Raw genomic sequence first — 57,671 nt, 5'->3', positions numbered from 1 at the left:
GGTCGAGGTCGAACCGCGCAACATCATACGGCCGGCAGTAGTGACCAGACGCCACAGGTCCGACACTCCGGAGGGCGGCAGCTGACGAACGGTCCAGCCTTCCTGGGCACGACGGACATCCTCGTGATGGACGAAGTTCTCCGCAGCGTTGACGTAGCGGTCTGCCCAGTTCATTGGATTCCATCGCGGAGCACCACTACCCCACTTCCCCACCACTTCGACGTAGGGCATTCGATTGACCTCAGCGGTAACAGCATCGAGGCGGTCCGAAAGCGCCTTGACGAACATCCCGCCCGCGGCATCCAGACGGTTTTCACGAATGTACAGGTGGTTGGCAAGATCCCGGGTCGTCCACCCCTCGCACAAGGTCGGGGCGTCGGGGCCGACGCTGAGCAGTAGATTAGCTAGGTCTTCACGTTCCCGTTCAGCAAAAGTCATAGCTCCAGCCTAGACCAGGCACGGAGAAGCCCGCATCCACACGGTTGTAGGTGGATGCGGGCTCTTACGCTAAAAGACGCTCTAGAAATTTAGATACTTTCGCGCGACTCCTGGATTTCCTCATCGGTAACCTCTTCGGCTGCCTCAGAGGACATCGGCACGATTGTCGGAACAACCATCGGACTGCGACGCCATTTCTGGTTAATGACGCGCTCGGTGCGGCGACGAACTTCCTGAGCCATACGGTATGGATTGTTCTCGCCACTGCCAGCCAGGTCAAAGAGAGTATCGTCAACGACCTGCTCGACGGTTGCGAGCACTTCCTTGGCGTCGTCCGAGTAACCGCGAGCCTGAGCCCGCGGCTTCTCCAACGGACGACCAGTGCGGTTATCGATGACGGCTGTGACGGTGATAAGACCACCTTCACGCATTTCAGCACGGTCTGCCAGCACGTCAGCGTCGACGTCACCCATGGTGACGCCATCAACGTAGAGGTTACCGACCGGAACCTGGCCAACTACACGAGCGCGGCCGTCAACGAGGTCGACAACCACACCGTTCTGAGCGAGGACAACGTTCTCTGGCTTCACGCCAGTGGACACAGCCAGTTCCTTGTTGGCACGAATGTGGCGCCACTCACCGTGAATTGGCATGACATTCGACGGACGGGCTGCGTTGTAGAGGAACAGCAGCTCGCCAGCAAACCCGTGACCGGAGGTGTGAACCTTGGCATCCTTGCCAGTGATAACCGTGGCACCAATCTGGGCCAACATGTTAATAACGCCGAAGACCGCCTCTTCGTTACCCGGTACCAGCGAAGAACTGAGGATAATCAGGTCGCCATCACGGACGGTAATCTGACGGTGCTCACGACGGGCCATGCGAGACAGCGCAGCCATTGGCTCACCCTGCGTACCGGTAGTCACCAGCACGACCTTGTGGGGCGCCATGCGAGCGGCCTCGTTCATCTCCACGATGGTGTTCTCTGGCGCGGTCAGCAGACCCAACTCCTGCGCGATACGCATGTTGCGAATCATGGAGCGGCCGTTGAACGCGACCTTTCGTCCAGCCTTGACAGCTGCATCGATAACAGCCTGAACGCGGTAGACATTCGACGCGAAAGCCGCAACGATAACGCGCTGCTTTGCGTCCATAATCAGACGACGCAGGGTCGGAGCCAACTCCGCCTCGGAACCGGAGAAGCCCGGGATTGTGGCGTTGGTGGACTCACACAAGAAGAGGTCGATTCCCTCATCGCCGTAGCGGCTCAGCGCCGGCAGGTCAGTCGGCTTTCCGTCCGGCGGGGTCTGGTCCATCTTCACGTCACCGGTGTGGACAACCATGCCAGCTCCGGTCTTAATGACGATGCCAAGGCACTCCGGAATCGAGTGGTTGACATTGAAGAAACGCAGATCGAACGGACCACGCTGAATGTGGCTGGTGTCGTTGACCTCGATGACCTTCGGGCGCTGACGGTGCTCCTGCGTCTTGGCCTGAATCAGTGCCAAGGTAAAGCGGGAAGCAATAATCGGGATGTCCGCGCGCTGCTTGAGCAACCAAGGGATAGCACCGATGTGATCCTCGTGACCGTGGGTGACCACGAGAGCTTCCACGCGATCCCACTTGTCTTCCATGTAGGAGAAGTCAGGCAGAATCAGGTCAACACCCGGCTCATCCGAGCTCGGGAACAGCACGCCACAGTCGACGATAATCAGTCGGTTTTTGTACTCCAACACGGTCATATTGCGACCGATTTCGGAAATACCACCCAGCGCGACCACACGCAGACCGTCCTTGGGGGCCTTCGGCGGTGCGGGCAGACGTTGCGTCAAGTCTGCGCCCTGCATCGACTGCACTACGTTACGACGGTTGCCGCCACGCCCGCCACGGCCACCCCGCGAATTATTTCCGCGGTTACCGCCACGGCCACCGCGACCACCACGAGAACCGCGGTTGGAAGAATTCGACGAACCTTGGGACTTCTTAGCGTTGCCGGCGTTCTTACGATCACCGGAACGCTGCGAGGACTTCGAGCCGTTGGAGTTAGCTCGACCTTTGTCGGAGCCCTTGGATGCAGAGTTCTTGGACTGCTCTGCTGCAGCCACGTCAGACTCGGAAGGCGGACCGGCCTTACGAGTTACCTTGCGGGCGCGATTGCGTCCTTCAGCCACTACAGAACACCTGCCTTCCGCATAGCTTCTTCAAGCACCTCAAGCTGCTGGTCATTTGCTGCAATTTGCGGCAAGCGTGGATCTCCTATCTCAATGCCCTGCAGACGCAGAGCGGACTTAGCAAAACTTACACCGCCAAGTGCAGCCTGAGCGGCAAACAGCGGAGTCATCTTCGCGTGGGCTGCCTGCGCACCAGCAAGGTCACCCTTGTCAAAACAAGAGCGCACCTCGGCCAGCAGCTGCGGGGCTGCATGTCCAATAACGGAAATGAACCCGGTGGCGCCAATCGACAGCCACGGAAGGTTCAGCACATCGTCACCGGAGTACCACGCCAAATCAGTATTAGCGATAATGCCGGCGGCAGCTCCCAAGTCTCCCTTGGCGTCCTTAACAGCCTGGATTCTCGGGTGCTCCGCCAACCGGTAAATGGTATCAACTTCAATCGGAATAACCGAACGCGGCGGAATGTCATACAGGCACACCGGAGCCTCGGTTGCGTCGGCCACCGCCGTAAAGTGGCGGTACAAGCCCTCCTGGGACGGCTTGGAATAATACGGCGTGACGACGAGCAGCGCATCCACGCCCGCTTCCACAGAAGCCTTTGCCAGCTCAATAGACTCGGCCGTGTCATTGGTACCGGCACCGGCCACAAGCTTGACCTTATCGCCCATCTCTGCGCGGACAGCTCGGAGAAGCTCAAGCTTTTCCTCAACGGTCGTAGTAGGCGACTCGCCAGTAGTACCGGCCAGAATGAGTGCATCGCAGCCGCCGTCTACAAGGTGCCCAGCGAGCTGCACACCTGCCTTGACATCGAGGCTTCCGTCCTTATCAAAAGGGGTCACCATAGCTACGGCGACAGTGCCGAAAATGTCAGCACCGCGCGTTGACGCAATTCCTGTGCTCATTGTTGACTACCTTTTCTTAAAAATCTCAATCGACTATATCTTCACACTGTACGTGCGATTACCCCTCGAAGGCGTAAGGACTCGACGCGACGACCGACCCATCCTTCAGAGTGTTGATCTCAAAATCCCCAAAAGCAACAGGAGCGCAGCGCTGCAGCTCCCGCAGACAAGCCACTGCCAACTCCCGAATTTCGGCATCGGCATGCTCGGTCGCACGCATCGAAATGAAGTGGCGCCAAGACCGGAAATTACCAGTAACCACGATTCGAGTTTCGGTGGCATTGGGCAAAACCGCCCGGGCTGCCTGGCGTGCCTGCTTTCGCCGCAAGATAGCGTTGGGCTCGTCGGCCCACTTCTCTTCCAGTGCGTCTAATAACTCACCATAGGCGAAACGGGACTGATCAACCGCGCTTTCGAAAACTCGCAACAGATCCGGGTCCTCCGCAATTGCGGGAGGAACTACAACATTGTTGGAACTGGTCGACACAAACCGCTGCGACAACTGCGAAAAGGAAAAGTGACGGTGCCGTGTGAGTTCATGTGCACACGAGCGCGACAGCCCACGGACATAGATGCTTGCACTTGCGTGTTCAAAAAGTGAGGTGTGGCCTACCTCGAGCACATGCCGCAGATATCCCCTATTCGTCGCAGTTCGCGGATTAGGCTTGTCCCACGTTTCATAACAAGCCCGGCCAGAGAACTCAATTAATGCTTCCCCACCGTCGGCATCGGTATCAAAGTCGATGTCCTCAGGTGGGAAGAAATTGGTCGAGGCAATCAGTTGCGCCTTGAGAGTGACGTTTTCAGACATTTTCAGTGAACTCCTGGCAATTACAGTCCCAGGAACGGCTCCAGTCCCACAGTCAGGCCCGGAAAATCCTCAATTTTACGCACGCCCAGCAGCACACCCGGCACAAAGCTGGTGCGCGAGTAGGAGTCCTGCTTGATGGTGAGCGACTGTCCTTCAGCGCCGAAGATAACGGTCTCGTGAGCCACCGAACCGGTCATGCGTACTGCGTGCACCGGAATGCCCTCGACATCGGCGCCGCGAGCACCATCCAGAGTCTGCTCAGTGGCATCGGGCTGCTCCCCCATGCCTGCTTCCTTGCGAGCACGGGCAATAGCCTCAGCAGTGTGGATAGCGGTGCCCGAGGGGGCATCCTTTTTAAAAGGATGGTGCATTTCGATAACTTCAGCGGACTCGAAGTACGGAGCGGCTAGCTCTGCCATCTTCATGGTCAATACTGCGGAGATTGCGAAGTTCGGTGCAACAAGGACATTGGCGGCACCGTCGGCGTCGTCAAGCCAGCGCTGCACCTGATCGAGGCGCTCCTTGGTAAAGCCCGTGGTACCCACGACGGCGTTGATGCCATTCTTAATACAGAACTCAAGATTGCCCATCACAGCGTCGGGCTGAGTAAAGTCAACAATGGTCTGCACACCAGCCGTGACAAGTTCATTCAGGTCATCGCCCGAGTCGAGATCCGCTGCCAGCTCCAAATCGTCGGCGGTTTCAACTGCCTCGCAGATGGTGGACCCTACCTTGCCCTTGGCGCCAAGTACGCCGACCTTGATATTGCTCACAGCTCTCTTGTCCTTTCCCAACGGGTTCATCTCTATCCCTTACCTTAGAATGTATTGGGCAACTTGTGTGCCAATGCCCCCGTCGGCTTTGCCGTTTTGTCGGCTTACGATGGGGATTTTCTTGCGCTAAGCCGCAACATCTTAGAAAATTGCTTATTTCAGTACCTATATCTAGAAAGTGACTTCTCTTGGTTTCTGAATCTGAAGATTCCGAATTGAGCCCAAGTTCGGAAGCAGCACAGGCCAAAGCGCCGAAAAACGCTTACATGGCCATTTATGTGCTACTAGCTGCGGCATTTATGGCTATCTTGAACGAGACGGTCATGAGTGTCGCAATTCCCGTCATCAAGGCGGACCTTAACATCAGCGCAGCGACTGCCGGATGGCTGACAACGGCATTCCTGCTGACCATGGCTGTTGTCATTCCGGTCACTGGATTTCTCATTTCGGCAGTGCCGTTCCGCATTCTTTTCGCGGTCAGTCAAGGACTATTCGTCGTGGGCACTCTCATCGGTGCTTTCGCGCCAAACTTCGCGATCGTTCTGCTCGCACGCATTGTCCAAGCGTCCGGTACCGCAGTGCTGCTGCCGCTGCTGATGACCACGGTGCTCAACGTAGTACCGGAGCATGAGCGCGGGCGCATGATGGGACGAATGAGCGTGGTCATCGCTGTCGCGCCTGCTATCGGACCGACCATCTCCGGTCTCATTCTGGAGATTGCCAATAACAATTGGCATGCGCTTTTCGACACGATGTTGCCGCTCGGCCTAATTGTGCTGGTAGTGGGCGTCATCCTCGTTCCCAATATTGAGGAAAACTCCGCGAAGCCCATCGATATCCTCTCGGTGTTCCTCAGTGCCGGCGCATTCGGCCCGCTGGTGTACGCGCTGAGCCGCGTAGGCGCAGAGTTTTCGCTTATCGACGGAATCCTGTGCGCAGTCGGCATCGTGCTGTTGGTGTTCTTCATCATGCGCCAGCGCCGTTTGGCACCGCACAACCGAGCTCTGCTGGATCTTCGAACCTTCCGCACAAAGAGCTTTAGGCTGTCCACAATCATTCTGACCATTGGTTTCATGCTGATGTTCGGTGTGATCATCATTTTGCCGCTCTACCTCAATCTGCGAGGTGTCGACGTCAAGACTATTGGTTTGATTGTGATGCCTGGTCCACTGGTTATGGGTCTGATGGGACCGGCTGTCGGCCGGCTCTTTGACAGCTATGGTCCGCGCCCACTGGCAATTCCCGGCTCCATTGTCCTTGCCCTCGGTCTTTTCGGGCTCGGCTTCATCTCAGCATCGACTCCGCTATGGTGGATTGTCGCCTGCCACATCGTCCTTGAGATTGGCCTGGGGCTGCTGTTTACTCCGCTGTTCACATTCGGTCTTGGTGATCTTCCGAAGCGCCTCTACCCGGATGGCTCAGCAATCATGAACACGCTACAGCAGGTTGCCGGCGCTGTCGGTACCGCACTGTTTGTGGCGCTGTCAGCTGTTATTGCCACTGGCCTGTCCGGCACTGGTGCAGCAGCTCCTGCCGCCGACGACTTGATTCGTGGCTATAGCATTGCGATGTTTACCGCCGCGGGATTTGCCGTGGTGCTAATCTTCCTCACCACGCTGCTCAAGCCGCAGCGGAAGAAGATTGCATTACAGTAGCCCCCCCAAGACCGGGGGGGGAATACCGCCTAAACTAGGCGGCTTGCTCCCGGCCCGGGATTTCCAACGAAAAACTCCGGTTCCGGCATTCCTCTGTCACGGAAGGCCGACGCAACTGCATTCGCTGCAGCACTGACACGGTCGTGTGGCAGCAGCGCAATGGCACTGCCGCCAAAGCCACCGCCAGTCATTCGGGCACCAAGCGCCCCCTGCTCAAGCGCTACGTCCACAGCAAGATCCAGCTCTGGACAGGAAACTTCGTAGTCATTCCTCAGCGAAAGATGGCTTGCCACCATCAACGTGCCAAAGGCCTCGAAGTCCCCCTCGGAAAGCTTTTCAATCGCCTGTGCCGTCCGGTCAATTTCGGTAACAACGTGACGTACTCGGCGCGCCACGGTATCAACCCATTGATCCCTATCTGCCTCAGCTGGGACGTTCTCCTTCGCCCAATTGATAGCAGCACCAACTGCATCATCCAGACCGCGGAAATCAGATACCCCAAGACCATTTGTCACGGCATCGATGATTCCGCGACGCGTCGCATACTGACCATCCGAGAGACTATGCCGAACGTTGGTGTTGATTACCAAAACCTCTAGGTCCTCGTCTGCGAAAGCAGCCTTTACAAGCTGGTCAGAACTCTTCGCAAAATCAATGACCAGTGCGTGGTTTTCCTTGCCCTTGATGGAAATACGCTGATCCAGACCGCCGGTAGAGGCACCAATGACCTCATTTTCTGCGCGGATAGCCGCCTCAACAATTCCCTGCTGCTCTTCATCGTTTGGTGCGCGCCCGTGGACGAGCTCAAAGGCTGCAACGCCGACAGAACACTCCAGAGCGGCGGAGCTGGAGAGCCCGGAACCGATCGGAACATCGGAGGAAATCGCAATGTCAAGGCTTGGACAATCCGCGGGCAACAGCCCTGCCTCACGCATAGCCCAGATAGTGCCAACTGCGTATCCCGTCCAATTTGCAGGAGAGTTCGGACCGACATCGGACATTGCGATAGCAACCGGCTTGTCACCGTCTGCGACGTCGTCCTTGTCCATCAAGTCCGAAACAACTCGCACTGTCCACGAGTCACCAGCAGCCTGGGCACCCACCGCTGCGAAAGTACTCTGTGCCAACGCGAATGGCAGACAGATACCACCGGCATAATCGACATGCTCGCCAATCAGGTTGACTCTGCCTGGGGCGCGGAAGACGCCCTGTGGTTCCGAACCGAAACTGCGGCGGAATTGCTCAGTTACGTCAGATACCGCCTGTTTATGGGAGCGAGTGGGAAGCCAGCGAGTCTGGCCAACTTCCCGGAAGCGGTCAGCGATTGCCTCCGGGGTCGTGTCCGAAATCCAGGCTCCTTGCCCGGACTCTGAACCCGCGAGGAACTTCATGCGTCCTGCAGAGCGCATCATGGAATAGAGCTGCAGGTGGAGGCGGCCAAACTGGTGATCCTCGCCTACCGGAGCTTGGTTCCATGCTGCGATGTACGGCGTTTTGTCGATGCCGGGGAAGAATCGGTCAATACGTCGCAGCAGGTCAAGGTACATTGCTGTCAGTTCGTCCTTCTCCGCATCGGTCAGCTCCTGAAAACTACCGACAGCGCGGTTAGCCATAATCATGACTTCGACTGGCCACTTAGCTGCAGCTGGGACGAATGCGGTGAAGTACTCCCCTTCTGCGATGATCCGTCGACCTGAAGCCTTTTCGGCCTCCAGGACATCCTCAAAGAGGTCACGACCGGTGGTTTCGAAGTGGGCTTTCGCGCGTGAAACAATGGCTGCCGCACGTGGGGGCAGATACGGGTACGAGTAAATCTGCCCATGAGGATGCTGCAGCGTTACCCCAATTTCCTTGCCCCTGTTTTCAAAGGGGAACACCAACCTCACACCTTCGAGCTTGCTGAGTTCCGCAGTGCGGTGCGCCCACGCTTCAATAACGGTGCGAGCACGAGTAAAGGTCAGATCCCGGAAGGAGTCCGAAACACTCGGGGTAAAGCAGACAACCTCGCACCGAGCCAAGGCCGGCTTCCGCGGGAAAATCTCGGCGCCGTCGACAGTTTGGGCAAAGTCATCCGGAACTTCCATGTGCATGGAAAGCGAAGGGAAGCGGTTTTCAAAAACCACCACGTCGTAGTCACTGGCAGGCACCTCTGTGGGAAGTTGTTCCGGCAGCGTCGGAGCTAGTGGGTTCTCACCAGCAGGAGGCATAAAGGTGCGGTTCATGCGGTGCGCCGCGTAGCAGTACCAATCACCTGTCAGCGGATCTTGGCGCAGCTCCGACTCCGTAATCGCCTGTGGCAAATCACGTTCGTCGGTTAACTTTCGAGTCTTTTTGCCCGAGACATAGTCCGGGTCATCGTCGAAGTAGATTAGCTCGCGACCGTCGGCAAGCGTAGTGCGCGTTACCGAAAAAGCGTGAGAAGGCTGGTCATCGGTTGTCATTTTTACTCCTTATGATTCTTCGACAACCGTTGGGCGCAGTTTTGCCCAGGCATAGAAAACGATTGCAAAGAGAAGCAGGGCTATGCCGCTGTACAGGTTATACATCGGCTCTTTGGCAACACTGGTCTCCGGGTTAACTCCAGGATCGAGGAACAGCCACGACAGCAGCAAAATGATGCCGTAAAGACCAAGCAGCGCCCCAATGACATTGCGAATGTCAAAGGCACCTGCTTTCTTATTACCGGTGCTGATAGTCGCTTCTACAGTTGAATTGTTGTGTGTCCGTGACATGATTTCTCACTAGCTCCTATGCGAAAACGATGTTAAGAACTACGGCCATCACCAGGCACAAAATACCCAGCGGAACAGTTCGCTGTAACAATGGCAGCTCTGCCTCAGCAGCGTCTGTGAAGTGAGCCTTCGGCGTGACGGACTTGACGAAGCCCACCAGCTCCTCATCGGGTTTCGGCGTTGTCATGAGCGAAACGACCACAGCCACCACAATATCGACGACGAATGCCACGGAGGCGGCAGCGAACGCAGTGCCTTGCCCCGGCAGCTCAAAGATGGTTGCGCTTGCCGACGTGAACTCGGAGATGTACCAGTACAAAATCGCAGCACCCGTTCCTGCGAGCAGAGACGTCCAACCTGCTGTCGGCGTCATGCGCTTCCAGAACATACCGATAAGGAAGGTAGCGAACAACGGTGCGTTGAAGAAGCCGAATAGCGTCTGCAGGTAGTCCATGACGTTGCCGAAATTATCGGCAATCAATGCGGTGAACACTGCGATGCCGGTCGCGCCAATGGTAGCGATACGACCAACCTTGAGGTAGTAATCATCTGCTCGATTTTTGACGACGTAGGTCTGCCAAATGTCGTAGCTAAAGACTGTGTTGAACGCGGAGATATTCGCCGCCATACCTGCCATAAAGGCTGCTAGTAGCCCTGCAATAGCGATGCCCAGCAGGCCGTTGGGAAGCAAATCTCTCATTAGGTACAGAATTGCGTCGTTAGGCTTGGCAGTCTGATCCATGATGGGTGCGACAGTCGCGCCGGCGATCATGCCCGGCAGCACCACGATGAACGGAATGAACATCTTTGGAAACGCGCCGATAATTGGAGTCTTGCGTGCGGCCGACAGCGAATCGGCTGCCATGGATCGCTGAACCTCCACGAAGTTCGTTGTCCAATAGCCAAAGGACAGCACGAATCCCAAACCGAATACCAATCCGATGACTGAAACTACCGGGTTGTCAAAACCAGAAATATCCGTGCCCGGCCAGGTGTGGAAGTGCGATTCAGTGGCAACTTTTTCCTTAAGCCCCGACCAGCCGCCGACGCTGTGCAGACCGATTAGAGTCAGTGGCATTAGAGCTGCGACAATCACGAAGAACTGAAGTACCTCGTTGTAAATCGCTGCGGACAGTCCGCCCAACGTGATGTAGGACAGCACAATGACTGCAGCGACGACCAATGTCAGCCACAGTGGCCAGCCGAGTAGCGCATTGACCACTTTGGCCAGCAGCAAAAGGTTGATACCCGCGATGAGCAGCTGCGCGACGGCGAATGAAATCGCGTTGACAAGGTGCGCTCCGGGACCAAAACGACGCAGCATGAATTCTGGTACTGAGCGAACCTTGGAGCCATAGTAAAAGGGCATCATGACAATGCCCAGGAACACCATGGCGGGAACCGCACCAATCCAGAAGTAGTGCATGGTCTGGAAACCGTATTCCACACCATTTGCGGACATACCGACGATTTCCACTGCGCCTAGGTTGGCTGAGACGAACGCCAACCCTGTCACCCAAGCCGGCAGTGAGCGCCCAGAGAGGAAGAAGTCAATGGAGCTGGACACTTTGGCTCGTGCAGCCCAGCCAATGCCTAGGACGAATAGGAAGTATAGGGCAACAATGGAGTAATCCACCCATGATGCCTCGAGCCGTAGGGCTGATTGCGCCACTATCACGACGGCCTCCTCACAATTAGGGAGTCAAAACGTATTCAGGAAATGCACGAATTGGGATTTCTTTTTCTCGGCACCTGGCTGGTGCACGCCCATCAAGGCCGTGAAAGTGGCTCGACCTACCCCGAAGTGTGGGGCCAGATAGCCACTATCCGGAACAAAAGGAAGACCTATTCTTTTACATTCGTCCCCAAGTGTATTTTCCATTCTTAATTCCAGGTGAATTAATTAAGAAGGTTTTAACCCGATTGAGGGGGCTGCACTCTTCTGCGCTGGGAAAACTATTTTCCGCCCGTTTCCGCGCGCAGTCCCATGGCAAGAGTTGTTGTCTCTCCAGCCTGAACTCGCAGCAAACCGGTACCGGAGCGTAGCGCATCCGGCGGACATGTCATTGGCTCCACCGCAATCGCATTCCCGTGCCCAGGAAATCCTTCTCGTCGTCCAGCGTCGGCAACATAGACCTGGAAGAAGCGGAATTCATCATCGGCCCAGAGCACAGCACCCTTGCCATTTGGTCCAACCAAATGTGCTTCACGACGGCACGGTGAGTGACTCCCCGCTGCCTCCGCGGCAGCAAAGAAGCAGTGATCCAGCCACAGTCCATCCAGGGATACCCCCTCTCGAAGGCTGGGAACCACTGTCTCCGCTGGCACCGCTGGGCCGGCGGGCAAGTTTCGAATTGGCTCCAGTGGCAGGTTGTTATCAACGGGCAACCGTAGTGTGCAACTGCCGAAGTCAGCGCCCAACGCGCTTAAATAGGGATGCCAGCCCAGACCAAACGGGCACTCCCTATCGCTGCGATTATGCACTGTGAACTCCGCCGATAGGCCATCTGCAGACGTGACTTGCCAGCGCACGGTCATACCGAGTTCCCAAGGCCAGCCCGGTTGCGGCTCAACTTCCACGCCCAAGGTGACGCTGCTGTCATCAGAATCGACCACAGACCAAACGCGATCTGCAACAAATCCGTGAATAGCATTCGCCCGGGACGGCTCCGAAATATCTAGTCGATGGACTTCCCCATCAAAGATGAATACTCCGTCAGCGACCCTGTTCGGCCACGGAGCCAGGAGCGTACCTGCGGACAACGGTGGATTGAACCCTTTGGGATAGTCAGTCAGCAGTGGCAGGCCACAGTACTCCAGTGATCTCGGTCCACCACCGAACTGGGAAATACTTGCGACATAGCCACCGGCCGCAATGTCGATGAATTCATGATCGTGCGCGACAAGTTGCATGCGCAAATTACCTTCCACGTGGGTTCGAAAATTAATCCCTTCGAAACCCGAGATTAACCCAAAACAAAAGCGCGGTTAGGTCAATTTGTGACCTAACCGCGCCATCGCTACACGCGTTGTTGGAGGCTACCTAAAGCACATCCTCCGTCGCCAAGCATTAATCGTCTTCGACCGGAACCAGCGAGATCTTGCCGCGGTTGTCGATATCAGCGATTTCGACCTGAATCTTGTCGCCGACATTGATGACATCCTCGACCTTCTCGATGCGCTTGTCGCCACCGAGCTTGGAGATGTGGATCAGACCGTCACGGCCCGGAGTCAGGGAGACAAAAGCACCGAAAGCGACAGTCTTCACGACAGTGCCCAGGTAGCGTTCGCCGACCTTCGGCAGCTGCGGGTTAGCAATGGCATTAATCTGCTCGATTGCAGCGTCCGCGGCCTTACCGGAAGTTGCCGAGACAAATACGGTGCCGTCGTCCTCGATAGAGATATCAGCACCGGTTTCCTCGGTGATGCCGTTGATGGTCTTGCCCTTCGGACCGATGAGCTCACCGATCTTCGAAGCCGGAACCTTAACGGTGGTGATCTTCGGAGCGAGACCACTCATCTCGTCCGGAGACTCGATGACCTCAGCCATGGTGGACAGGATGGCCAGACGTGCATCACGAGCCTGGGACAGAGCATCGGCCAGAACCTTCGACGGAATACCGTCGAGCTTGGTGTCCAGCTGCAGTGCGGTAATGAAGTCCGCAGTACCAGCGACCTTGAAGTCCATGTCACCGAATGCGTCTTCGGCACCGAGAATATCGGTCAGTGCGACGAAGCGGTTCTCACCGTCAACCTCGCCGGAAACCAGGCCCATGGCGATACCGGCAACCGGAGCCTTCAGCGGCACACCGGCGTTGTACAGCGACAGAGTCGAAGCACAGACCGAGCCCATGGAGGTCGAACCATTGGATCCAAGAGCCTCGGAGACCTGGCGAATGGTGTACGGGAATTCCTCGCGGGACGGCACGACCGGCAGCAGAGCGCGCTCAGCCAGTGCCCCGTGACCAATCTCGCGGCGCTTCGGAGAGCCAACACGACCGGTCTCGCCGGTGGAGTACGGCGGGAAGTTGTAGTGGTGGATGTAGCGCTTGGAGGTAACAGGAGTCAGCGAGTCAATCTGCTGCTCCATCTTCAGCATATCCAAAGTGGTGACACCCAGAATCTGGGTCTCGCCGCGCTCAAACAGCGAAGAGCCGTGGGCACGCGGAATCAGACCGACCTCAACGCCCAGGTCACGAATGTCGGTGACACCGCGACCATCGATGCGGAAGCCCTCAGCCAGAATCTTCTCACGGACAATCTGCTTCATCACTGCGTTGTATGCAGCGCGAATCTGCTTAGATGCAGCTTGCTCGTCGACATCATCGGATACGAAGCGCTCCAGCAGCTGCCCCTCGACGTCCTCCATGTACTCATTGGTGGCGTCATCTCGTTCCTGCTTACCCGGAATGGTGAGCAGCTTGGCCAGCTTCTTAGCGGACTTCTTCTCGACTGCGTTAAAAATCTCATCGCTGTATGCCGGGAACAGCGGGAACTCCTGCGTTTCCTTCGCTGCGCGCTCAGCCAGACCCTTCTGTGCCTCACACAGAACCTTGATGTGCGGCTTTGCTGCCTCGAGGCCAGCGGCGACGATGTCCTCGGTCGGCGCCGGTGCACCGTCAGCAATACGCTTGACGACGGTCTCCCCTGCTCCGGCCTCCACCATCATGATGGCGACATCTTCGACGTTCTTGCCGCGACGCTTGCGGGTGACGATACGGCCAGCGACGACCATCTCGAACAGAGCCTGCTCGTGCTGCTCCTCGGTCGGGAAAGCGACCCATGCACCCTCTGGGTGCTTGTCATCAGCAACAAGCGCGATGCGGACGCCACCGACAGCGCCGGAGACCGGCAGCCCGGAAAGCTGAGTTGCAGCTGACGCGCCGTTGATTGCGACAACGTCGTAACGGTCCTTCGGATCCCAGGACATGACGGTGACAACAACCTGTACCTCGTTGCGCAGGCCCTTGACGAAGGTCGGACGCAGCGGACGGTCAATCAGACGACATGCCAGGATGGCATCGGTAGACGGGCGGCCCTCACGGCGGAAGAACGAACCCGGAATCTTGCCCGCAGCGTACATACGCTCTTCAACGTCGACGGTCAGCGGGAAGAAATCAAAGCCCTCGCGGGGCTGGTTGGAAGCGGTGACGGTGGACAGGAGCATGGTCTCCTCGTCCAAGTAGGTGGTCACCGAACCATCGGCCTGACGAGCCAGCTGGCCCGTTTCAAAGCGAATGGTGCGGGTGCCGAAATCACCATTGTCGATGGTGGCAACGGCCTCGGTAATACCGAAATCCTCATCAAAGAAAAATTCAACAGCCTTGCTGTTGGCCATAGGTTTCTTACTCCTAGAAATAGCGGCGATCATCGATGTCGCCTGTAAAAGATCGAATGAACTTCGTTTGCGTCACGCATTCTACCAGCTAACGCGGAAAGTTCTCGTATTGGACGGATCGGAGATCTCTCACTGCATCTGGGTTCTTGCACCTACGCGGGGTTCTAGGAGTTTGCGGGGCGGGGGGCACTTATCGATGACTTTTCTTGACTCATCGATGGTTTACCGTGTCTTATCGACGAATTACCGTGTCTTATCGATGGTGCCCCGGCACTTATGCGCACGCTTTCGATCAGCCCCTCCACCTGTCGATGAGGTATTCACTTGTGGCCACGCTACAGCGCATCGATGAGTGAATACCACAACGACAAGTGATCAAAAAAAGACCCGCCGTGAGCTTCCATCCAATGGAAACCCAAACGGCGAGTCTAAAAAGCTTAAAAGCCTTGAATTAACAGAGCAACTTACACCAATGAAGCTCTGACAAACAGGACCTTAAGGAGAACCTTAGCGACGCAGACCCAGGCGCTCGATCAGCTTACGGTAGCGCTCAACGTCGTTGTCCTGCAGGTACTGCAGCAGGCCCTTGCGGCGACCGACCAGCAGCAGCAGACCACGACGGGAGTGGTGATCGTGCTTGTGGAACTTCAGGTGCTCGGTCAGCTGACGAATACGTGCGGTCAGCAGTGCAACCTGAGCCTCCGGGGAACCGGTGTCGGTCTCGTGCAGGCCGAACTCCTTGAGAATCTCAGCCTTTTCTGTAGTGTTCAAAGCCATGTAAATCTAACTCCTTGAATCAAATTATGGTCGTTTTTTCAGTCCACATTCTCGGCTTTCCCGGAACCAAACAGCGTCTGGCAACTGGTTCCTCGCAACTGCTTGTGGACCGCAGTCACAGCCGACGTTTTACTTTAACAGCTAATCGGTCTTAGCCAAAATGGCTTCGGTGTCTGCCACGTCCTGGTTCATCCGGTCAATGAGCTCCTCGACCGAGTCGAACTTCTCCATGCCGCGAATCCGGTCGACAAACTCAACCTGCCCAGCGGTGCCGTAGAGGTCCGCATGACGGTCAATCACGTAGGCCTCGACCGTTCGATCAGTGTCTCCAAAGGTCACATTAGTGCCCACCGACACGGCCGCTGGGTAGCGCACCCCAAACTCGATATCGCCCTTCGGGTCCGGCTCCGGGCGGGCTGCCGTCGGCTGAACCGTGAACCATGCCGCGTAGACACCATCAGCCGGGATTGCCAGGCCCTCAGCGAAGTCAATATTGGCGGTCGGAAAGCCCAGCTGCGCTCCTCCACGCCCCTGACCTGGAAGAACATCACCATCGACACGGTAGAAGTACCCGAGACACGAGGCGGCTGCGGACACCGCACCGTCGGCAAGCAAACCGCGAATACGTGTCGACGAAACACGTTCGGTCGAGTCCGCGGCAGTGACGTCGAGAAGGTCGACGATGGTGACGTCGACCCCACACTTACAGCCGTGCTCCGGCATAGTCTCGGCGGTACCTGCGGCCTTCTGCCCATAGGTGAAGTTCTGGCCAACGAAGACGGCCTGTGCATTCAGCTTGTCGCGGACAACGGTGCGTACAAAGTCTTCTGCGGGGATGCTGGAGAAGTTCTTGTCGAAAGGCACGACAAGCATGGCATCGATTCCCTCCGCTTCTGCCAGCTCGGCGCGACGGGACACGGTGGACAGTGCCGGCGGCACCTTATCCGGGGCAAACAGCGCTACGGGATTGGGATCGAAAGTCATCAACAGCGACTTCACGCCACGAGCGCGAGCGTCACTGACCGCAGCAGCTATCAGGCGCTTATGCCCAAGATGAATACCATCGAACACTCCGATGGTTACGACCGTGTCCCCCAGGTCTTCGGGTGCATTGTCCAAGCCATACCAAATCTCCACAAAGAGCCAGTGTAACTGGTCACCGTTTAACACACCGCATATAGCGCAACATAGGATTGCGTCTATGACCGACTTCGATCCGATTGCAGACTCCGGCATTGTTATCGTCGACAAGCCCCAAGGCTGGACAAGCCACGATGTAGTGGGCAAACTCCGTCGCATCTTCCGCACCAAGAAGGTCGGCCACTCCGGTACCCTCGACCCAATGGCCACCGGTGTGCTCGTCCTCGGCATCGGCCGCGGCACCCGTTTCCTGCCACATGTCCACGCCGACACGAAGTCCTACCAAGCCACCATTCGACTCGGCGCTGCCACGCTTACCGACGACGCCGAAGGCGAGTTGCTCTCCGAATCCTCGGCGGCATCGGTGACTGATGAAATGGTTCGAGCGGAAATTGCGAAGTTCACCGGCACAATCATGCAAAAACCCGCGGCGGTATCAGCGGTGAAGATTGACGGTGTCCGCGCCTACGAGCGCATCCGCCGTGGTGAGAAGGTCGATATCCCTGCGCGCCCAGTGACGATCACCCGCTATGAGGTTCTGGACATCCGCCACGACTCCGATCCTTCGCGCCCCGGGGAGTGCATCGATATCGACGTGGAGGTCGACTGCTCTGCCGGCACTTTCATCCGCGCCCTAGCTCGTGACTTGGGGGATGCACTGAGAGTCGGTGGTCATCTCACTGCTCTGCGGCGTACTGCCGCCGGCGTTTTCACTATTGATGAGGCGTTGACTATCGACGAGCTCACGGCGAAGGCCGAGCAGTTCGACACCGCCCATCCAGAAATTGCGGAGATGCGACGCCCAGTCCCGGAGCGCGCCGCTTCCTTGCTGCCGATGAGTCTGGACGAGGCCTGCCTGCGTTGCTTTGATACCCGCGAAATTACTGAACAGCAGGCGGCTGATTTGGCTCAGGGCAAGTGGCTGGAGCCGATCGGAAAACCTGGAGTCTATGCGGCGGTGTCACCAACGGGAAAGGTTCCGGCGCTGCTCACAGAATCTGGCAAACGGGCTAAGACGGTCTTCGTGGTGCGCCCGGCCACGCTGTGACTACCTCTCAAGGATTTTAAGACTGCTCGAGCCACACCGCGGTTGCAACGATGCCTGCACCGCGAGCCCAGAAGCCTTTTACTCCGCAGAAGGCGTCGGGAATCTCACGGTGAAACGTTAGCTGTAAAGGTCCGCCTGTGAGTCCTCGGGAAAAACCTCGCGCTGCTATCCGTTTCTTTCGCAGTTGGACGGAGACTTCGTCGAAGTCTAGCCACTGCCCGACTATCGGCTCCCAGAGTTTGTACATTGATTCCTTGGCGCTAAATTGCACCAGCGGGTCAAGGCGTGCTTCGTCAGTGCGCAAGACTGCCTCGATGATTCCTAACTCTAGAGTCTGCTCGACCTCGACATCGATGCCAATCCCCTGCAGCTGTTCAGCGCTCGCGGACACGGCTGCCACGGCCCCGTCGCAATGGCTAATTGACCCCACGACTCCTCGCGGCCACAGCGGCGCTCCGGTGGTCGACATGCCAATCCCATGTGGGGCAGGCTCTCCTAGCCGTTGCACCGCCTCATGCGCAGCGAGGCGCCCTCGGGTGAAATCACGGATTCGAACAGGTGCTGCACTATCAGACAGCCTCAACTCAGCGCTACGGAGCTGCTGCAATTCCGCATCACTAAACGGACGCTCGGCATTGGAGTCAATAACTAGCCGGCTACCGGCGGGCAAATGCCTGGCCAGATACTCCTGGACGTCGGCAAGCACACTCATGCGCTGATGCCGTACCATTTCTCTCCACGGAAACGGGTAGCGACAAAGATTAGTCGCAGAATCATGAAGGCCAAGAGACCGCACCACACGCCGGTCAGCCCCCAGCCAAATGCCTGCGCCAGCCAGACCGGTGGGAGGAATCCGCACAGGACCGCGCTAACGGTGGCGTTACGGAGGAAGGCTGCGTCGCCGGCGCCGAGCAACACGCCATCGAGCGCGAAGACGACACCGCCGATAGGAATCATTGCGACAAGAATCCACCATGGTCCGGCGGTGACTGCGTCAATCACGCCTGTTGCGTCGGTAAAAATGCGGACGATGCTGGCATTACCTACTGCGAAAACAGCCGCTAGGCCGAGGGCAATGACGCTTGACCAGACCGTCACGCGCTTGCCAGTCCAGCGGGCAACGGCCGTGGAGCTACCGCCCAACGCTGCACCGACGAGCGTCTGTGCAGCAATCGCTAGCGAGTCGAGCACCAACGAAATCAGGTTCCACAGTTGCAGCATGACCTGGTGCCCACCGAGCGTGGTCGGCCCAACGCGGCCAGCAACCGCTGCGGCGGAGAGGAACGCTACCTGGAAGGACAAGGAGCGAACGATGAGATCGCGGCCGAGGACCAGCTGGCTTTTGATAATGGCGCCATTCGGGCGCATGGAAAGCTTGCGGCTAGAGCACTCTTTGAAAAGACTGCGGAGGAACAGTCCGCCGGTAATCAATTCGCCGAAGAGAACGGCCAGCGCAGAGCCCTCGAGGCCGAAGGCGCGGACCAGCGGCACAATCACAATGGCGGCCGGAACAAGGCCTGAGAGCACAAATAGCAGCGGCGCGCGGGTGTTTTGGATACCGCGCAACCAACCATTTCCAGCCTGCGCAATCAACGTCAGCGGAATGGCGAAGGCAGCAACTCGCAACCACTGCCCGGCATCATGAGCGACCTCCGGATGAGGAGCTAACCAACCGGTAAATACTGGTGCCAACCCCACGATGATGGCAAAGAGGCTAAGGCCCACAAAGATGGCGACCCACGTCGCTTGCAATCCCTCTTCAACCGCCTCGTCCACGTTGCCCCTGCCAAAGGCTCGCGCTGATCGGGCGGTCGTGCCGTAAGCCAAGAAAGTGAGCTGCGTAGTTACCACGGAAAATACCGTCGAACCAGCGGCAAGCGCCGCAAGCTGGACAGCTCCAAGCCGACCAATGACAGCCGTATCCAGCAGCACATAGAGTGCGGGCGCGGCAAGAACACCCAACGCTGGCAGCGCCAGCGAAACGATTGCGCGAAGGCTGACATCTGACTTCGCACTGTGCCCGGTTCGCTCTATGCCAGTTTGCTCAATCTCAGTGCGCTCCTGAGTTTCTCGCGAGTCCGACAATCCCCTAGGCCTCGCTCGTGCCTCGGCGTGCCTGGGCTGCGACATCGCTGGTGTCCAGGATGGCCTGCAGCAGCTCATCCTTGCTGCACTCCCGAGTCAGACCGGCGGCACGCTCGTGGCCACCGCCGCCAATTTCCAGGGCGACCTGGGAGACATCGACAAGCTCGCGAGAACGCAGCGAGACGGCCCACTGGTTTGGCTCATACTCCTTAAGCACGGCACAGACGTCGGCCGCATTAGTCGTACGCACAATGTCCACGACCGATTCAATCTCATCGTGGCCAACTTCGGCGGTCTGGTCGTGCTCAATGACGACGTGGATTAGGCCAGCGCCGTCGCCCCACTCGGGCACCAATGTCGCGGTGGAAAGCACCTTGCCCAGGAATGGAAGGTAGGCAAACGGATGTTCTTCCAGCAGCTGTGCACCAATCGTGCGCGGATTGAGCCCCTTATCCAGCAGGCGCGCCGCTGCAGTGTGCATGCGGGAATGGCCGAACTGGAACGATGCGGTGTCCGTCAACAGCCCTGCATAGAGAGCATGAGCCATCGGCGTGGTCAGCTTGATACCCCAGACACCAAAGAAGTCCAGGAGCACCATGGTCGAGGACTCTGCGCGTTCGTCAACCATGTTGACGGACCCAAAGCGAGTGTTGGTCGCGTGATGGTCAACATTGATAACGCGGTCGGAGGCCATCACGCGATCTTCCAGCGCACCGAGGCGCCCCGGGCTTGCGCAGTCGACAGTCACCCACGTGTCAATGTCTTCATCCAAGTCCGTGTACTCGACAAATCGCTCCCATCCGGGGATGGTCAACAGCGACTTGGCTGGCAAATCGCTCTCACCGTAGCTGGCTACAGCCGAAATGCCACGCTGTACAAGTGCCATGACCATCGCAGATGCAGCACCAATCGCATCCGCATCGGGGTGAACATGGGCAATGACGCCGACCTTCTTGGCGTCGGCAAGCATATCCTGCATCTGCTGAATCGGCTTGGACATGCGGCGATTAATCGCCTGGGAAAGCTGGTGAGCTGCCTGCTCCTGAGCCTGCGGAGAAGTGGTCACGTGGGTGCCCCTTTCATCGATAGATGTGGCCGGTGGAGAGTTTTACTCCTCGTCGCGGTATGGGTTGGCATCGCCTGCGGGCTTTGCGTTTCTAGCCTGCTCAGCCAATTCCGCGTCGCGCGCGCGAGTCTTATCGAGCAGCTCCTCAAGGTGCGCGGAAATCTCCGGCACCGTGTCAACCTCAAAAGCCAGCGTCGGTGTGTAGCGCACACCGGTGCCACGACCGACCAGGGAACGTAGCTGCCCCTTCGCCTTTTCCAGCGCTGCTGCTGCCGACTCGTAGTCCGGTTCCTCGTCGAGCGTACGTCCGCGCACAGTGTAGAAAACTGTGGCGTCGTGCAAATCGCCGGTGACGCGGCAGTCGGTGATAGTCACAAACTCCAGCCGCCGGTCCTTAATCTCACGCTCAATTGCGCTGGCGACAATCTCCTGAATACGCTTGGACAGCCTGCGCGCGCGTGCTGGATCTGCCATTTTTGGCTACTCCCTATCTATCTCTACCTGTGCGTAACGATTCGTAGCTAGACCCCATTTAGCGTGGGGCCTGAAGTGCCCCTTCGCTGACAAAGACCCATTTGGGATCCGGCAAAACGGTTCAATACAAAGGACTGCTAATACTAACACGCAAAACACTACTCAACTTCGAACCGCATGTTTCGCGACTTCGCCCGCACCCGTTTACCGAGTGCAGTCAATTGCTTCGCCGCACGCTCGCCCTTTGTTATTAACCCATTAATCATCACGACAACACTGCCACCACCATCGATGTCATCGACGGCATGGGGAGTCGCTACTACGGAATTGCGCAGCTGAAACGCAGCCTACCCGTACGCTCTTAACGGCGCTCCACGAAGTTGTACATCGGTAACCCATTAACATGGGAGCAGTCAGGCAGTGAATCCATCACACTATCCTGCAATGGTGTTTCTCCCTCGATGCCGAAAATCCATTTAACCGCAGCATTACCTAGCTCCAGCGGATGGAAAAGGTAACTTACCTCACCATTTTTATCCTTGGGCGCCACACTGCCATGGGTTTGTTCCCATTCAGCCACATCCGTCGGATGTAGTACCTCGACGTGTTCACCGTTAGCGAACGGTACCTCAAAATCCAACAGTCGTCCAGAGCTGAAAAACCGCTGCATGTCAAAATCATAGTCTTCGCAGCTTGCTTCTAATTCCCTGGTAGGAGTCTTATAGTGGCAGAAATCGACAACACTATTGATGCACAGTGACCAACTTTCGCGAGGATCGTTCGCCAACGCTGGGTCCTCAATAAGGTCGTATACGTCGTCGGTCCCGAAAAGCAGCGTTGGCCCAAACGCTACCGCGTGGAAGTACCAATTATGACCATCCTCAATGGTTTCTTCGGAATCAAAGGCGAATTTCCCTGGCCAAATCTTGTCCAATTGCGCAAGAGTCTCCTCTGCGCTCGCAGGAGGATAATTCAAAATATTCGTTCGCGGCAGTTCATCTGAGAGTGCAAAGAGATTAGTTTTGAAGCCCATAACGAACACGATACGCAAAAAGGCGCTCCCCGAAGGGAGCGCCTTATCAAAGTTCACGCAGTGTTTAGCTTACGTTGCTACGTGCGCGGAACCTCGACCATCTCGTAGACCTCGATAACGTCGTCCACCTGGATGTCCGGGTAAGACAGCACCATACCGCACTCGTAACCGGCTGCGACCTCGGTAGCATCGTCCTTCTCTCGCTTCAGCGACTCGATAGTCGCCGAATCCGTAATGACGTTGCCGTCACGAACCAGGCGAGCCTTCGCGTTGCGGCGGACCTTGCCGGACTCGACCATACAGCCGGCGATGAGGCCAACTGCGGAGGACTTGAAGATGGCGCGAATCTCTGCACGACCAATCTCCTTCTCCTCGTAGACCGGCTTGAGCATGCCCTTCAGAGCAGCCTCAACATCCTCGATAGCACGGTAAATCACCGTGTAGTAGCGGATGTCAACGCCCTCAGCGTTGGCAACCTCTGTGGCCTTACCCTCGGAGCGAACGTTGAAGCCGATGATGACGGCGTCAGACGCAGCAGCCAGCGTGACGTTGGTCTGAGTAACAGCACCGACACCACGGTCGATGATGTTCAGTGCGACCTCGTCGTCGACCTCGATCTTGAGCAGGGCTTCTTCCAGTGCCTCGACGGTACCGGCGTTGTCGCCCTTCAGGATCAGGTTGAGGGTGTTGGTCTCCTTCAGGATCTCGTCCAGGTTCTCCAGGGAGACGCGCTTGCGACGACGTGCTTGCAGCGCATTACGACGACGTGCGTCGCGGCGGTCTGCAATCTGGCGGGCCGTACGATCCTCGTCAACAACCAGGAGGTTGTCACCAGCACCCGGTACGGAGGTCAGGCCGAGCACCTGAACCGGACAGGAAGGACCGGCCTCATCGACGTCGTTGCCGTACTCATCGACCATGCGGCGAACACGACCATATGCGTCACCGACAACGATGGAATCACCGACGCGCAACGTACCGCGCTGAACGATAACGGTTGCCACCGGACCACGGCCACGGTCAAGGTGAGCCTCAATGGCGACACCCTGAGCGTCCATATCCGGATTGGCGCGCAGATCCAGCGAAGCATCGGCAGTCAACAGCACTGCTTCGAGAAGCTGATCGATGTTGAGACCTTGCTTAGCGGAGATATCGACGAACATAGTGTCGCCGCCCCACTCTTCGTCAGTGAGACCGTATTCAGTCAGCTGACCACGAATTTTCTGCGGATCTGCAGTTTCTTTATCAATCTTGTTGACTGCAACGACAATCGGCACATCAGCGGCCTTGGCGTGGTTAATAGCCTCAACCGTCTGCGGCATGACGCCGTCATCAGCTGCAACAACCAGAATCGCGATATCGGTCGACTTGGCACCACGAGCACGCATGGCGGTAAACGCCTCGTGACCCGGGGTATCCAAGAAGGTAACCTTGCGCTTCTCACCGTCGAGCTCCACCGGCACCTGGTAGGCACCGATGTGCTGGGTAATACCACCGGACTCGTGGCCACCGACGTTGGCCTTACGAATCGTGTCCAACAGGCGCGTCTTACCGTGGTCGACGTGACCCATCACAGTTACCACTGGCGGGCGCTGCTCCAGGTCCTCATCGTCGCCCTCGTCCTCACCGAACTGGAGGTCGAAGGACTCGAGGAGCTCGCGGTCCTCATCCTCAGGCGAGACGACCTGGACCTTGTAATCCATCTCGTCGCCGAGCAGCTGCAGGGTCTCGTCGGAGACCGATGCAGTTGCCGTCACCATTTCGCCGAGGTTGAACAACGCCTGGACCAGCGATGCTGCATCGGCGTTAATCTTCTCAGCGAAGTCAGACAGGGATGCACCACGTGCGAGGCGAATGGTCGTGCCCTTACCGTTGGGCAGCTTAACGCCGCCTACCACGGATGGTGCCTGCATTGCCTCGTACTCGTTGCGCTTCTGACGCTTCGACTTACGTCCGCGACGCGGGGCGCCTCCTGGTCGCCCGAATGCACCTGCAGTTCCACCGCGACGTCCGCCGCGACCACCGCGCGGTCCGCCACCCGGGCCACCCGGGCCGCGACCACGGCCGCCGAAGCCACCGCCACCGCCACCGCGGCTTGCCTTTGCAGGCATCTGCCCCGGGTTCGGGTGCGAAGGCATCATTGCCGGAGTCGGACGATTGCCGCTCGGCTTATTACCGCGGCCCTGTCCACCCTGCGGGCGAGGGCCACCCTGGCGTGCTCCCGGTTTCGGGCCCGGACGGCCGTTTCCACCCTGCGGGCGAGGGCCACCCTGGCGTGCTCCCGGTTTCGGGCCCGGACGGCCGTTTCCACCCTGCGGACGCGGCATGTTGGACGGCCGCGGTGCCGGACGGGAGGATCCGCCGGTCGAGAATGGGTTGTTCGCCACACGCGGTGCGCGTGCGCCTGGCTTCGGCCCTGGCTTCGGGCCAGCAGGCTTCGGCGGGCGTGGCATTTCTTGTCCCGGCTTCGGCGAACGGGACGGTGCAGCTGGCTTGGCACCCGGCTTTGCCGCCGCTGGTGCAGCAGGCTTAGCGCCTGGCTTAGCTGCTGGCTTGGCACCCGGCTTTGCCGCCGCTGGTGCAGCAGGCTTGGCACCTGGTTTTGCAGCTGGCTTGGCACCCGGCTTTGCCGCCGCTGGTGCAGCAGGCTTAGCGCCTGGTTTTGCAGCTGGCTTGGCACCCGACTTAGCAGCAGCCTTGGTAGTTGGGGCCTGGGCAGACGCGTCAGCACCTGCGCCAGCATTCTTCTCTTCGTAGACCTTCTTCATCTTCCTGACGACGGGTGGTTCCACCGTCGAAGAAGCGGTCTTAACAAACTCGCCCTGAGCCTTCAGCTCGGCGAGTAGTTCTTTGCTGGTGACCCCGAGCTGCTTAGCGAGCTCATGGACACGTAGCTTTCCGGACACTGCTCTCCTCACTAGTGGGGGCCGAGCAGCGCCCGATGGCGGATTTGTCCGCGCACCGAGAGCGCCTGCAGGGCTCCCTCTTATCTATTGCCGTTCATCGCTGATGCTTCATCGTGTGCTCATCAGTGTTCAGGTCTTTCTGTTGTCATTTTTCCTGCCTCCCTGCTTAGCGACACGCACATCGTCAGCGGGGGCGAAACCCTCCGCCGCTTCGTAGTGCGTGGCGATAAACTGTTTAACCGGAAACGCATCTACCTGCGTAGATACCTTCAGTGCGCGGCCAAATGCACGGCGCTTGTCGGCGATCTCCCAAGCCTTTAGTGTTGGGGTGATCCAGGCACCTCGCCCCTGCATCCGACGATGCGGATCAGCAACGACGGCTACTGAGCCATCTGAACGGGTGGTGGCGACAATGCGTAGCAGCTCCGAGCAATTGTGGCGCTGCTTAGTTGCAATACAGGTACGTGTGGGTGCAGGCGTATGAGTTGTCGAATTCGGGTTTAGCACCCGCGAAGTCGTCATACTCCTGACGCACCCACCTTCCTGCTAAGAAATTCAGCGCGAAAATTCGCATAGGAAAATCACGCCTTGTCGTTTGGCCACCTCCCAGCATAACCCGAAAAGGCGGAAAAGTGCCAACCCCCTAGGCACTTTCCCGCCACTTTCGCAACCGCTGGGACGCTGACGTTGTGTCTACTCCGCGTCGGAGTGGATATCGATTCGCCAGCCGGTCAGACGAGCCGCCAGACGGGCATTCTGTCCCTCCTTGCCGATAGCAAGAGAGAGCTGGTAGTCGGGCACCACAACGTGTGCACGGCGCTCGTCCATGTCCAGAATCTTGACACTAACTACCTTGGCGGGCGCCAGCGAGTTACCAACGAACTTCGCCGGATCCTCGTCGTAGTCGATGATGTCAATCTTCTCGCCCTTGAGCTCATTCATAATCGAGTTCACACGCTGACCGCGGGGCCCAATGCAGGCGCCCTTAGCGTTGAGGCCCTTGACCGTGGGGCGTACAGCAACCTTGGTGCGGTGACCGGCCTCGCGCGCAATGGAAATCAATTCCACTGCCCCATCGGCAACTTCCGGAACTTCAAGTTCGAAGAGCTTACGAATGAGCTCCGGATGCGTGCGTGACAGGTGAATCGCAACACCGCGCGGTGTCTTGTTCACACCGACGACGTAGCACTTGATGCGGTCACCGTGCTTGAGTTCCTCACCTGGCAGCTGCTCAGCCGGCATCAGAATACCGTCTCGGCCGTTGGCCTCCGAACCGATGTGGACGACGACAATGCCCTTTTCATTGGCATAGACATCGCGCTGGACCACGCCGGAAATGACCTGATTAGACAGGTCTGCGTATTCGTCGAGAACCTTATCGCTCTCCGCATCCCGCAGACGCGAAAGGATGGTCTGACGAACAGCGAATGCAGCGGTACGCTCGAAGTCCTCCGGAGTGTCGTCCCATTCGGAGATGAGATTGCCCTCGTCGTCTCGCTCCTGGGCAAAGACTATGACGTCACCGGTCTCACGGTCGATTTCGACGCGCGCATACTGTGCCGGTGCGGTGGTGTTACGGTAGCTTTCACGCAATGCTCGGGCGACCAGTCCCAGCATTTCGTCGACAGGAATACCCTTTTCCTTTTCCAAGGTTCGCAGGGCAGCTAGTTCAATCTTCACTTGTTATCCTCCAGCCTGGTCAAGGCATCGTCATAGTCTAGTCCCGCAAAATCCTTCTCGGCTGCGGGCGGATTAGAGAATTCAACTTGTACCACTGCACGGGCCACATTGGTTAATTGGACACGCTGGCCAACAGCCTTCAAACGTCCCTTTGGCCCCTTAGAGGTAACGAGAATGATGGATTCTTCATCCGGCGACAGCGCACCAATGCGGGCTGCAATCGCGGAACCGTCGGCAAGCGAAATCTCCGCAATACGACCACGGTTACGACGCCAGTGCCGAGGCTGGGTCAGCGGTGCGTCAATACCAGGAGTGGAAACTTCCAAGGTGTAGCCCTGAGCGCCGAAGTCCGCTTCACCACGTGCCTCCGCGGCATCCAGAGCCGAAGATACTTCATACGTGGCCTGTTCCAGAACATCGAGGTCAGGACGCTCATCTGCGTCAACTAACACAATGACCTGTGACTTTGCGCCGGCGCGAACGACCTTGACATCTTCCACATCCAGGCCGATTTGTGCGAGCGCCGGGCTCACAAACTGTTCAATTTTCTCGGGTGCGGGTATCGCCATAGTCGTAGAGTCTACAGGTCAAGTACTAGGAATTGCGCACCTGGGCGCTTTCCACATACCGCATTGACACAAAGTGCCGCCCGCCGTGGCACCATAGTGAGGTGATTGTTGAACCTCCCTCCCCCAGTTTTGCTTCCGCATCGCATCGCACTCGTACTCTCTCGCGCCGTGGCTTCCTCGCTGCTGCCCTCGCCGTGGGATCACTTCCTGCGCTTTCCGCGTGCTCGCATCTGGTGGCACCGCGCCCCGATTACGCCATTGAGGTTCTCCATGCGCTGGCGGCGCGCGATGCACAGTCGCTTAGCGACGCCAATCCTGACCTCGCAGCGGTGCGCTCCGCGCAGGTTACCGAACTGGATAAGGAAATCACACGCGCCTGCGGCACCCACAAGGACGGTAAACCTGTCGATGAATGTGGCTCGGACGTAGCAGTCCCAGGATCCCTGGTTACCGGTTCCGACGCGAAGCTACTGCTCACGGACTCGCGAAACAATCCCGTACTGACGAATGCCCTGGATTCACGCACTGCATTGCGGGAGGAGCACACTGCGCGCCTCGCCACGGCTGTCGATGGCGGTATCGTCCTCGCTCTGCGTGTTGCGGGCGCTGAGTGGGAGGAGCTTGTCCCATTGATTCCCAGTGACAGGGATGAAATCTCGGGTGCCGAAGAACAGATGACTAAGGCACTGCAAGCCGAATACATGATGATTTACGGTGTCGGCGTAGCCGCACCACGTGTCGGAGGCGATACCACTACTGCACTTTTGGCCCGTGGCGAGCGCCACCGAATTTTGCGCGATCGTGCCCGACTAATTTTGGAGGATTCCGACGTTGAGGTGCCGGAGAGCGCACCTGGCTATATGCCGGAAGGCGCTCCTTCGCCAGATACGGCACCCGTCGATTACATGATTGCATTGGAGCGCTATTGTGCCCAGGCGTGGGAAGACGTATTGCTCGCTGCTAATAACCCTCGGATGCGTATGTTCGCGCTGCAGGCAGCTGGCGTGGCTGCCGCCGGAGCGGCAGCGCTAGGTGGCAACAACTTGGAGCCGTTGCCCGGGCTCTAAGCCTTGCGAACCAGCTCCGCGACGTGAGCTGCAATGCCGTCAGCGGCGACCTCGTCGGTCTCGTTGGTCAGGCGGTTACGCAGCTCCACCTTGCCGTCCGCGTAGCCACGGCCAAAGATGACCACAAACGGCATACCCAGCAGCTCGGCGTCCTTGAACTTCACACCGGGGCTGACCTTCGGACGGTCGTCGAAAAGCACCTCAATGCCCTGCTGGCTGAGGTCTTCCGCCAGCTGTTCAGCGGCCTCAGCTGCTTCGGCGTTCTTGCCGGCCACAGCGATGTGAACCTTGTACGGTGCCGCGGCAACTGGCCACTTGAGGCCCTTTTCATCCAACTGCTGTTCCGCGAGGACAGCGACCAGGCGGGACACGCCAATGCCGTAGGACCCCATCGTCGGACGAGCACGCTTACCGTTGACATCGAGGATGTCGATTTCAAAGGCGTTGGTGTACTTGCGGCCCAACTGGAAAATGTGACCGATCTCGATTCCGCGCTCGATCTTTAGCGTGCCATGCCCCTCCGGAGCCGGGTCGCCGTCACGCACCTCTGCGACATCGCAAATACCATCAATCTGGAAGTCGCGACCAGCGACCACATCGACGATGTGCTTGCCTTCCTCGTTGGCTCCTGTAATCCAATTTGTGCCCTCCGCCACGCGGGGGTCAGCTAGGACCTTCACACCGCGATCGGCGAGCCCCTGCGGGCCGACGTAGCCCTTGATCAGGAAGTCATTGGCTGCGAAGTCCTTGTCCTCCAGCAAGCGCGCCTCACCCGGTTCAAATGCGACTTCAAGACGCTTTTCATCGACCTCACGGTCACCGGGAACCAGGATTGCGGTGAGCTGTTCCGGCAGGGCGTTGCCCTCCTTATCGACCTTCTTCGGGTCGACGGCGACGAGAACGCACTTCAAAGTATCGGCAGCAGTGACCTCGCGTCCGAGGTCCGCACCATTGGCCCAATCAACAAGTGCTGCGATTGTGGTGCAGTTCGGAGACTCGTAAACCTTCGCCTCCGGTTGTCCCTCAATCGGCTGCGGTTCAACTGCCGGAATCTTCACGGCTTCCACATTGGCGGCGTACTCACCGTCGGTGGAGACTACGAAGGAGTCTTCGCCACTTTCGCTAACAGCCAGGAACTCCTCGGAGGCCGAACCGCCCATAGCGCCGGAGGTGGCGTGGCAGATTTCGTACTTAATGCCCAGCCGGTCAAAAATTCGCTGGTAGGCACCGCGGTGCTGCTGATAAGAATTCTCCAGCCCCTCGTCGTCCATGTCGAAGGAATAAGAGTCCTTCATCACGAACTCGCGGCCACGCAGAATACCAGCGCGCGGGCGAGCCTCGTCGCGGTACTTGGTCTGAATCTGAAACAGCGTCGTCGGGAAATCCTTGTAGGAGCTGAAAAGATCCTTGACAGCCAGCGCGAACATCTCTTCGTGCGTCGGCCCCAGCAGGTAGTCCGCGCCCTTGCGATCCTTCAGACGGAACAGCTCGGGGCCGTATTCGGTCCACCGATTCGTCGCCTCGTACGGTTCACGCGGGAGCAGTGCAGGGAATGCCAGCTCCTGTGCGCCAATGCCTTCCATCTCCTCGCGCACAACCTTCTCTACGTTGCGCAGAACCTTCAAGCCCAGTGGCAGCCAGGAGTACACACCAGGGGCAGTTCGCCGGATGTAGCCGGCACGGACGAGCAGCTTGTGGCTAGGGACCTCGGCGTCAGCTGGATCCTCGCGCAGTGTGCGCAGGAACAGCTGGGACATTCGCGTAATCATGAATGCTGATTTTACCCGTCGATCATTCTTCGCAACATGCGGGGCATTACTATGGTGCCCATGCTCGTAGTCCTACCCCCCTCTGAAACCAAAGCCACTGGTGGCAGCCATCCCGCAGTAGACTTTTCCTCGCTGAGCTTCGGCTCCCTCAACCCCATCCGCGAGCGCATTGCAGCCGATCTCGTGGAGTTAAGTGCGAACAGGGAAGCTGCGATGGAAACACTGAAGCTGGGACCACGGCTTGCTGACGAAGTCACAGCTAATGCCGCGCTCCTAGAGTCGCCGACCATGCCGGCTCTCGAGCGTTATACCGGAGTGCTCTACGACGCACTCTCCCCCAGCGATTTGCCGGAAACCGGCCGTGCTCGACTCGCCATCGGGTCAGCGCTCTTCGGTGTCATTGGCGGGGACGACCTCATCCCCCACTACCGTCTCTCTGGTACGGTCAAGCTCCCCTTCGCGGATCAGCCTGCCGACGCGGCTCCCACGATGAAGCGCCGTTGGGGCACCGCCATCACCGAGGCTCTCAATGATGTCGACTTCCTCATCGACCTTCGTTCCGGCACCTACGCCAATTTGGGCAAAGTCAAGAGCGCGACAACGATGACCGTGCTCACCGCCGAGGGCAAAATCGTCAGCCACTTCAACAAGCACTACAAGGGCCTATTTGCCCGCGCCATTGCCCTTTCCGACACGGCACCGACCTCCCCCACAGAGGCCGTCGATATCGCGCGCGCCGCAGGATACGATGTCTCGCTTGACGACGACACCCTCATCTTCCGCGTCCCGGAAAACTAAATGTCGTCGTTGTAGCGCTTCCGGCCTGCCACAATGGCGGCAATGAGCGCAATGACAGCGATGAAAATGCTGTCGTATCGCGAGCCTTCTCCGCCGAGGAGAAGGAGGCGGAAAATAATCATGGCTCCGAGGTAAAACACCAGGAAGGTCGCAGCGCCCATCCAGATAGCGCTACGCAGCTGATCGTCGGCAAGCAGTCGAGTAACAAGCCCTGCCTTTTGCTGCTCTGGCTCTGGTTTCTTCGACTTGTTGTTGCTCGACTTGTTGTTCTTACTCATCGCCCTCATCCAGGCCCGCGACTTCACCGATGACGATAACTGCGGGCGGCTTGATTGCCTCTTCGACCATTTTCTCGCCAAGCTCGCCGAGTGTGCAGCGTAGCGACCTCTGATTCGGCAGCGTGCCGTCCTGGATGACCGCAGCCGGAGTCTTCGGGCTGCGGCCGGCCTTCATCAGAGCCTCGGCAATCTTTGGCCCGTTCTTAACTCCCATAATGATGGCAATAGTGCCGTGCATCCGGCCCAGCGCATCCCAATTGACCAGCGATTTCCTGTGCCCCGGTGGGACGTGACCGGACACAACAGTGAATTCATGGTTGACGCCACGCATAGTAACTGGGATGCCAATCGTCCCCGGTACCGCCAGTGCTGAAGTAATACCCGGCACAACGCGAACCGGCACCCCAGCCTTCTGTAGCTCCTGAAGCTCTTCAAAACCGCGGCCGAAGATGTACGGATCGCCGCCCTTGAGCCGGACCACAAAGTAGCCCTCACGGGCACGATGAACTAGCAGTTCATTGATGCGCTCCTGAGCCATGGCGCGGCCGTAAGGAAGCTTGCCGGCATCAATAATCTCGACATCCGGCTCCAAGTCACCGAGCAGCGACAGTGGACCGAGGTGGTCTGCAACGACAACGTCGGCAAGCCGGAGCAAGCGACGCCCCTCAACGGTAATCAGACCGGGGTCGCCCGGGCCACCGCCTACGAGTGCGACCTGACCAGCGAGGTCCCCAGCGCGCGACGCGCGACGGCCGGTCAGCGCCACAGGAGTAAGCGGGCTGGAAGCCCCGGTTTCATCGTCGACGAGAATACCTCGGCGGTGTCCCTCTAGAGTCACCTCACGCAGCAACGCCTCGTCACAGCAGACCATGAGAGCCTTGCCCCAGCTCATCGCCTCGGTAAAGCCGGTGCGGGTCAAAGTAATACGGCCGTCTGCAGCCCAGGCCTCAATCGCAGTTGTTACTTCCCCACCTTCACACACAGTGACATCAGCGCCAGAGTCCAACAGCCGAGGAATCACGCGCTCTGCAGCCGTGGAACCGCCAATCACCAACACACCGTAGTCTTTGAGAAGCAAACTCATAGCTAATACTTTACCCGGCGCACGAAGCGACAAAGCGACTGACGTTCCCCGGCGCACCCGCCGGATGAACATGCAGGTAACCGGCATGAATCCGCCCAGACTCGGAAACGAAGCCGTCGCGAACTGTTTCGCCTTGATATCCACGCCAACCCCAGGCTGGTTGCCACCCGGCCGCAGCAGCGACACTTGCGGTGTCATCGGTTAGGGCTGTCTTGTGAAACTCGTGACCGCGCACGCGCGTTCCTACCGGGCACAGCGCAGAATCAGTCAGCGCCACAGCCTCCCGGTACCCCAGCTTCAACCGTGCCATGTGCGCTCGCCCCGGGATGATGCCACACATACGGCGCCCACCGAGATCTTCAAGCAGCCAGAGCAGCCCCGCGCATTCGCCGTGGATCAGCGCACCATCGTCGGCAGCCTGACGTAGATCGCGGCGAATGTCATCACGAATAGATAGCGTGTCGGCATGCTCTTCTGGGAATCCACCGGGCACGATGTAGCCTTCGGCTTCCGGCAGTTCGTCAACCAATGGGTCGAAATCCACGACCTCGGCTCCAGCGGCCTGCAATAGCTCACGGTGCTCTGCATAGGTAAACGAAAACGCAGGCCCCGCCGCGACCGCTACACGCACGCGGCGCTGAGTAGCCAGCGGTACAACGAACTGTGCGGGGTTCCATGGTTCAGCTGGATAGGGCTGCCGGGCAAGCTGGATAATCCGGTCTATGTCGATGTAGGTCTCCACCAAGTTGGCCATCGATTCGATGACCGCTTCTAGCTGCTCACCCTGCTCGACTGCAGTGACCAGCCCCAAATGCCTGCTGGGCACCTCAATATCAGTCACTCGGGGAATAGCGCCGAGCACCTCGACCCCCATGGCCTCCACAGAACGGGTAATGATGTCCGCATGCCGCGGGCTGCCCACCTGATTAATAATCACGCCACTGACACGGACGTCAGTGCGAAGCGTGGAGAAACCGTGGACAACAGCCGCCGCCGACTGCGACATATGCCGGGCATCAATAACCAACACCACCGGAAGTCCCAACAGCGAGGCAATCTCAGCTGTCGACCCCTCCACCGATAGCGGGTCGTCACCAATGCGGCCGTCGAAAAGTCCCATAACCCCTTCGACCACCGCAATATCGCTGTCGGCAGCTCCATGTGCGTAGAGCGGCCCAATCATCTCAGGCGCGCACATAAAGGAATCCAGATTGCGGCCGGGACGACCAGCGGCTACCCCGTGATAGCCAGGATCAATATAGTCGGGTCCGACTTTGAAAGGTGCCACCGCGTGACGGCGCGACAGTGCACGCATCAGGCCCGTGGAGATTGTCGTCTTTCCCGTGCCTGATGCTGTCGCCGCGATGACAATTCCAGGCGCTACCACTCGATGCCCTTTTGTCCCTTACGTCCGACATCCATCGGGTGCTTAATCTTGGTCATCTCCGTCACCAGATCCGCGACCTCCACGAGCTTCGGATCCGCATCGCGGCCAGTCATCACCACATGCTGGCGGCCGGGACGGTTCCTCAATGTCTCCACCACATCGTCGACATCAATCCAACCCCACTTGATTGGGTAGGTGAACTCGTCGAGCACGTAGAAGTCGTGCACCTCATTTTCCAGGCGGCGTTTAATCTCCTGCCATCCCTCGGCAGCAGCTGCCGCATGGTCCTCCTCAGTGCCCTGCTTACGCGACCAAGACCAACCTTCTCCCATCTTGTGCCATTCGACCGGGCCGCCTTCCCCCGTGTCGTCGTGAAGCTCGCCCAACCGGCGCATGACAGCTTCCTCGCCAACCTTCCACTTTGCCGACTTTACAAACTGGAAGACACCGATATTCATCCCCTGATTCCACGCGCGCATCGCCATACCGAATGCCGCGGTGGACTTGCCCTTACCTGGGCCCGTATGCACCGCAGTAATCGGAATCATGCGACGCTGCCTGGTGGTCAGTCCATCGTTGGGAATTGATTTGGGGTCAAGCTTTCCTTGTGCCATGGTCTCGATGATAGGCATGGACCACGCCCGCCACGGCTTCGGCATTGAGTTCGGAGAGATTTATGCAGGTCGCACCCAATTCCACGCTGAGTTCCTGTGCCAGCCCCAGCCGCACGCGAGAGCGCTCACAGTCGATAACCACCGTCGCCGCCAACGCTTGACGACGGATCTTTGCGGCCACAGCCCTCGCCTGCTGCAGGCCATTTTTACCCGTTGCTCGGCCGTCGGAGAGCAAGACCATGATTGCGCGCCGTGTGGGCTCCCTATGGGCTTCCCGAACTACCACTTCGTGTGCCTTCAGCAATCCTTCGGCCAATGGAGTTCGGCCACCAGTGCGGACATCTGCGAGGCGACGTACTGCGGTGTCGATAGACTTCGTCGGCGGTAAAACTAATTCGGCGTTATTTCCGCGGAAAGTAACGACAGCGACTTTATCGCGGCTTTGGTAGGCATCACGCAGCAGCGATGTGACCGCGCCGGTGACGGCTGCCAGACGGTCGCGTGCTGCCATGGAACCCGAGGTGTCCACGACAAAGACGACCAGATTGGACTCAGTTCCCTGTCGAATAGCGCCGTGAACGTCCTCCGGTTCCAGGGGAATCATGGAGTCGCCCATGCGGGCGCCACGATTGGCCGCCGCCAGCACTGTCGCCGGCACGTGGAGACCATGGCCTCCCCGCTCGGCACCAATGGTGCTGCCCCGCGGGCCAATGGCCTTGGAACGCCGACCGGAATCCCCTTGGCCGACACCGTCAACGCTGATTTTACGAACGGCGAAAGGGGGCGCCTTCAGCGGCGCGACCTCCCTTCGATCCCGAGGAATTCGACTGTTGTGGCTCCTGAGGTTCGGAGTTGGAGTCGAACTGGGAGACCTGCTCAGCATCGGGCTCTGGATCCGACTCCGGACTCGACTCTGGCTGATTCTGGTCATCTCGGAACTGCTCCTCTGCATCCTGCAGAGCATCGTCGAGCTGTTCCTGGTCCAGTCCTGGTTCATCAAAGGGGTCACGGCGACGACGGTGCGGCAGTGCCATTTCCGCAGCTACCTTAATGTCTTCCGCAGTGATCTCAATTGGATTGCCGGGTGCCGGCTGCGCCGACTCGTCCCCGGCTACTCGCCAGGCAGCGTGAGCGCGGGCGGTACGTGCAATGACGATGTCGGCACGCATCCCGTCCACATCAAAAGCAGCGCACACTGTGGCAATTTGACCAAGAATGTTGGGGGTCAATTCGACGTCGTCAAGCAGTGCGCGCGCGCGATCGATGCGAGCGTGTAGCGCATCGTCGTCGGCGGCGAACCGCGTGACAAAGCTCTCCGGGTCGGCGTCAAAGTCGAGGCGGCGGGCGACGATTTCCGCGCGGACAGCCGGATCCTTGGATGCGGTGACGTCGATGGCGAGCCCAAAGCGGTCGAGAAGCTGGGGACGCAATTCGCCCTCTTCCGGGTTCATCGTGCCGACCAACACGAACCTGGAGGTTGCGGAGTGCGAGATACCATCGCGTTCAACAACCACGCGACCGGTGGCTGCGGCATCGAGCACGGAGTCAACGAGATGATCCGGCAGCAGGTTAATCTCGTCGACATAGAGAATGCCACCGTCAGCCGCGCTGAGTAGTCCCGGATTGAACTGTGCGTGTCCGGTAGTCAGGACGGTCTCCACATCGATGGAGCCTACGACTCGATCTTCCGTAGCGCCGAGTGGCAGGTTTACCAACGATCCGCTGAGAAATGGCGCCAACGCGCGGACCGTAGTGGTCTTGGCTGTGCCCTTCTCACCGCGGATGACGACACCACCAATCTCCGGGGATAGCGCGGTCAGAATCAACGCAAGCTGTAGTCGCTGCTGCCCGACGATCGCAGTAAAAGGAAAAGTGGGCTCTGTTTGTGCAGTGGTCGCTGACGTGATTTTTTCCATAAGCACAGTTCTACCCCACTGCGAACGGATGGCTCACAGCGGGGTAGAACAATGTTGGCTTAATTGAACTCTTTGAAGCTCTTCAGCGAGTTACTAGCGCTCCAGCTTCAGGGTCTTCTGGGAAGCCTCCCAGACCTCCTTGAACAGAGCCGGGTCATCAGCCAGGTGCGTACCGTAGGACGGGACGAGCTCCTTCAGCTTCGGAGCCCACTTGCCCATGTGACGGCCGAAGCAGCGCTCAATCAGGCTAATCATCACAGCCGGAGCGATGGAAGCGCCCGGGGATGCACCCATCAGGCCGGCAATGGTGCCGTCCCACGAGTTGATGACCGCGGTACCGAACTCGAGGGTACCGAAGACCGGAGCCTTCATCGGCTTAATGACCTGGACGCGCTGACCAGCGACGATCAGCTCCCAGTCCTCTGGGCGAGCGTTCGGGACGTACTCACGCAGGGACTCAATACGTGCGTCGAAGTCCTTCAGAACCTCAGTAATCAGGTACTTGGTCAGCCCCATCTCCTGGACACCAACACCCATCATGGACGGCAGGTTGGCCGGACGCAGAGACTTAATCAGGTCCAGGTTGTTACCGTTCTTGAGGAACTTCATGTTCCAACCGGCGTACGGGCCAAAGAGCAGGCCGCGCTTGCCGTCGATAACACGGGTGTCCAGGTGCGGAACGGACATCGGCGGCGTGCCGACGGAAGCCTTACCGTAGACCTTGGCGTCATGCTTAGCAATGACTTCCTCGTTGGTGCAGCGCAGCCACTGGCCGGAGACCGGGAAGCCACCGAAACCACGAATCTCGTTAATACGAGCCTTCTGCAGCAGCGGCAGTGCGTCACCGCCGGCACCGACGAATACGAAGTTGGCAACCAGGGTGCGAACGTCCTTGGTGTGCAGGTTCTTCACGGTGACGATCCACTTGGAACCGTCGCGCTTCAGACCGGTGACCTCGTGTCCGTAGCGAATCTCAGTACCCATATCGGACAGTGCGGCCAGGTACTGCTTGGTCAGTGCACCGAAGTTAACGTCCGTACCATTCGGGTTACGAATAGCGGAGACCGGCTTGGAGAAGTCACGGCCCTCGGACATCAGCGGAAGGTACTCAGCGAAACGGTCCGGATCTTCAATGAGCTCCTGACCGTGGAACAGCGGCTCCTTCTCAAGTGCCTCGTAGCGACGACGCATGAACGCCATCTGCTCCGGCCCCTGAGCGAAGGTGGTGTGATCAACTGGGTTGATGAATTCCTTCGGGTCAGTCAGGGTGCCGTTTTCAATCAGCGAGGTCCACAGCTGGCGGGAAACCTGGAACTGCTCATTAATGAGCTTAGCCTTGGTGACATCGACCTTGCCGTTCTTCTCCGGCGTGTAGTTCAGCTCGCACAGAGCAGAGTGGCCGGTACCAGCGTTGTTCCACGGGGAGGAAGACTCCTTGGCGGGCTGATCGAGACGCTCGAACAGAACCTGTGACCAGGATGGCTCGAGCTCCTTGAGCAGCACACCCAGCGTCGCACTCATTACACCTGCACCGATGAGGACGACGTCTACCTCGTCGCCACTGGAAGCAGGAAGCTTGTTATCAGCCATTTTGCTGTCAACATCCTTACTAACTTGATTAGTGATTCAAACTAGCGCTCGCTCACATGCGCGCACACAACTAAAGACGCAAAAGAGAGCTACCGTCTCAGTCCATAATCTATTGTGGCACACATTCCCACTACCCCCGGTAATCGGCGCTAGGCTTGTCCCTGTGACTACCGATATTCCCGATTTCGTTACCCCCACCTTTAACCCCGATAACCTAGGCGAAGACTACAGCCAACATGTCATCGAACTCGGCCAGGATCCCGACGGTGAGGGGTCGGTATGCGCGGTTTTGGTCCGCTACTGCCCCGACTCGTCGGCAAGCGACTTCCAAACGCGTCCGGCGGTTCTATGGATTCACGGGATGTCGGACTATTTCTTCCAGAAGCACGTAGCGGAGCGGTACCACGCCGAAGGCTACGCCTTTTACGCCATTGACCTGCGCAAGTGCGGGCGCGCGCACCAACCTGGGCAGACTTGGCATGGATGCAGCGATTTAACGAATTACTTCGAGGATCTCAACGGGGCACTCGCGGTGTTGGACCACGCCGGCCATACAACTGTCACTGTTAATGCGCACTCCACCGGCGGCCTCATTGCCGTGCTCTGGCTCGATTGGTTACGAAGCACAGGCGGCCACGGCCCGCAAGCACCCAATATTTCCGTCACGGCTGCCGTCTTGAACTCACCGTGGCTTACTCTGCACGTTTCCCGGGCAAAGGCGCCCGTGTACTCGCTGGTGACTCGCGTTATGTCGCGGATTCGCCCCAACAGTCTTATTCCAGTGCAGTCTGCGGGCGGCTATGGAAAATCCATTAGCGCCGACCACCAGGGGCGCTGGGAGTACAACCGCACTTTCAAGCCGCTGGCTGGCCATGACAAGAACTGGCGTTGGCTCAATGCCATCATCGTCGGCCAGCAACGTGTCAGCCGCGGTATCGACACCGGTGTGCCGACGCTCGTCCTCCACTCGGACAACTACCTTCTCGGTTCCGACTACACACCGGAACTCAGCCGCGTTGACTCTGTCCTCAACACTGAGCAAATTGCCGATGCCACTGCCCACTTGGGACCGCAGGCTCGCAACGTCGCGATTCCGGGTGCTCTCCACGACGTGTATCTCTCCGCACCCGAAGCACTAGACCGCGCTTTTAATGAGACATTCCAGTTCCTTGCCACAGTCAATCCAGGAGACAGCTCAAAATAGGAGCACAGAATAGGAACTCGGAATAAATCAGCATTCAGTACGGTTGAACCAAACTAGTTTGACCAGAATGCTAGGAGTGCTTGTGACCACTGAGAATTCGCCTGAGACTACCCCACGCCACTACGACGTCATCATTATCGGAACCGGGTCCGGCAATTCCATTCCAGCCCCGGCCTACGACAATGTCCGTATCGCTCTGGTGGAGGAAGGACGTTTCGGCGGTACTTGCCTCAACGTTGGGTGTATTCCCACCAAGATGTTCGTTCTGGCCGCTGATGCCGCCCGCAACATCCGCGAGGCCAGCCGCCTGGGCGTGCACGGCACCTTCGACTCCGTTGATCTCAAGCAAATCCAGGATCGCGTTTTTGCCCAGCGCGTCGACCAGATTGCCGACGGCGGCGAGGCATACCGCCGCGGGGACGAGACTCCCAATATCGATGTCTACGACCGCCACGCAACGTTCGTCGGCCCTCGCACTATTCGCACCGGCATCGGCGAGGAAACCGTCGACATCACAGCCGACAACATCATCATCGCTGCAGGCTCCCGCCCTCACGTTCCGGGCCTCATCGCAGACTCCGGGGTCGATTACTACACCAACGAGAACATCATGCGCGTCGACAAGCTTCCGCGCGAAATGATCGTCGTCGGCGGCGGCTACATCGCTAGCGAGTTCGCGCATGTCTTCGCATCCTTCGGCACGAAGGTGCACATGCTGGTGCGCTCCGATGTCATGCTGCGTGGCTCAGACGCCGCTATCTCCGAGCGCTTCCACGAGGTTGCCTCCCGCGACATTGACATCCGTATGAACACCTCCATCACTGAGCTCTCCCAGGAGGGCGAGATCGTCACGGTCACGCTTGACGACGGCACGGAGCTCGCAGCCGATGCCCTGCTCGTGGCAACCGGACGCATCCCCAACGGTGACCGTATGGACCTTGCAGCCGGTGGTGTGGCGATGCACGACGATGGTCGCATCAAGGTTGACCAGTACGGCCGCACCTCTGCCGAAGGTGTGTGGGCGCTGGGCGATGTCTCTAGCCCGTACCAGCTGAAGCATATTGCCAACCATGAGGCCAAGGTTGTCTTCCACAACGTGCTGAATCCGTCGGACCTGCGCGAATTTGACCACCGCTACATTCCGTCGGCAGTCTTCTCACATCCGCAGATTGGTCAGGTCGGTATGACCGAGGATGAAGCTCGCGCCTGGGCTGCGGAAAATGGCACGGACATTACCGTGAAGGTACAGAACTACGGCGATGTCGCCTACGGCTGGGCGCTGGAGGATCGCGATGGCTTTGCCAAGTTGATTGCGGACCGCGCCACCGGCCGCCTGCTGGGTGCGCACTTCATCGGCGAGCAGGCTGCCACTCTAGTGCAGCAGTGCATCCAGATGATGAGCTTCGAGATGGATGTGCGCGAAGTTGTCAAGGGCCAGCACTGGATTCACCCAGCACTGCCAGAGCTGATTGAAAACGCAATCCTGGGCCTGGAGTTCGATAACTAGCCCAGCTGTTCAATACCTGTGGCCTGGGCCAATGCGGGCCCAGCCAGGTACTCCTCGACTGCATCGGCCAACAGGTCGATCTGCCGCAGCCGTTCTTCGGCAAACGAAGTATTAGAGCTGACCTCAAAGCCGTCTCGACCGACGGCAACTGCGACTTCGCTCAGCAACTGACGGCGCGCCTGATCATTTTCCAGGTAGCCGTGGCGGTGCGTACCCATCACCATGCCACGCCGCGCCCCTTCTTCAGGCTCAGTGATAAAGGGCGCCTCGCTGCTTCGCACAACCTGTCCATTGTGGACTTCGTAAGAGCCATCCGGGTGGCTCACCAGCGTCTTCGTCCCCGCGAATTCAATGTCGGTATCGAACACTCCAAGCCCGTTCACTGTCCCGGCTACCGACTCCACCGAGTCAGTGATGGTGGTGCAGAGCATTTGGAACCCACCGCAGATGCCAATCAGCGGCAGCCCTCGGGCGGCTCGGTTCTCCAGTACGTCGTCAAGCCCACGCTCGCGCAACCACTTGAGATCGGCGACCGTCGACTTCGTCCCGGGCAACACGACCAGGTCGGCGCGAGCAACGACCGACGGATCGACCGTCCACTGCACGTGTACCCCTGGTTCACAGGCAAGCGCTTCGATATCGGTGGCGTTGGACACGCGCGGCAAGCGAATGGCGGCCACGGACAACGTTTCCGTACCCAGCGGTGCGTTCGCCGGCCCTACCGACGCACCAGCGACTGTGCCGAGCGAATCCTCCGCATCGATCCACAGCCCCGGAATAAAAGACACTACGCCGAGTACGGGCACGCCGGTGTGCTCGCGCACCACGTCCAATCCCGGTGTCAACAGCGAAACATCGCCCCGGAACTTGTTGACGATAAAACCGGTAATTCGCGCGCGGTCTTCGGGGCTCAAAATTGCATGCGTGCCGACGAAATGTGCAAGCACCCCACCGCGGTCGATGTCGCCGGCGACCACAACCGGCAAATCAGCGAGCTCTGCCAAGCCCATGTTGGCGATGTCTGACTCTCGCAGATTGACCTCGGCAGGACTACCAGCGCCTTCGCACAAGACGACATCGAACTGCCCCCGCAGCTCTTCCAATGTCTCCGCGACTACCCCGCGCAACGCTTTTCGACGCGACCGGTACGTCAGAGCGCTCACATGCCCATCGGCTTTGCCCTTCACCACCACCTGACTAGTGTGGTCCGAGCCCGGCTTGAGAAGCACCGGGTTAAAGGAGACATCCGGCTCCAGCCCACAGGCGAGCGCCTGCAGAGCCTGCGCGCGCCCAATCTCGCCGCCGTCAAGCGTGACAGCGCAGTTGTTGGACATGTTCTGTGCTTTGAAGGGTGCGACCTTCACGCCGCGGCGCGCGAGCAGCCGACACATGCCGGCGACCAGAACCGACTTACCGGCATCTGAGGTGCAGCCGGCAATCAGAGCTGCAGGGGCCTGCACGGGTTAGGCCTCGGGCTTCCAACCAGTTTGGAACTGACCTGGCACGTTCTGCTCATCCGGCAGAGTGAGGATTTCATAGCCGTCGGAGGTCACCAGCACCGTGTGCTCGAACTGGGCGGTGAACTTGAAGTCATCATTCTGCACAGTCCAGCCATTATCCCAGATGTGGTACGGCAGCTCACCAAGGTTAATCATCGGCTCAACAGTCAAGGTCATGCCCGGCTCGAAAATGGTGTCCTGGCTCGGCTCATCGTAGTGGAGAACGATTAAACCATTGTGGAACGTGGTACCGACACCGTGACCGGTGAAGTCCCGAACGGTGTTGTATCCAAAACGCTTAGCGTAAGACTCGATTACGCGGCCGATGACATTAATCTCACGGCCCGGCTTGATGACCTTAATGCCGCGCATGGTGGCGTTGTAAGTGCGCTCCACTAGCTGGAGGTGCTCCTCCGAGACATTGCCCGCGAGGAAAGTCGCGTTGGTGTCACCGTGGACGCCGTTCTTGTATCCGGTGACGTCGACATTGACGATATCGCCGTCTTCAATAACCTGAGTGTCCGGAATACCGTGGCAGACAATCTCATTGAGAGACACACAGCACGACTTCTCGAAACCGCGGTACCCCAGCGTGGACGGGTAGGTGTCGTGATCCAACAGGTACTCGTGCACCACCCGGTCAATCTCATCCGTGGTCACGCCCGGAGTTACGGCCTTGCCGGCCTCCACCAACGCGTTGGCAGCAATGCGAGAGACCTCTCGCATATTTTCAATATCTTCCGGAGTCTGTACCAGCGGCTCGCCGACGCCTTCCTGAACCTCGTCCTTCCAGGCGTACTCCGGCCGTTCAATATGTGCCGGAACAGTGCGAATTGGCGTGGACTTTTGCTGAGTAAGTGGAGAACGCTGAGTCATGGAACATACTCTACCCCTACCCCCGGATTAGCCTTTCGGCCTGTGCCGGTTTCGAAGCCAGAAATGCTCTAGCCCTCGTCTCCTGAACCTTCATCCATATTGGCGAAGAAGGCATCGGTAATCGCCACCGCATGTTCGGATCCACCACCGCCGACGATGAGCGTGGCGAAGGCCAAGTCATCTCGATAGCCAGTGAACCAAGCGTGCGAGCCACCTCCATACTCGGCCTCACCGGTCTTGGCGTAGACCTCACCGCGTCCGGCAATGGCCGAACCGGTACCGGAGGTCACCACCGCCCGCATGAGTGAGCGAACCTCGTTCAAAACCTCAGGTGGAAGTGGCTTCGACGTCTGCGACTGCCACGTTCCCGCGCTTGGCACGAGTGACGGCGTCGGAGTGCGCCCGGCCGCCACCGTCGCGGAAACCAGCGCCATGCCAAACGGGCTGGCCAAGTCATTGCCCTGTCCATAGCCCGCATCGATACGCTCGACTTCATCACTACCGTCAGACACGCTGCCGGTAATAGTGTCGAGGCCCGCGATGTGATAGTTGATTCCGATGCCGAAGTTCTTGGACTCCTCCTTGAACTGCCCTGGTTCCAACTTGTGGGAGATGTTGCCGAACGTGGTGTTGCAAGACCGCGCGAAGGCATCGCTCAGCGAGGTATCCCCGACACCACTTCCGTTGTAGTTGGTGACAATTCGCGGACCGATTTCCATCGAACCTGGGCACGGCACAGTCGATCCCGCATTTAGTCCCTCGTGCTGCACACCTGCAGCGGCAGTGACAATCTTGTACGTCGATCCCGGCGGGAACTGTCCCATCAGCGCAAGGTCACCGTCCTTGTCTGCTTCCGCCGTCTGGGCTACCGCCAGAATCTTGCCCGTAGACGGCTGCACAGCCACCAGCATTGCCTTCGCATCTTGCCGCGTATCGACTGCCTTCTGCGCTGCGTCCTGCACCTTTTTACTAATCGATGCCTGCACCGCCGGGGCTACATCCGGAGACACCTCATAGAGCGTGCCGACGACTGCTCCGCCCTCGTTGGCCGCCACGATCTTCCAGCCATCGGCACCGTGATCACCAGTGTCCACTAGCCTTTCCACACGGCTCATCAAATCAGGCGCAAACCCCGGGTCGGGTCGCACCATCGCTGCTTCATCGTTAACAGAAATTCCGTCAATGTCCGCGAGCTCATCCTTGACTCGCTGCGGCGTGGATGCCGGCAGCACAATCAGTGAAAAGTTACCCTTCCCACCAGCTGCCTGCTCCCCTATAGCGCGCGCGTCAAGCTTCGGACCATCTTCCGGCATTTCATTATTGATGACCGTCGCCGCCCGATTAATCGACGACTGCACATTCTCCGCCCCATCACGATTGAGAATTACCCGGTGCACAGTCCCCGGCTCAAGCAAGGCCGCACCGTCCGAACCAACCACAGACGGACGTGGAGCTGCGATAGTGCGCAATTCTGGGTGCTGATTACGCCCCAGCTGTGGATGCAGGGATGCTGGCGACCAGCGCAACGCCCAATCCCGTTGCCCAGCCTCAGTCTTAGTCAGCGTAAAAGTCGTGTCATATCCCCAGCGTCGCTGGTGCGGTAACTGCCAATTCATGGCAACTTCGGCAGAGGACTGATTCGAACTGGAATCGATACCCGCAATTTCATACTCAAGCCCCTCCGGCTGGAGGCCGTCGGTGGCCGCTTTCAAATCTCCTTCAGCGGAATCCGGATGATCGGTCAGCGCCGCCGCCTTAGCGACATCCCCTCCCGCCAGCGCCCCCAGGAATTCCTCAAGCACCTCGCGCCCGGTGTCAGGCCGCGGCGTACACGCGGCGGATGACAACACCAGACCCGTGATTGCCACAGCCGAGATACTGCGAAGCAGGGGCTTGCGGCGCGAAGTTTGTTCCATGTGGGCTGACGTTAGCACCGCTTTGCTTTACGACGACGCTGGCGCGCCGCAACCTGCTATCAGCGGTTCAGTACAATTGGATTGACCACGTCAGCAGCCATAACCAGAACGCCGAAGACCAGCAAGACTGCGGTAAAGGCCATAGTAATTGGCATGAGTTTGGTGTAATCGGCAGGCCCAAGCGCAGGCTTACCGAACGCCTTGCGAATCAGGTCGCGGATGCGCTCATAAATAACCACGGCGATGTGGCCACCGTCGAGTGGCGGCAACGGCACGAGGTTGAACACGGCCAGGAAATAATTGAGGTTGGCCAGCAACAGGAAGAATGAAGGCCACTGGTTCATCTCCACCAATTCACCACCGGCACGCGACGCGCCGACCACACTCATTGGGCTGGCCGGGTCACGCTGAGCACCAAAGATAGAGGCGACCACGCCGGGAACCTTCTCCGGGATGGAGAGCAGCCCGTTCCAAACCGCCCCGAAAAGGCTGCCTGTGAAGCTGGCCGCACCGCCGATGGCAGTCACTGCGTTGTACTCGTGAAGGATGGTCTCTGGTCGCTGGAAGGCGATACCAATTGCTGGCTGGTCGATGTCCTGCCCGTCGTTAGTCTTGTGCTTGACGACTTCCGGGGTGACCGTGACCGTCTGGGTGCTGCCATTGCGGTCGATGGTCATTTTGATGTCGCCACCTGCAGAGCTACCGATGAGAGACACAGCCTCGGGGTAGGACGTGATCTTGGTGCCATTGATCTTCTCAATCACATCTCCGGCACGTAGCCCTGCGCGCTCTGCAGGACCGGAACCAGTGCAGGGCTCCAGCGTGCCGTCGGCACGCTGTGCCGGCGAGACGCACTGCACCGCCTGAATGCGTGGCGCCATTTCCTTACCCATGTTGGGCAAACCCCACGTCACGGCAATGAAGTAAAGAATGATGAATCCAACGATGAGGTTCATTGCCACCCCACCGAGCATCACGATAATGCGCTGCCACCACGGCTTCTTGTACATGGCGTAGGGTTCTTCGGCAGGAGCGATGGGATCCATTGCTGTCATGCCTGCGATGTCGCAGAATCCGCCAAAGGGAATTGCCTTTATTCCATACTCGGTGTCATGCCCACCTGCCGCAGCGTGATGCCGCTTGAAGGAAAACAGCGTTGGGCCGAAGCCAATGAAGTATCGACGCACTCGCATTCCACACAGGCGAGCTGCGGTGAGATGGCCCCATTCGTGAAGAGCGATTGTCACCGCGATGCCGATTGCGAAGAGTAAAACTCCAAGAAGAAATGTCACGAGTGCTCACCCTACCCCCACTTTGGGCAAACGAGCACACCGGCGAACAGTTTCCGGCCGGGCTGAGTCCCAATTTCAGCAAGTTCTAAGGTATCCTTACACCCGATACTCAAGATTGTCTGAAAATGCGCTCAGTCGCTTTCAGCAAAACCGCAGATAGACTGAAGTGCATATAGAGTGCAATTCGCCGAAAGTGTTAACAGGAGGACTTTCAAGTGAGCAACCACGAGCCAAAGGAAGAGATTTACCGCGGCGTCAGCACCCTCGACGAGCCGTCGGCGAAGTGGGGCTGGCACGGCATTAGCAAGAGCGCTATGCAGAAGGCCGGCTGGATTTCCGTGATCTTCCTGCTGGGCATGACCATTGGTAACCACAAGGGCAACGTCGAGAACTGGTGGCTGGTCGTCATCGCCGCCCTGATCGCTATTGGCCTGCTGCTGCAGTTGTTCGCCCCGCAGGCTTCTCAGGTCCGCACCGTTACCGGTCACAACAAGCCGGAAGGCCACATTGAGCCGGAGTGGGCACGCGACCAGGTTAACGGCACTGGCGTCTACGCTAACCTGACCGACTCTCAGCTGCGCTCCTGGAACCGTCTGCCGGAAGGCCAGAACCAGTAAAGTTAGCCACTTTTGCAGAAAGTCTGGCCTAACAGCTCTATAGCAACAGCTCTATAGCGCTACAGCGCACAAAAAGATCCGCACCGAATTCGGTGCGGATCTTTTGCTATTTGTCGGCTAAACCTCTTCGGCCGCCAGCTGACCACACGCTGCCGCAATCTCGTTGCCACGGGTATCGCGGACCGTGCACGGTACCCCCTGCGCCTGTACGCGGCGGACGAACTCCTCCTGCTGCTTCTTCGGGGAGGCGTCCCACTTCGACCCCGGAGTCGGGTTGAGCGGAATCAGGTTGACGTGGACACGTGAGCCCAGAGCATTGTGGAGCTTCTTACCCAACAAGTCTGCACGCCAATCCTGGTCGTTAATATCGCGAATCAAAGCGTACTCAATAGATACGCGACGGCCTGTCTTGTCTGCGTAGTAGCGAGCTGCATCAAGCACCTCAGCTACTGTAAAGCGATTGTTGATCGGTACCAGCTCATCGCGAAGCTCGTCATCTGGAGTGTGCAGAGACACCGCGAGGGTTACTGACAGGTCCTCGTCGGCAAGCCGTCGGATGTTCGGCGCGAAACCGACTGTAGAGACGGTGACATTGCGCATCGAGATGCCGAATCCCTCCGGCGACGGTCGCGTGATGCGATGGACGGCGGCGAGAACGCGGTTGTAGTTCGCGAGCGGCTCACCCATGCCCATGAATACGATGTTGGTCAGGCGACCGCCCTCGGCTGCCATCGTGGCAGCGGCCTCACGAACTTGGTCGACAATCTCCGCGGTGGAGAGATTACGCTGCAGACCGCCCTGACCCGTCGCACAGAATGGGCATGCCATACCGCAGCCGGCCTGTGAGGAAATACAGAGGGTCGCACGCCCCGGGTACTTCATCAGCACGGATTCCAGCAGCGTACCGTCACCTGCACGCCACAGCGTCTTACGGGTTTCGCCGTCGTCACAGGTGATGTGGCGAACGGGAGTCAACAAAGGTGGGAAGAGACTGTCTTTGACCTTTTGACGGTCTGCTTCCGGCAGATCAGTCATCGTCATAGGGTCAGCCTCAAGCCGACCGTAATAGTGCCGGGCAATCTGATCGGCGCGGAAGGCCGGCAGGCCCAGTTCCTTGACCGCAGCCTTCCGTTCCTCAACATCGAGGTCCGCAAAATGGGTCGCGGGCATGCCGCGACGTGGAGCTTTAAGAACGATTGGAAGTGAAGATGCCATGATGGCACCCATTTTCGCATGTAATGACGGTTTTGGCCTAATGAGCGACTAGGCAGCCGCAACTAAGTGGACCTTTACAAGTGGTACATACCTGCCAAAACGTGTTGAATGATAGGTATGACTAACGCTAATCAACCGAATAACGACAGTCCGCTTTTCGACGATACTCCGTCGTACTCTCCAAATGATTCAGTGGCTCCTGCACCAGAGCAGGACAACCTTCCAGAGCCAGTCGTTGACGCGCCCGCAGAGAAGGACTCCACACCGGAGCCAGCGCCCGCTCCTGGCCGGCGCAAGGTGAAAAAGACTACCGCGGGCTCGATGTGGGTTGGCCTGGTCATCAGTGCAGTTTTGCTGATCGTATTGCTTGTATTCATTCTGCAGAATCAGCAGGAGACCACACTAAACCTGTTCGGCTGGGCCTGGAACTTCCCGGTCGGTGTCGGAATGCTGTTCGCTGCTATCCTCGGCGCCCTCATCACTGCGCTAATCGGTGGCTGGCGAATGTTTGATCTGCGCCGCCAGATTCGTAAGGGCGACAACTAAAGCCCGACTGAACCAGCCAAATTAAACCAGGCTGAAAAGCTGCAATATCAGCCACGTCATCGCGGCTGATGGCAGCATGCCATCCAGGCGGTCCATCAGACCGCCGTGGCCCGGCAATATCGAGGACATATCCTTAATCCCCAGATCGCGTTTGAACTGGGACTCCATCAGGTCACCAAGCGTGGCGGAGATAACCAAGGCAATGCCCAGCACGATGCCCTGCCACCACGGCGCGTGCAACATAAAGATTGCACAGAGCGCTCCAGTAATAGTGGCGAGTACGAGAGAGCCGCCGAACCCTTCCCAGGATTTTTTAGGGCTTACCTTCGGAGCCATCGGATGCTTTCCGAACATGACACCGGCGGCATAGCCTCCGACGTCATTGGAAATCACCCCGATCATGAAGGTCACAATGACCAGACGGGGATCGACTTCCCAGGGATTGTCCATGTGCACCAGCTGCACAGCTAGCGCCGCAAAGAACGGAATCCACATCACCACGAAAACTCCGACTGCGACATCCCGCAGCCAGTTCCGTGGTGCTTCAGCCATCCCGTGCAAAAACAGACGGGTGACTAGTAAAAGCATCAGGGTAACAGTCAGGCCCATGACCAGACCGTCAATCCCCCAGTAGGCGGACAGCCACACCATCAGCTGTCCGCCGAAAATCAGAACCGGGCGAGGGACCTGCCAATCGGACTCGCGGAGCCGCTCGCAGACCTCCCAGGTTGCAAGGCCAACCGCCGCGGCGACCAGAACGGTCCAGGCGAGCGCCCCCAGCAGCAAGCCGATGATGACGACTGCACCAAGTGCTACGCCCACCGTAATTGCAACCGGCAGGTTCCGACCTGCCGAGTTACGCGGCTTAATAAGCCGTAGCTCGTCTAGAACACGTTCCTTATTGGACGCTGGCTTCGACGTTGGCATTGGCGCCTCAAATCCCCTCTCCCGGTTGAATATGAAGGCCTAAACCTCCATCAATTCCGCTTCCTTGCGTTCAACCAAGGAGTCCACCTGCTCGACGTAGTTCTTGGTGACCTGGTCCAGCTCCTTTTCGCCTGCCTGCACCTCGTCCTCGCCAGCATCGCCGTCCTTCTGAATCTTCTTCAGAGTTTCCATGCCCTTACGACGGACATTGCGAATCGCGATCTTGGCGTCTTCGCCCTTCGAACGTGCGACCTTAACCATCTCACGACGACGCTCCTCGGTCAGCTGCGGGATAGTTACGCGCAGGACCTGGCCATCATTAGTCGGGTTCACACCCAGGTCGGAGTTGCGAATCGCGTTTTCGATGTCGCCCATGACGCTCAGCTCATACGGCTTAATCAGCAGCATGCGCGGCTCTGGAACCGAAATGGTAGCCATCTGGGTAATCGGAGTCGGAACACCGTAGTACTCCGCAATAACGCCGTTGAACATCGCCGGGTTCGCACGGCCAGTGCGAATGTGGGTCAGCTCCTCGCGGCAGTGTTCTACGGAGCTACCGTACTTTTCTTCACAGTCAAGCAGGACTTCATCAATCATTGTGTTTTTAACCTCGGGTTTCTACGCGGGTTCTAGATAGTTCTAGAGCGCTCTGTGGAAAGAACGTATTACGAACAAATTTATCAGCTGTGGACGAGAGTACCGATTTGCTCACCGGCTACCGCGCGCGCAATGTTTCCGTCGGTAAGCAGATTAAACACGAGAATCGGCATGTTGTTGTCCATGCACAGGGAGAAGGCGGTGGCATCAGCAACGCGCAGGTCCCGTTCCAGAACCTCACGGTGGGTGATGTCATCGAACAGCTCTGCGTCCGGCACCTCACGTGGGTCGGCCGAGTAGACACCGTCAACGGCCTTGGCCATCAGCAGTACCTCGCAGCCGATCTCCAGGGCGCGCTGGGCGGCGGTGGTGTCGGTGGAGAAGTACGGCATACCCATACCTGCACCGAAGATGACCACGCGGCCCTTCTCCAGGTGGCGCTTAGCACGCAGCGGCAGGTACGGCTCTGAGACCTGTGCCATGTTGATAGCAGTCTGCACACGGCAGTCCACGCCCTCCTGCTCGAGGAAGTCCTGCAGAGCCAGGCAGTTCATAACCGTGCCCAGCATGCCCATGTAGTCAGAGCGTGCGCGGTCCATGCCGCGCTGCTGAAGCTGTGCGCCACGGAAGAAGTTACCGCCGCCGATGACGACACAGACCTCGACGCCCTTTCGGGAAACTTCCGCAATCTGTCGGGCAACGTTTTGCACCACGTCCGGGTCAACGCCAACCTTGCCGCCACCGAACATCTCACCACCGAGCTTGAGCATCACACGCTTGAAGCCATTGCGCTCGACAGATTCTGCCATGACCATGCACCTTTCTCACACCGTTTAAAAAGTCGCAGACGAGTCTACCCGGTCACGACAGCAAGGCACACTTGACGCTCCGCATTATCGGCTGCAGGACAGCAAAATACCCCGCCCGGGTTCCCGAGCGGGGCATTTAAACTAGCTCACAGCTAGAGGCTTATGCACAAATTACAGCGAATTAGTGCTGGCCAACCTCGAAGCGAACGAAACCGGTCAGGGTAACGCCAGCCTCTTCCATGAGCTGCTTAACGGTCTTCTTGCTGTCGGCGACAGACGGCTGCTCCAGCAGAACAACGTCCTTGTAGAAGCCGTTCAGACGACCCTCGACGATCTTGGCGATAGCCTGCTCCGGCTTGCCCTCTTCGCGGGTGATCTTCTCGTAGACAGCGCGCTCTGCCTCGACGCGGTCGGCCGGGACATCCTCGCGGGACAGGTACTGAGCCTTCAGAGCGGCAACCTGCATAGCTGCTGCGTGAGCAGTCTCTGCAGCACCCTCGCCCTCACCGGTGTAAGCAACCAGAACTCCGACAGCTGCCGGCAGGTCTGCTGCACGGCGGTGCAGGTAGACAGCGATGTTGTCGCCCTCGAGAGTAGCGGCGCGACGCAGCTCCAGCTTCTCACCGATCTTTGCGGAGAGCTCCTGGGTAGCGTCAGCTGCGGTCTGACCGTCGAGGTCAGCTGCTGCGAGCTCTTCCGGGGAGTTTGCCTTGACTGCTGCGGCAGCGTCGGCGACCTTGTTGGCGAAGTCGATGAACTCCTGGTTCTTGGCAACGAAGTCGGTCTCGGAGTTGACCTCGACCATGGTGTTACCAGAAACAGCGATCAGGCCCTCGGCGGCGGTGCGCTCTGCACGCTTGCCGACGTCCTTTGCGCCCTTAATACGCAGGATCTCGACAGCCTTGTCGAAATCGCCGTCGGTCTCGACGAGTGCGTCCTTACAAGCCTTCATGCCGGAGCCGGTCAGCTCACGGAGCTTCTTGACGTCAGCAGCAGTGAAATTCGCCATGCTGGGCGTTCCTCCTTGTGGTGGTTAGAACTTGTGGTGGTTAGAAAGTTCAGCTTTACTCAGCGGATGCCGTCTCAGTTGCAGTGGAGCCCTCGGCGTCCATCTCTGCAGCCTGGTCGGTGTTCTCAGCGGCGGACTCGATCGGAGCGTCGCCTGCTGCCTCGCGAGCAGCGTTGGCCTCGCGCTCAGCGCGAGCCTTGCGGCCCTCTTCAACAGCGGTGGAGATGATGCGGGTCAGCACGGAAGCAGCGCGGATTGCGTCGTCGTTGCCCGGGATCGGGAAGTCAACGTCATCCGGGTCGCAGTTGGTGTCCAGGATGGCAACAACCGGAATGCCCAGCTTCTTAGCCTCGGCGACAGCGATGTGCTCCTTGTTGGTGTCAACAATCCACAGTGCGGACGGAACCTTGGACATGTCGCGAATGCCGCCCAGGGTGCGCTCCAGCTTGGTGCGCTCACGGGTCAGCATCAGGATTTCCTTCTTGCCGCGACCCTCGTAGCCGTTCTCAGCAGCGTCCATTGCCTGAAGCTCCTTCAGGCGAGCCAGGCGCTTGGAAACGGTGGCGAAGTTGGTCAGCATACCGCCGAGCCAGCGGTGGTTGACGTATGGCATGTCAACGCGCTCTGCCTCGTTCTGAACGGCTTCCTGAGCCTGCTTCTTGGTACCGACGAACAGGATGTTGCCACCGTGAGCGACAGTCTCCTTGACGAACTCGAAAGCCTCGTCGATGTAGGTCAGGGTCTGCTGCAGGTCAATGATGTAGATGCCATTGCGCTCGGTGAAGATGAAACGCTTCATCTTCGGGTTCCAACGACGGGTCTGGTGACCGAAGTGGACACCTGCATCGAGCAGTTCTCGCATGGATACAACAGCCATGTCATATTCAGGGAAGATCCTCGCGTCCAGCCTGACTAGGGCTGCGGCTGCTTCCCTTCCTTTCTTATCCGATATAGGTGGTTACAGTTCACGCACAGGCTTTCCCTGTGCCCTAGCGCTCCCCCGCTGCCTCACACCCGACAGATATCCTTGCCGAGCACCCGTGAACCAGCCGGAATGGGTCGCGCGCGTAGTCTTTGTGCTAATGACCGCCCATTAAGGCAGACACCGCGAGCGTCATCTTATCTGATACATCGCACAGGTCGCAATATCTGACACGCCCTGCTATCCACAGGACAAAAAGTCATCCACAGCTAGAACCGTTTGCAATGCACTGCCGCTTGTCGACGAGTGCAGCGTCCGCCACACTATCGCGCATGACGACCAAGCAGAGTTTCAAGCGCTCGCTAATGCGCACATTAGCGCTATTCGTGCTCGCTGTCGCGCTAACAACACCCCCAAGCCCACCTGCAGCTACCGGCGAGCCAATATCCGCTAGTGCGCATACCTTCCCTGTGCACGGCAAAATACTACGCGACTACGCCCCACCGGAAAAACGCTGGCAGCCTGGACATCGCGGAGTAGACCTGAACGCCTCCCCGGGTCAGCCAATCCGCGCCTCAGCTCCCGGTGTGGTGCATTTCGCCGGTTCAATCGCCGGAATGACGTCCGTGTCAATCATGCACGCCGATGGCATCCGCACAACCTATCAGCCCATAGATACCGCGTTAGAAAAGGGAGACCACGTGGCCGCTGGCCAGGTGATTGGTCATCTTGTGGTCAACGCCAAACATCCCGAACCGGGCCTGCATTGGGGCGCACTGCGCGGCAAAGACTATCTCAACCCACTGGATTTGATACAGCGGAGACCAATCGTGCTCAAGCCTGTACGCAATTAAACAACCCTGCGCGATTAAGCGCGCGGATGTGCCCGCTTGTGTACTTCACGGAGGCGGTCCGCTGAGACGTGGGTATAAATCTGCGTGGTCGCCAGACTCGAATGACCGAGCATCTCCTGCACCACACGCAAGTCAGCGCCACCTTCCACCATGGCTGTGGCCGCAGAGTGCCGGAGCGAATGCGGTGAAACATCAGCCCATTTATGAATCACTCGGCGCGCCTGACGAGGATTCAATCTACCTCCACGCACACCGAGAAAAAGCGCATGTTCGGCCTGTGCGGAAGCATGAAAGCTTCCACGCACCTGGAGCCAGCCTTTGAGTGCCGCCTCCGCTGGTACACCGAAGGGCACGATGCGCTGCTTGTTCCCCTTACCCACTACCGAGATGATGTGGCGGGAAAAGTCCACATCAGAGACGTCGGCCTTGCACAGCTCCTCTACACGCATCCCAGTGGCATACAACAGTTCCACAATGGCCAAGTCGCGAGCCGCAACTGCGCTGTCCTCGGAGGAGACTTTCTCGATTGCCTCCTCAACCCTCTCCGGCGAGAGCACTTCCGGAAGATGCTGATGTTTCTTCGGCGTTGACAGCCGCAGCGACGGATCAGCATCGAGAATTTGCCGAGCTACGAGCCAACTACAGAACTGGCGAATGGACGTCGTTAAGCGAGCCAGCGATGACCGCGCAGCACCCTCCGCATGCTTCGCGCCGAGGTGCGCACGGATGACAGGGGTGGAGAGTTCACTGATGTGGTCCAGGCCGGCGAGGAGGGGGATGAGATCGGCTCGATAGGCACGGACGGTTGCGTCAGAGAGTCTGCGGGAATAAGTCAGCTCATCGAGAAAATCCATGAGCACGGCCTCAATATTGGCGGATAACCCGAGATCCGGCTCAGTCCTGTCGTCGTTATTGGTTGCGCGCTTCACGGTTCTGACCTTAGTAGATGCACACCGCGAGACCTCACCAGACAGCGGAAAAAGGCAGTGACTCCGACTTTCGCCAGAGCCACTGCCCTATTGCCTCACCCATGTCACAAGCCCGTTTCCGTAACAGTTACTTAGGCTTGCCTTGCCTATATTACTGAGCGTACAGAGAATTGCAATACCTAATTCAAGATTTTTTCGAGATTCTCTGCAGAAGGCTTTATTAGCGCCTCACTAACGCTTCTGTTCCTGGCGCAACCACCCACCCTCCACCCGACTGGTCAGCCCCCGTCCCTGCAGCTCCAGCAACAAATGTGTCGTAAGCGCCACGGCCAATCCCGCCTGCGCTGCGACTTCTCCCACCGGCGTTGGCTCCGCAGAATTCAGAGAGTCGTAGACAGCGAGCTCGTTTCGAGAAAGCTTCTGCACCGCCGACTTTTCCCACAACAATTCAAGCTGAGCATCCTCATTCACTGTGCCAACTGACCGATACAGCGACCGCACATTATCGGCACTACACACCAGGACAGCCTCGCCACTGCGGATTAGGTCATGACAGCCAGAGGTAGTTTGCAGCGTCACCGGTCCCGGCACTGCTCCCAAGGGCTTGTTTAGCCTCACTGCCCAGTGCGCTGTGTTGCGCGCCCCTGAACGCCAGCCCGCCTCGACGATTGTGGTTGCTCGCGATAGGGCCGCTACCAGACGATTCCTAGTCAAAAACCGATGCCGCGCAGGTCGCACCCCCAGTGGATACTCCGTAATCAGCGCACCCCGCTCTGCAATCCCGTCGAAGAGTTCTGCATGCGCCCGCGGATAGTCAACCCCTACACCACCGGCTCCGACCACAACCGTAGTGCCGCCAGCGTCGAGCGCAGCTCGATGCGCCGCGGCATCAATACCCAACGCACCACCACTGATGACACTAACCCCCGCATTCGCGAACTGCCCCGCGAATTGGGCCGCCACCTGTGTCCCGTAGCTGCTGGCCATCCGCGTTCCGACAATCGCCACCGCTTCACTGACCACGTCCCGCAAGTCACGGCCACGCACCCACAGCGCAAGTGGTGGTGCATCGGCGCGGTCACGGACTTCGAGCGTCGTAAAGCAGGACAGCAGCTCCCCCGGCCACTCTGGGTGCCCCGGATAAATAAGACGCCACCCCATCGCTGCCGCCAGCTCCAAATCGTGGCCGCTCTGGTCAACGTCGGCTCGCGCCTGCGTCGTATTGAGCAGACCTTCCGGCAGCCCGGCGCGAGCCTTGATCCTCTCTGCTACCTCTACCGGCCCAAACTCCGTCACGAGCCGCACAATCTGCGGATGCGTCGCCTCTACCACACGATTCAGGTAAGCCCACGCGTGAATTTCGTCCATTTCTCCCCCTTGATAATGGTTCGGTTGTATTAGCCGCCCTCGCGGTCATGCAGCTGGCAGGCGCGTTGCACGTGCTCGAAGGTAAACGCGTCTACTCCCCCGAGATCTGCGAGCGTCCACGCCACTGCGATTACTTTGTCCACTCCCCGCTGGGTAATCTCTCCGTTCCTCAACTGGAAGTCCAATAACGCCATCGCTTCTTCGTCTAAGCCCGCGTGACGACGGAGAAGCGAGCGTGGCACACTCGCGTTGGTGACGGCTGCTTCGTCGGCAAGCCCCAGGGCCTGCCACCTATGGCGGGCACGGTCACGTGCGGCCTGTACCCGATCGCGAACGGCCGCGGAGGGCTCATTGTGTGCTTTGTTTTTAATTCCCAGCTTGGCCCCGGCAGGACTGAGCGTGACGTTGAGATCCATGCGATCGCGTAGCGGGCCCGATAATGCGCGACCATGCTTGGCTCGCTCGGTACTAGAACAGGTGCATTCGCTGGCATACGCCGCCCCACACCGACAGGGATTGGTCGCCATGACTAGTTGTGTTCTCGCCGGAAAAGTCACTCGATGGTGCGTACGCAGGTGGACGACCACCCCGTTTTCCATCGGCATCCGCAACGCATCCAATACCGCCGGGCGCATGAGGGTGATTTCGTCCAAGAAGAGCACCCCATGGTGGGCAAGGCTAATCGCGCCGGGCTTGGGCACAGCACCGCCGCCGACTAGCGCTGCCACAGTCGCGCTGTGATGTGGAGCCACAAACGGCGGATGTTGGACAAGAGTGTCCGCAGTATCGAGCGCTCCGGCCACCGAATGCAGCGCGGTGACCTCCAGCTGCTGCCACTTCTGCAATGGCGGCAGAATTGTGGGCAAGCGCTCAGCGAGCATGGACTTCCCAGTTCCCGGAGAACCCTGCATGAACAGATTGTGCCCACCTGCTGCGGCTACCTCGAGGGCGAAGCGCGCCTCAGGTTGGCCATCGACATCGGCCAGGTCTACCGAGAAGGCTTGTTCGCTGGGGTCGTCGTTAAGCGCGGTCGTCAAACCTGAGCCGGTGAGTACCCAGCCCCATAGCTGTGTGAGGTCGGCTGCGGTGCAGACTGCGATGCCGTCGACGAGCGCGGCCTCGGCGGCGTTGGCGGCGGGGACGACAACCCAACGGGCACCGGCCTCGCGGGCGGCAAGAACTTGCGGCAGCACTCCACGCACCGGTCGAATGGAACCGTCGAGCCCAAGTTCGCCAATGAGAACCGTGTGGCGGAGACGACCTCGGGCCTCCATGTCATCGCTGGTTGCGATAAGGATGGCGCAGACGATGGCGAGGTCAAAGCTAGTGCCGTGCTTGCGGATATGCGCCGGCGACAGACTCACCACGACTTTTGTCTTCGGCCAGGGCAACTGCGAGTTAGCAACCGCCGTGCGCACGCGATGTTTGGCTTCTCCGACGGCGGCATCGCCGAGCCCACCGATATACATTCCCGGCAAGC

51 protein-coding genes (2 of these 51 cut by a window edge) are annotated in these 57,671 nt (G+C 58.6%); 9 read left to right on the top strand and 42 right to left on the bottom strand.

Translation table 11 applies throughout. The features are described from left to right. The 5 genes from QP977_RS06170 to dapB form a co-directional block, all read right to left on the bottom strand. On the bottom strand, positions 1 to 438 hold the 5' portion of the coding sequence (locus tag QP977_RS06170; protein WP_049170848.1) for a TIGR03085 family metal-binding protein. It extends 180 nt beyond the left edge of the window; only the first 438 of its 618 coding nucleotides appear in the window; its start codon is at positions 436 to 438; its stop codon lies off the left edge, out of view. An 89-nt stretch (positions 439 to 527) separates the two neighbouring features. Then, on the bottom strand, positions 528 to 2,609 hold the full coding sequence (locus QP977_RS06165; RefSeq protein WP_284847210.1) for a ribonuclease J: 2,082 nt from the start codon (positions 2,607 to 2,609) through the stop codon (positions 528 to 530). Continuing rightward, a complete protein-coding gene (gene dapA / locus QP977_RS06160; protein ID WP_070566284.1) occupies positions 2,609 to 3,514 on the bottom strand; it encodes a 4-hydroxy-tetrahydrodipicolinate synthase in 906 nt (301 codons plus the stop codon). The genes QP977_RS06165 and dapA overlap by 1 nt, the downstream gene beginning before the upstream one ends. 58 nt (positions 3,515 to 3,572) lie before the next feature. Beyond that, positions 3,573 to 4,325, bottom strand: coding sequence for an FAD-dependent thymidylate synthase (gene thyX, locus QP977_RS06155; protein ID WP_284847209.1), 753 nt, complete (start codon positions 4,323 to 4,325; stop codon positions 3,573 to 3,575). A gap of 20 nt (positions 4,326 to 4,345) precedes the next feature. Continuing rightward, positions 4,346 to 5,128, bottom strand: coding sequence for a 4-hydroxy-tetrahydrodipicolinate reductase (gene dapB, locus QP977_RS06150; RefSeq protein ID WP_070566286.1), 783 nt, complete (start codon positions 5,126 to 5,128; stop codon positions 4,346 to 4,348). Between the two features lie 185 nt (positions 5,129 to 5,313). Here dapB and QP977_RS06145 point away from each other — a divergent pair, with 185 nt between their 5' ends. Continuing rightward, entirely contained in the window at positions 5,314 to 6,753 is a 1,440-nt protein-coding gene (locus QP977_RS06145; RefSeq protein ID WP_284847208.1) for an MDR family MFS transporter, read from the top strand. Positions 6,754 to 6,782: 29 nt separating this feature from the next. On the opposite strand, the gene galK is transcribed toward QP977_RS06145, so the two are convergent. The 7 genes from galK to QP977_RS06105 all read right to left on the bottom strand — a co-directional run bounded on the left by galK (position 6,783) and on the right by QP977_RS06105 (position 16,737). Continuing rightward, the gene (gene galK, locus QP977_RS11025) at positions 6,783 to 9,194 is read right to left on the bottom strand and encodes a galactokinase (protein ID WP_502870949.1); all 2,412 of its coding nucleotides are present in this window, start codon (positions 9,192 to 9,194) and stop codon (positions 6,783 to 6,785) included. Positions 9,195 to 9,203: 9 nt separating this feature from the next. After that, on the bottom strand, positions 9,204 to 9,485 hold the full coding sequence (locus tag QP977_RS06130) for a hypothetical protein (protein ID WP_049170832.1): 282 nt from the start codon (positions 9,483 to 9,485) through the stop codon (positions 9,204 to 9,206). Positions 9,486 to 9,501: 16 nt separating this feature from the next. Further along, positions 9,502 to 11,163 (bottom strand): sodium:solute symporter family protein, encoded by a 1,662-nt coding sequence (locus tag QP977_RS06125; RefSeq protein WP_172954607.1) that lies wholly within the window; start codon positions 11,161 to 11,163, stop codon positions 9,502 to 9,504. Between the two features lie 278 nt (positions 11,164 to 11,441). Beyond that, complete coding sequence (locus QP977_RS06120) at positions 11,442 to 12,398, bottom strand: aldose 1-epimerase family protein (RefSeq protein WP_049170826.1); 957 nt, start codon at positions 12,396 to 12,398, stop codon at positions 11,442 to 11,444. Between the two features lie 157 nt (positions 12,399 to 12,555). Continuing rightward, complete coding sequence (locus QP977_RS06115) at positions 12,556 to 14,823, bottom strand: polyribonucleotide nucleotidyltransferase (protein WP_048733516.1); 2,268 nt, start codon at positions 14,821 to 14,823, stop codon at positions 12,556 to 12,558. A 507-nt stretch (positions 14,824 to 15,330) separates the two neighbouring features. Next, a complete protein-coding gene (gene rpsO, locus QP977_RS06110) occupies positions 15,331 to 15,600 on the bottom strand; it encodes a 30S ribosomal protein S15 (protein WP_005509554.1) in 270 nt (89 codons plus the stop codon). Between the two features lie 141 nt (positions 15,601 to 15,741). Further along, the gene (locus QP977_RS06105; RefSeq protein ID WP_042388641.1) at positions 15,742 to 16,737 is read right to left on the bottom strand and encodes a bifunctional riboflavin kinase/FAD synthetase; all 996 of its coding nucleotides are present in this window, start codon (positions 16,735 to 16,737) and stop codon (positions 15,742 to 15,744) included. 64 nt (positions 16,738 to 16,801) lie between these two features. On the opposite strand from QP977_RS06105, the gene truB reads away from it, so the two are divergent. After that, a complete protein-coding gene (truB, locus tag QP977_RS06100; protein ID WP_016422592.1) occupies positions 16,802 to 17,788 on the top strand; it encodes a tRNA pseudouridine(55) synthase TruB in 987 nt (328 codons plus the stop codon). Between the two features lie 16 nt (positions 17,789 to 17,804). On the opposite strand, the gene QP977_RS06095 is transcribed toward truB, so the two are convergent. From QP977_RS06095 to rimP, 9 genes are all read right to left on the bottom strand, one after another. Beyond that, on the bottom strand, positions 17,805 to 18,518 hold the full coding sequence (locus QP977_RS06095; protein WP_049170823.1) for a 4'-phosphopantetheinyl transferase family protein: 714 nt from the start codon (positions 18,516 to 18,518) through the stop codon (positions 17,805 to 17,807). Beyond that, positions 18,497 to 19,873 carry an MATE family efflux transporter gene (locus QP977_RS06090; protein ID WP_080969546.1) on the bottom strand — a complete coding sequence of 459 codons (1,377 nt, stop codon included), beginning with the start codon at positions 19,871 to 19,873 and terminating at the stop codon, positions 18,497 to 18,499. Before QP977_RS06090 ends, QP977_RS06095 begins: the two co-directional genes overlap by 22 nt. A gap of 4 nt (positions 19,874 to 19,877) precedes the next feature. Then, positions 19,878 to 20,939 (bottom strand): DHH family phosphoesterase, encoded by a 1,062-nt coding sequence (locus tag QP977_RS06085; RefSeq protein WP_049170820.1) that lies wholly within the window; start codon positions 20,937 to 20,939, stop codon positions 19,878 to 19,880. Positions 20,940 to 20,981: 42 nt separating this feature from the next. Beyond that, positions 20,982 to 21,413, bottom strand: coding sequence for a 30S ribosome-binding factor RbfA (gene rbfA, locus QP977_RS06080; RefSeq protein ID WP_016422588.1), 432 nt, complete (start codon positions 21,411 to 21,413; stop codon positions 20,982 to 20,984). A 361-nt stretch (positions 21,414 to 21,774) separates the two neighbouring features. Then, entirely contained in the window at positions 21,775 to 22,503 is a 729-nt protein-coding gene (locus QP977_RS06075) for a hypothetical protein (protein ID WP_048733528.1), read from the bottom strand. 20 nt (positions 22,504 to 22,523) lie between these two features. Then, complete coding sequence (gene infB, locus QP977_RS06070; RefSeq protein WP_187406510.1) at positions 22,524 to 25,352, bottom strand: translation initiation factor IF-2; 2,829 nt, start codon at positions 25,350 to 25,352, stop codon at positions 22,524 to 22,526. Positions 25,353 to 25,481: 129 nt separating this feature from the next. After that, the gene (locus QP977_RS06065; protein ID WP_016422585.1) at positions 25,482 to 25,874 is read right to left on the bottom strand and encodes a YlxR family protein; all 393 of its coding nucleotides are present in this window, start codon (positions 25,872 to 25,874) and stop codon (positions 25,482 to 25,484) included. Positions 25,875 to 26,045: 171 nt separating this feature from the next. Continuing rightward, complete coding sequence (nusA, locus tag QP977_RS06060; protein WP_016422584.1) at positions 26,046 to 27,032, bottom strand: transcription termination factor NusA; 987 nt, start codon at positions 27,030 to 27,032, stop codon at positions 26,046 to 26,048. Continuing rightward, on the bottom strand, positions 27,029 to 27,601 hold the full coding sequence (gene rimP, locus QP977_RS06055; RefSeq protein WP_016422583.1) for a ribosome maturation factor RimP: 573 nt from the start codon (positions 27,599 to 27,601) through the stop codon (positions 27,029 to 27,031). The genes nusA and rimP overlap by 4 nt, the downstream gene beginning before the upstream one ends. A gap of 101 nt (positions 27,602 to 27,702) precedes the next feature. Here rimP and QP977_RS06050 point away from each other — a divergent pair, with 101 nt between their 5' ends. Continuing rightward, the gene (locus QP977_RS06050; RefSeq protein WP_049189652.1) at positions 27,703 to 28,668 is read left to right on the top strand and encodes a DUF4439 domain-containing protein; all 966 of its coding nucleotides are present in this window, start codon (positions 27,703 to 27,705) and stop codon (positions 28,666 to 28,668) included. Here QP977_RS06050 and QP977_RS06045 read toward each other — a convergent pair. Beyond that, positions 28,665 to 30,437: a proline--tRNA ligase gene (locus QP977_RS06045; protein WP_016422581.1), complete on the bottom strand. Its 1,773-nt coding sequence runs from the start codon at positions 30,435 to 30,437 to the stop codon at positions 28,665 to 28,667. The two genes, QP977_RS06050 and QP977_RS06045, sit on opposite strands and share 4 nt — an antisense overlap. A gap of 60 nt (positions 30,438 to 30,497) precedes the next feature. On the opposite strand from QP977_RS06045, the gene QP977_RS06040 reads away from it, so the two are divergent. Next, the gene (locus QP977_RS06040) at positions 30,498 to 31,235 is read left to right on the top strand and encodes a YaaA family protein (protein WP_149420984.1); all 738 of its coding nucleotides are present in this window, start codon (positions 30,498 to 30,500) and stop codon (positions 31,233 to 31,235) included. Here the strand turns inward: QP977_RS06040 and QP977_RS06035 are convergent. The 7 genes from QP977_RS06035 to mqo all read right to left on the bottom strand — a co-directional run bounded on the left by QP977_RS06035 (position 31,232) and on the right by mqo (position 38,104). After that, a complete protein-coding gene (locus QP977_RS06035; RefSeq protein ID WP_239271971.1) occupies positions 31,232 to 31,513 on the bottom strand; it encodes a hypothetical protein in 282 nt (93 codons plus the stop codon). The genes QP977_RS06040 and QP977_RS06035 overlap by 4 nt on opposite strands. After that, the gene (gene cobA, locus QP977_RS06030; protein WP_049170808.1) at positions 31,506 to 32,597 is read right to left on the bottom strand and encodes a uroporphyrinogen-III C-methyltransferase; all 1,092 of its coding nucleotides are present in this window, start codon (positions 32,595 to 32,597) and stop codon (positions 31,506 to 31,508) included. The genes QP977_RS06035 and cobA overlap by 8 nt, the downstream gene beginning before the upstream one ends. Before the next feature lie 10 nt (positions 32,598 to 32,607). Then, entirely contained in the window at positions 32,608 to 33,984 is a 1,377-nt protein-coding gene (locus QP977_RS06025) for a cobyrinic acid a,c-diamide synthase CobB (protein ID WP_284847207.1), read from the bottom strand. Further along, positions 33,978 to 34,598 carry a cob(I)yrinic acid a,c-diamide adenosyltransferase gene (gene cobO / locus QP977_RS06020; RefSeq protein WP_042389270.1) on the bottom strand — a complete coding sequence of 207 codons (621 nt, stop codon included), beginning with the start codon at positions 34,596 to 34,598 and terminating at the stop codon, positions 33,978 to 33,980. Before cobO ends, QP977_RS06025 begins: the two co-directional genes overlap by 7 nt. After that, the gene (locus QP977_RS06015) at positions 34,579 to 35,256 is read right to left on the bottom strand and encodes a vWA domain-containing protein (RefSeq protein ID WP_224784241.1); all 678 of its coding nucleotides are present in this window, start codon (positions 35,254 to 35,256) and stop codon (positions 34,579 to 34,581) included. The genes cobO and QP977_RS06015 overlap by 20 nt, the downstream gene beginning before the upstream one ends. 106 nt (positions 35,257 to 35,362) lie before the next feature. Then, positions 35,363 to 36,514: a magnesium chelatase ATPase subunit I gene (locus tag QP977_RS06010; protein WP_048735587.1), complete on the bottom strand. Its 1,152-nt coding sequence runs from the start codon at positions 36,512 to 36,514 to the stop codon at positions 35,363 to 35,365. A 93-nt stretch (positions 36,515 to 36,607) separates the two neighbouring features. Continuing rightward, positions 36,608 to 38,104 carry a malate dehydrogenase (quinone) gene (gene mqo, locus QP977_RS06005; protein ID WP_049170803.1) on the bottom strand — a complete coding sequence of 499 codons (1,497 nt, stop codon included), beginning with the start codon at positions 38,102 to 38,104 and terminating at the stop codon, positions 36,608 to 36,610. A gap of 163 nt (positions 38,105 to 38,267) precedes the next feature. Here mqo and QP977_RS06000 point away from each other — a divergent pair, with 163 nt between their 5' ends. Continuing rightward, positions 38,268 to 39,308, top strand: coding sequence for an alpha/beta hydrolase (locus QP977_RS06000; protein WP_284847206.1), 1,041 nt, complete (start codon positions 38,268 to 38,270; stop codon positions 39,306 to 39,308). An 82-nt stretch (positions 39,309 to 39,390) separates the two neighbouring features. Next, positions 39,391 to 40,815: a mycothione reductase gene (mtr, locus tag QP977_RS05995; protein ID WP_101738674.1), complete on the top strand. Its 1,425-nt coding sequence runs from the start codon at positions 39,391 to 39,393 to the stop codon at positions 40,813 to 40,815. Here mtr and QP977_RS05990 read toward each other — a convergent pair. From QP977_RS05990 to QP977_RS05975, 4 genes are all read right to left on the bottom strand, one after another. Further along, a complete protein-coding gene (locus tag QP977_RS05990) occupies positions 40,812 to 42,275 on the bottom strand; it encodes a cobyric acid synthase (RefSeq protein ID WP_070652944.1) in 1,464 nt (487 codons plus the stop codon). The genes mtr and QP977_RS05990 overlap by 4 nt on opposite strands. A 3-nt stretch (positions 42,276 to 42,278) precedes the next feature. Beyond that, positions 42,279 to 43,190 carry a type I methionyl aminopeptidase gene (gene map / locus QP977_RS05985; protein WP_049189666.1) on the bottom strand — a complete coding sequence of 304 codons (912 nt, stop codon included), beginning with the start codon at positions 43,188 to 43,190 and terminating at the stop codon, positions 42,279 to 42,281. Positions 43,191 to 43,258: 68 nt separating this feature from the next. After that, the gene (locus QP977_RS05980) at positions 43,259 to 45,106 is read right to left on the bottom strand and encodes a penicillin-binding transpeptidase domain-containing protein (protein WP_070652943.1); all 1,848 of its coding nucleotides are present in this window, start codon (positions 45,104 to 45,106) and stop codon (positions 43,259 to 43,261) included. Between the two features lie 59 nt (positions 45,107 to 45,165). Then, complete coding sequence (locus QP977_RS05975) at positions 45,166 to 46,398, bottom strand: M50 family metallopeptidase (RefSeq protein ID WP_070652942.1); 1,233 nt, start codon at positions 46,396 to 46,398, stop codon at positions 45,166 to 45,168. A 215-nt stretch (positions 46,399 to 46,613) separates the two neighbouring features. Between QP977_RS05975 and QP977_RS05970 the strand changes: the two genes are divergently transcribed. After that, positions 46,614 to 47,015, top strand: a complete 402-nt coding sequence (locus QP977_RS05970) for a DUF2631 domain-containing protein (protein ID WP_070652941.1) — start codon at positions 46,614 to 46,616, stop codon at positions 47,013 to 47,015. Positions 47,016 to 47,132: 117 nt separating this feature from the next. Here the strand turns inward: QP977_RS05970 and rlmN are convergent, their stop codons facing one another. Next, positions 47,133 to 48,230, bottom strand: coding sequence for a dual-specificity RNA methyltransferase RlmN (rlmN, locus tag QP977_RS05965; protein WP_049189669.1), 1,098 nt, complete (start codon positions 48,228 to 48,230; stop codon positions 47,133 to 47,135). Between the two features lie 117 nt (positions 48,231 to 48,347). Between rlmN and QP977_RS05960 the strand changes: the two genes are divergently transcribed. Further along, complete coding sequence (locus QP977_RS05960; protein ID WP_065421645.1) at positions 48,348 to 48,776, top strand: lipopolysaccharide assembly protein LapA domain-containing protein; 429 nt, start codon at positions 48,348 to 48,350, stop codon at positions 48,774 to 48,776. A gap of 21 nt (positions 48,777 to 48,797) precedes the next feature. Here QP977_RS05960 and QP977_RS05955 read toward each other — a convergent pair whose 3' ends face one another. From QP977_RS05955 to rpsB, 5 genes are all read right to left on the bottom strand, one after another. After that, positions 48,798 to 49,703 (bottom strand): phosphatidate cytidylyltransferase, encoded by a 906-nt coding sequence (locus tag QP977_RS05955; protein WP_049170784.1) that lies wholly within the window; start codon positions 49,701 to 49,703, stop codon positions 48,798 to 48,800. 39 nt (positions 49,704 to 49,742) lie between these two features. Beyond that, positions 49,743 to 50,300: a ribosome recycling factor gene (gene frr / locus QP977_RS05950; RefSeq protein ID WP_038628675.1), complete on the bottom strand. Its 558-nt coding sequence runs from the start codon at positions 50,298 to 50,300 to the stop codon at positions 49,743 to 49,745. 83 nt (positions 50,301 to 50,383) lie between these two features. Next, entirely contained in the window at positions 50,384 to 51,109 is a 726-nt protein-coding gene (gene pyrH / locus QP977_RS05945) for a UMP kinase (protein ID WP_005509726.1), read from the bottom strand. Between the two features lie 181 nt (positions 51,110 to 51,290). Further along, positions 51,291 to 52,118 carry a translation elongation factor Ts gene (gene tsf, locus QP977_RS05940; protein ID WP_049170780.1) on the bottom strand — a complete coding sequence of 276 codons (828 nt, stop codon included), beginning with the start codon at positions 52,116 to 52,118 and terminating at the stop codon, positions 51,291 to 51,293. Positions 52,119 to 52,173: 55 nt separating this feature from the next. Then, complete coding sequence (rpsB, locus tag QP977_RS05935; protein ID WP_040360682.1) at positions 52,174 to 52,995, bottom strand: 30S ribosomal protein S2; 822 nt, start codon at positions 52,993 to 52,995, stop codon at positions 52,174 to 52,176. A gap of 377 nt (positions 52,996 to 53,372) precedes the next feature. Here rpsB and QP977_RS05930 point away from each other — a divergent pair, with 377 nt between their 5' ends. Next, on the top strand, positions 53,373 to 53,894 hold the full coding sequence (locus QP977_RS05930) for a murein hydrolase activator EnvC family protein (protein WP_065421708.1): 522 nt from the start codon (positions 53,373 to 53,375) through the stop codon (positions 53,892 to 53,894). A 14-nt stretch (positions 53,895 to 53,908) separates the two neighbouring features. Here QP977_RS05930 and QP977_RS05925 read toward each other — a convergent pair whose 3' ends face one another. From QP977_RS05925 to QP977_RS05915, 3 genes are all read right to left on the bottom strand, one after another. Next, positions 53,909 to 54,763 carry a tyrosine recombinase XerC gene (locus QP977_RS05925; RefSeq protein ID WP_070652971.1) on the bottom strand — a complete coding sequence of 285 codons (855 nt, stop codon included), beginning with the start codon at positions 54,761 to 54,763 and terminating at the stop codon, positions 53,909 to 53,911. A gap of 291 nt (positions 54,764 to 55,054) precedes the next feature. Continuing rightward, positions 55,055 to 56,191, bottom strand: a complete 1,137-nt coding sequence (dprA, locus tag QP977_RS05920) for a DNA-processing protein DprA (protein WP_070652940.1) — start codon at positions 56,189 to 56,191, stop codon at positions 55,055 to 55,057. A 29-nt stretch (positions 56,192 to 56,220) separates the two neighbouring features. Next, positions 56,221 to 57,671: the 3' portion of a YifB family Mg chelatase-like AAA ATPase gene (locus QP977_RS05915; RefSeq protein WP_049170772.1), read on the bottom strand. The gene runs 82 nt beyond the window's last position; only the last 1,451 of its 1,533 coding nucleotides appear in the window; its start codon lies off the right edge, out of view — the gene reads right to left on this strand; it ends in the stop codon at positions 56,221 to 56,223.

This window comes from Corynebacterium sp. MSK012 (genome assembly GCF_030232435.1).
Lineage (GTDB): Bacteria > Actinomycetota > Actinomycetes > Mycobacteriales > Mycobacteriaceae > Corynebacterium > Corynebacterium jeikeium_D.
This window is presented reverse-complemented; position numbering and strand designations above follow the sequence as displayed.

Coding starts and splice junctions, on each gene's coding strand:
- dapA (WP_070566284.1), bottom strand. CDS start 3,514: ATGAGCACAGGAATTGCGTCAACGCGCGGTGCTGACATTTTCGGCACT.
- thyX (WP_284847209.1), bottom strand. CDS start 4,325: ATGTCTGAAAACGTCACTCTCAAGGCGCAACTGATTGCCTCGACCAAT.
- dapB (WP_070566286.1), bottom strand. CDS start 5,128: ATGAACCCGTTGGGAAAGGACAAGAGAGCTGTGAGCAATATCAAGGTC.
- galK (WP_502870949.1), bottom strand. CDS start 9,194: ATGACAACCGATGACCAGCCTTCTCACGCTTTTTCGGTAACGCGCACT.
- QP977_RS06130 (WP_049170832.1), bottom strand. CDS start 9,485: ATGTCACGGACACACAACAATTCAACTGTAGAAGCGACTATCAGCACC.
- QP977_RS06120 (WP_049170826.1), bottom strand. CDS start 12,398: ATGCAACTTGTCGCGCACGATCATGAATTCATCGACATTGCGGCCGGT.
- QP977_RS06115 (WP_048733516.1), bottom strand. CDS start 14,823: ATGGCCAACAGCAAGGCTGTTGAATTTTTCTTTGATGAGGATTTCGGT.
- rpsO (WP_005509554.1), bottom strand. CDS start 15,600: ATGGCTTTGAACACTACAGAAAAGGCTGAGATTCTCAAGGAGTTCGGC.
- truB (WP_016422592.1), top strand. CDS start 16,802: ATGACCGACTTCGATCCGATTGCAGACTCCGGCATTGTTATCGTCGAC.
- QP977_RS06095 (WP_049170823.1), bottom strand. CDS start 18,518: ATGGTACGGCATCAGCGCATGAGTGTGCTTGCCGACGTCCAGGAGTAT.
- rbfA (WP_016422588.1), bottom strand. CDS start 21,413: ATGGCAGATCCAGCACGCGCGCGCAGGCTGTCCAAGCGTATTCAGGAG.
- QP977_RS06065 (WP_016422585.1), bottom strand. CDS start 25,874: ATGACGACTTCGCGGGTGCTAAACCCGAATTCGACAACTCATACGCCT.
- rimP (WP_016422583.1), bottom strand. CDS start 27,601: ATGGCGATACCCGCACCCGAGAAAATTGAACAGTTTGTGAGCCCGGCG.
- QP977_RS06045 (WP_016422581.1), bottom strand. CDS start 30,437: ATGATTACGCGAATGTCCCAGCTGTTCCTGCGCACACTGCGCGAGGAT.
- QP977_RS06040 (WP_149420984.1), top strand. CDS start 30,498: ATGCTCGTAGTCCTACCCCCCTCTGAAACCAAAGCCACTGGTGGCAGC.
- QP977_RS06035 (WP_239271971.1), bottom strand. CDS start 31,513: ATGAGTAAGAACAACAAGTCGAGCAACAACAAGTCGAAGAAACCAGAG.
- cobA (WP_049170808.1), bottom strand. CDS start 32,597: ATGAGTTTGCTTCTCAAAGACTACGGTGTGTTGGTGATTGGCGGTTCC.
- cobO (WP_042389270.1), bottom strand. CDS start 34,598: ATGGCACAAGGAAAGCTTGACCCCAAATCAATTCCCAACGATGGACTG.
- QP977_RS06010 (WP_048735587.1), bottom strand. CDS start 36,514: ATGGAAAAAATCACGTCAGCGACCACTGCACAAACAGAGCCCACTTTT.
- mqo (WP_049170803.1), bottom strand. CDS start 38,104: ATGGCTGATAACAAGCTTCCTGCTTCCAGTGGCGACGAGGTAGACGTC.
- map (WP_049189666.1), bottom strand. CDS start 43,190: ATGACTCAGCGTTCTCCACTTACTCAGCAAAAGTCCACGCCAATTCGC.
- QP977_RS05980 (WP_070652943.1), bottom strand. CDS start 45,106: ATGGAACAAACTTCGCGCCGCAAGCCCCTGCTTCGCAGTATCTCGGCT.
- rlmN (WP_049189669.1), bottom strand. CDS start 48,230: ATGGCATCTTCACTTCCAATCGTTCTTAAAGCTCCACGTCGCGGCATG.
- QP977_RS05960 (WP_065421645.1), top strand. CDS start 48,348: ATGACTAACGCTAATCAACCGAATAACGACAGTCCGCTTTTCGACGAT.
- QP977_RS05955 (WP_049170784.1), bottom strand. CDS start 49,703: ATGCCAACGTCGAAGCCAGCGTCCAATAAGGAACGTGTTCTAGACGAG.
- frr (WP_038628675.1), bottom strand. CDS start 50,300: ATGATTGATGAAGTCCTGCTTGACTGTGAAGAAAAGTACGGTAGCTCC.
- pyrH (WP_005509726.1), bottom strand. CDS start 51,109: ATGGCAGAATCTGTCGAGCGCAATGGCTTCAAGCGTGTGATGCTCAAG.
- tsf (WP_049170780.1), bottom strand. CDS start 52,118: ATGGCGAATTTCACTGCTGCTGACGTCAAGAAGCTCCGTGAGCTGACC.
- rpsB (WP_040360682.1), bottom strand. CDS start 52,995: ATGGCTGTTGTATCCATGCGAGAACTGCTCGATGCAGGTGTCCACTTC.
- QP977_RS05930 (WP_065421708.1), top strand. CDS start 53,373: ATGACGACCAAGCAGAGTTTCAAGCGCTCGCTAATGCGCACATTAGCG.
- dprA (WP_070652940.1), bottom strand. CDS start 56,191: ATGGACGAAATTCACGCGTGGGCTTACCTGAATCGTGTGGTAGAGGCG.